Source organism: Paraburkholderia sp. GAS448 (assembly GCF_050435685.1).
Taxonomy (GTDB): Bacteria; Pseudomonadota; Gammaproteobacteria; order Burkholderiales; family Burkholderiaceae; genus Paraburkholderia.
The window spans coordinates 57,469-112,946 of the sequence record NZ_JBNDKT010000022.1 but is presented as its reverse complement, the minus strand read 5'-3'; the positions used below and the strand labels follow the sequence as shown (position 1 = coordinate 112,946).

The 55,478-nt window shown below is 62.9% G+C and carries 57 protein-coding genes and 2 tRNA genes (2 of these 59 only partly in view); 35 read left to right on the top strand and 24 right to left on the bottom strand.

All coding sequences use genetic code 11. The features are described 5' to 3' along the window. From P3T23_RS31470 to P3T23_RS31455, 4 genes are all read right to left on the bottom strand, one after another. Window positions 1–109: the 5' portion of a phospholipase D family protein gene (locus tag P3T23_RS31470; RefSeq protein WP_429320017.1), read on the bottom strand. The gene continues 1,535 nt to the left of window position 1, outside the view; only the first 109 of its 1,644 coding nucleotides appear in the window; it begins with the start codon at window positions 107–109; its stop codon lies off the left edge, out of view. 346 nt (window positions 110–455) lie between these two features. Continuing rightward, on the bottom strand, window positions 456–1,427 hold the full coding sequence (panS, locus tag P3T23_RS31465) for a ketopantoate/pantoate/pantothenate transporter PanS (RefSeq protein ID WP_429319982.1): 972 nt from the start codon (window positions 1,425–1,427) through the stop codon (window positions 456–458). Window positions 1,428–1,553: 126 nt separating this feature from the next. Beyond that, window positions 1,554–2,957, bottom strand: a complete 1,404-nt coding sequence (locus tag P3T23_RS31460) for an MATE family efflux transporter (protein ID WP_429319981.1) — start codon at window positions 2,955–2,957, stop codon at window positions 1,554–1,556. A gap of 125 nt (window positions 2,958–3,082) precedes the next feature. Then, window positions 3,083–3,301 carry an RNA-binding S4 domain-containing protein gene (locus P3T23_RS31455; RefSeq protein WP_429319980.1) on the bottom strand — a complete coding sequence of 73 codons (219 nt, stop codon included), beginning with the start codon at window positions 3,299–3,301 and terminating at the stop codon, window positions 3,083–3,085. A 127-nt stretch (window positions 3,302–3,428) separates the two neighbouring features. Here P3T23_RS31455 and P3T23_RS31450 point away from each other — a divergent pair, with 127 nt between their 5' ends. Then, a complete protein-coding gene (locus P3T23_RS31450; RefSeq protein WP_429319979.1) occupies window positions 3,429–5,621 on the top strand; it encodes an ATP-dependent helicase in 2,193 nt (730 codons plus the stop codon). 79 nt (window positions 5,622–5,700) lie between these two features. Here the strand turns inward: P3T23_RS31450 and P3T23_RS31445 are convergent, their stop codons facing one another. The 5 genes from P3T23_RS31445 to P3T23_RS31425 form a co-directional block, all read right to left on the bottom strand. Then, window positions 5,701–6,459 carry a DUF4088 family protein gene (locus tag P3T23_RS31445; RefSeq protein ID WP_429319978.1) on the bottom strand — a complete coding sequence of 253 codons (759 nt, stop codon included), beginning with the start codon at window positions 6,457–6,459 and terminating at the stop codon, window positions 5,701–5,703. 334 nt (window positions 6,460–6,793) lie between these two features. Then, entirely contained in the window at window positions 6,794–7,117 is a 324-nt protein-coding gene (locus P3T23_RS31440) for an AzlD domain-containing protein (protein WP_429319977.1), read from the bottom strand. Then, window positions 7,114–7,785, bottom strand: coding sequence for an AzlC family ABC transporter permease (locus P3T23_RS31435; protein WP_429320016.1), 672 nt, complete (start codon window positions 7,783–7,785; stop codon window positions 7,114–7,116). The genes P3T23_RS31440 and P3T23_RS31435 overlap by 4 nt, the downstream gene beginning before the upstream one ends. 218 nt (window positions 7,786–8,003) lie before the next feature. After that, the gene (locus P3T23_RS31430) at window positions 8,004–8,837 is read right to left on the bottom strand and encodes an AraC family transcriptional regulator (protein ID WP_429319976.1); all 834 of its coding nucleotides are present in this window, start codon (window positions 8,835–8,837) and stop codon (window positions 8,004–8,006) included. A gap of 61 nt (window positions 8,838–8,898) precedes the next feature. Further along, window positions 8,899–9,396, bottom strand: coding sequence for a CreA family protein (locus P3T23_RS31425; protein WP_429319975.1), 498 nt, complete (start codon window positions 9,394–9,396; stop codon window positions 8,899–8,901). Between the two features lie 181 nt (window positions 9,397–9,577). Between P3T23_RS31425 and P3T23_RS31420 the strand changes: the two genes are divergently transcribed. From P3T23_RS31420 to P3T23_RS31410, 3 genes are read left to right on the top strand one after another with little or no spacing between them, the layout of a single operon-like run. After that, window positions 9,578–10,321, top strand: a complete 744-nt coding sequence (locus P3T23_RS31420) for a (Fe-S)-binding protein (protein WP_429319974.1) — start codon at window positions 9,578–9,580, stop codon at window positions 10,319–10,321. Beyond that, complete coding sequence (locus P3T23_RS31415; protein ID WP_429319973.1) at window positions 10,318–11,709, top strand: lactate utilization protein B; 1,392 nt, start codon at window positions 10,318–10,320, stop codon at window positions 11,707–11,709. The genes P3T23_RS31420 and P3T23_RS31415 overlap by 4 nt, the downstream gene beginning before the upstream one ends. Beyond that, a complete protein-coding gene (locus tag P3T23_RS31410; protein WP_429319972.1) occupies window positions 11,696–12,295 on the top strand; it encodes a LutC/YkgG family protein in 600 nt (199 codons plus the stop codon). The genes P3T23_RS31415 and P3T23_RS31410 overlap by 14 nt, the downstream gene beginning before the upstream one ends. Before the next feature lie 127 nt (window positions 12,296–12,422). Here P3T23_RS31410 and P3T23_RS31405 read toward each other — a convergent pair. From P3T23_RS31405 to fdxA, 3 genes are all read right to left on the bottom strand, one after another. Next, window positions 12,423–12,498: transfer RNA gene (locus P3T23_RS31405), tRNA-Asn, on the bottom strand. A gap of 73 nt (window positions 12,499–12,571) precedes the next feature. Then, window positions 12,572–12,647, bottom strand: a tRNA-Asn gene (locus tag P3T23_RS31400). A gap of 112 nt (window positions 12,648–12,759) precedes the next feature. Then, the gene (gene fdxA / locus P3T23_RS31395; RefSeq protein WP_133662253.1) at window positions 12,760–13,083 is read right to left on the bottom strand and encodes a ferredoxin FdxA; all 324 of its coding nucleotides are present in this window, start codon (window positions 13,081–13,083) and stop codon (window positions 12,760–12,762) included. A gap of 315 nt (window positions 13,084–13,398) precedes the next feature. Here fdxA and pncB point away from each other — a divergent pair, with 315 nt between their 5' ends. The 5 genes from pncB to P3T23_RS31370 all read left to right on the top strand — a co-directional run bounded on the left by pncB (window position 13,399) and on the right by P3T23_RS31370 (window position 19,405). Next, window positions 13,399–14,595 carry a nicotinate phosphoribosyltransferase gene (gene pncB / locus P3T23_RS31390; protein ID WP_429319971.1) on the top strand — a complete coding sequence of 399 codons (1,197 nt, stop codon included), beginning with the start codon at window positions 13,399–13,401 and terminating at the stop codon, window positions 14,593–14,595. A gap of 112 nt (window positions 14,596–14,707) precedes the next feature. Beyond that, on the top strand, window positions 14,708–15,370 hold the full coding sequence (locus tag P3T23_RS31385; protein WP_429319970.1) for a LutC/YkgG family protein: 663 nt from the start codon (window positions 14,708–14,710) through the stop codon (window positions 15,368–15,370). Between the two features lie 72 nt (window positions 15,371–15,442). Further along, on the top strand, window positions 15,443–16,870 hold the full coding sequence (locus P3T23_RS31380; RefSeq protein WP_429319969.1) for a sodium:proton antiporter: 1,428 nt from the start codon (window positions 15,443–15,445) through the stop codon (window positions 16,868–16,870). A gap of 64 nt (window positions 16,871–16,934) precedes the next feature. Further along, the gene (locus tag P3T23_RS31375; RefSeq protein ID WP_429319968.1) at window positions 16,935–17,924 is read left to right on the top strand and encodes a 2-hydroxyacid dehydrogenase; all 990 of its coding nucleotides are present in this window, start codon (window positions 16,935–16,937) and stop codon (window positions 17,922–17,924) included. After that, window positions 17,921–19,405: a DNA recombination protein RmuC gene (locus P3T23_RS31370; protein WP_429319967.1), complete on the top strand. Its 1,485-nt coding sequence runs from the start codon at window positions 17,921–17,923 to the stop codon at window positions 19,403–19,405. The genes P3T23_RS31375 and P3T23_RS31370 overlap by 4 nt, the downstream gene beginning before the upstream one ends. A gap of 122 nt (window positions 19,406–19,527) precedes the next feature. Here the strand turns inward: P3T23_RS31370 and P3T23_RS31365 are convergent, their stop codons facing one another. The 6 genes from P3T23_RS31365 to P3T23_RS31340 form a co-directional block, all read right to left on the bottom strand. Then, complete coding sequence (locus P3T23_RS31365; RefSeq protein ID WP_429319966.1) at window positions 19,528–20,019, bottom strand: N-acetyltransferase family protein; 492 nt, start codon at window positions 20,017–20,019, stop codon at window positions 19,528–19,530. Then, a complete protein-coding gene (locus P3T23_RS31360) occupies window positions 20,019–20,294 on the bottom strand; it encodes a hypothetical protein (RefSeq protein WP_133662260.1) in 276 nt (91 codons plus the stop codon). Before P3T23_RS31360 ends, P3T23_RS31365 begins: the two co-directional genes overlap by 1 nt. 45 nt (window positions 20,295–20,339) lie before the next feature. After that, window positions 20,340–21,635: a molybdopterin molybdotransferase MoeA gene (moeA, locus tag P3T23_RS31355; RefSeq protein ID WP_429319965.1), complete on the bottom strand. Its 1,296-nt coding sequence runs from the start codon at window positions 21,633–21,635 to the stop codon at window positions 20,340–20,342. An 81-nt stretch (window positions 21,636–21,716) separates the two neighbouring features. After that, a complete protein-coding gene (mobA, locus tag P3T23_RS31350; RefSeq protein WP_429319964.1) occupies window positions 21,717–22,331 on the bottom strand; it encodes a molybdenum cofactor guanylyltransferase MobA in 615 nt (204 codons plus the stop codon). A 13-nt stretch (window positions 22,332–22,344) separates the two neighbouring features. Then, a complete protein-coding gene (gene moaA / locus P3T23_RS31345; protein ID WP_429319963.1) occupies window positions 22,345–23,454 on the bottom strand; it encodes a GTP 3',8-cyclase MoaA in 1,110 nt (369 codons plus the stop codon). 244 nt (window positions 23,455–23,698) lie between these two features. Continuing rightward, window positions 23,699–26,929 carry an Rne/Rng family ribonuclease gene (locus P3T23_RS31340; RefSeq protein ID WP_429319962.1) on the bottom strand — a complete coding sequence of 1,077 codons (3,231 nt, stop codon included), beginning with the start codon at window positions 26,927–26,929 and terminating at the stop codon, window positions 23,699–23,701. Window positions 26,930–27,666: 737 nt separating this feature from the next. On the opposite strand from P3T23_RS31340, the gene P3T23_RS31335 reads away from it, so the two are divergent. Genes P3T23_RS31335 through P3T23_RS31320 form a run of 4 tightly spaced genes read left to right on the top strand, consistent with a single transcriptional unit; the run spans window position 27,667 to window position 30,771 of the window. Further along, entirely contained in the window at window positions 27,667–28,707 is a 1,041-nt protein-coding gene (locus P3T23_RS31335) for an RluA family pseudouridine synthase (RefSeq protein WP_429319961.1), read from the top strand. Continuing rightward, window positions 28,688–29,347 carry an HAD-IA family hydrolase gene (locus P3T23_RS31330; RefSeq protein WP_429319960.1) on the top strand — a complete coding sequence of 220 codons (660 nt, stop codon included), beginning with the start codon at window positions 28,688–28,690 and terminating at the stop codon, window positions 29,345–29,347. The genes P3T23_RS31335 and P3T23_RS31330 overlap by 20 nt, the downstream gene beginning before the upstream one ends. Window positions 29,348–29,355: 8 nt before the next feature. Further along, window positions 29,356–29,748: a Rieske (2Fe-2S) protein gene (locus tag P3T23_RS31325; RefSeq protein WP_429319959.1), complete on the top strand. Its 393-nt coding sequence runs from the start codon at window positions 29,356–29,358 to the stop codon at window positions 29,746–29,748. A gap of 18 nt (window positions 29,749–29,766) precedes the next feature. After that, window positions 29,767–30,771 carry a S49 family peptidase gene (locus P3T23_RS31320; protein WP_429319958.1) on the top strand — a complete coding sequence of 335 codons (1,005 nt, stop codon included), beginning with the start codon at window positions 29,767–29,769 and terminating at the stop codon, window positions 30,769–30,771. A gap of 109 nt (window positions 30,772–30,880) precedes the next feature. Here the strand turns inward: P3T23_RS31320 and P3T23_RS31315 are convergent, their stop codons facing one another. Both P3T23_RS31315 and P3T23_RS31310 read right to left on the bottom strand, forming a co-directional pair. Then, window positions 30,881–31,600: an SAM-dependent methyltransferase gene (locus P3T23_RS31315; protein WP_429319957.1), complete on the bottom strand. Its 720-nt coding sequence runs from the start codon at window positions 31,598–31,600 to the stop codon at window positions 30,881–30,883. Continuing rightward, window positions 31,597–32,214 carry a Maf-like protein gene (locus P3T23_RS31310; RefSeq protein ID WP_429319956.1) on the bottom strand — a complete coding sequence of 206 codons (618 nt, stop codon included), beginning with the start codon at window positions 32,212–32,214 and terminating at the stop codon, window positions 31,597–31,599. The genes P3T23_RS31315 and P3T23_RS31310 overlap by 4 nt, the downstream gene beginning before the upstream one ends. 206 nt (window positions 32,215–32,420) lie before the next feature. Between P3T23_RS31310 and P3T23_RS31305 the strand changes: the two genes are divergently transcribed. The 22 genes from P3T23_RS31305 (at window position 32,421) to nagZ (ending at window position 52,438) form a co-directional block, all read left to right on the top strand. Then, window positions 32,421–33,074 (top strand): DUF177 domain-containing protein, encoded by a 654-nt coding sequence (locus P3T23_RS31305; RefSeq protein WP_429319955.1) that lies wholly within the window; start codon window positions 32,421–32,423, stop codon window positions 33,072–33,074. A 99-nt stretch (window positions 33,075–33,173) separates the two neighbouring features. After that, entirely contained in the window at window positions 33,174–33,353 is a 180-nt protein-coding gene (gene rpmF / locus P3T23_RS31300) for a 50S ribosomal protein L32 (RefSeq protein WP_061149014.1), read from the top strand. Window positions 33,354–33,477: 124 nt separating this feature from the next. Beyond that, window positions 33,478–34,596, top strand: coding sequence for a phosphate acyltransferase PlsX (plsX, locus tag P3T23_RS31295; RefSeq protein WP_429319954.1), 1,119 nt, complete (start codon window positions 33,478–33,480; stop codon window positions 34,594–34,596). Next, window positions 34,596–35,585 (top strand): beta-ketoacyl-ACP synthase III, encoded by a 990-nt coding sequence (locus P3T23_RS31290; RefSeq protein ID WP_429319953.1) that lies wholly within the window; start codon window positions 34,596–34,598, stop codon window positions 35,583–35,585. The genes plsX and P3T23_RS31290 overlap by 1 nt, the downstream gene beginning before the upstream one ends. Window positions 35,586–35,682: 97 nt before the next feature. After that, complete coding sequence (fabD, locus tag P3T23_RS31285; protein WP_429319952.1) at window positions 35,683–36,615, top strand: ACP S-malonyltransferase; 933 nt, start codon at window positions 35,683–35,685, stop codon at window positions 36,613–36,615. 60 nt (window positions 36,616–36,675) lie between these two features. Beyond that, window positions 36,676–37,425, top strand: coding sequence for a 3-oxoacyl-ACP reductase FabG (gene fabG / locus P3T23_RS31280; RefSeq protein WP_429319951.1), 750 nt, complete (start codon window positions 36,676–36,678; stop codon window positions 37,423–37,425). Between the two features lie 150 nt (window positions 37,426–37,575). Next, entirely contained in the window at window positions 37,576–37,815 is a 240-nt protein-coding gene (acpP, locus tag P3T23_RS31275; RefSeq protein ID WP_004197638.1) for an acyl carrier protein, read from the top strand. 214 nt (window positions 37,816–38,029) lie between these two features. Beyond that, on the top strand, window positions 38,030–39,268 hold the full coding sequence (fabF, locus tag P3T23_RS31270; RefSeq protein ID WP_429319950.1) for a beta-ketoacyl-ACP synthase II: 1,239 nt from the start codon (window positions 38,030–38,032) through the stop codon (window positions 39,266–39,268). Continuing rightward, on the top strand, window positions 39,231–39,758 hold the full coding sequence (locus P3T23_RS31265; protein ID WP_429320015.1) for a protein YgfX: 528 nt from the start codon (window positions 39,231–39,233) through the stop codon (window positions 39,756–39,758). The genes fabF and P3T23_RS31265 overlap by 38 nt, the downstream gene beginning before the upstream one ends. Before the next feature lie 94 nt (window positions 39,759–39,852). Then, entirely contained in the window at window positions 39,853–40,452 is a 600-nt protein-coding gene (gene rpoE / locus P3T23_RS31260; RefSeq protein WP_085480911.1) for an RNA polymerase sigma factor RpoE, read from the top strand. 84 nt (window positions 40,453–40,536) lie between these two features. After that, on the top strand, window positions 40,537–41,169 hold the full coding sequence (locus P3T23_RS31255) for a sigma-E factor negative regulatory protein (protein ID WP_429319949.1): 633 nt from the start codon (window positions 40,537–40,539) through the stop codon (window positions 41,167–41,169). Between the two features lie 4 nt (window positions 41,170–41,173). Continuing rightward, a complete protein-coding gene (locus P3T23_RS31250; RefSeq protein WP_429319948.1) occupies window positions 41,174–42,217 on the top strand; it encodes a MucB/RseB C-terminal domain-containing protein in 1,044 nt (347 codons plus the stop codon). A gap of 22 nt (window positions 42,218–42,239) precedes the next feature. Next, entirely contained in the window at window positions 42,240–43,760 is a 1,521-nt protein-coding gene (locus P3T23_RS31245; RefSeq protein WP_429319947.1) for a DegQ family serine endoprotease, read from the top strand. Further along, window positions 43,757–44,029, top strand: coding sequence for a glutaredoxin family protein (locus P3T23_RS31240; protein ID WP_429319946.1), 273 nt, complete (start codon window positions 43,757–43,759; stop codon window positions 44,027–44,029). The genes P3T23_RS31245 and P3T23_RS31240 overlap by 4 nt, the downstream gene beginning before the upstream one ends. 172 nt (window positions 44,030–44,201) lie before the next feature. Next, on the top strand, window positions 44,202–45,995 hold the full coding sequence (lepA, locus tag P3T23_RS31235) for a translation elongation factor 4 (RefSeq protein WP_429319945.1): 1,794 nt from the start codon (window positions 44,202–44,204) through the stop codon (window positions 45,993–45,995). A gap of 17 nt (window positions 45,996–46,012) precedes the next feature. Further along, window positions 46,013–46,906: a signal peptidase I gene (gene lepB / locus P3T23_RS31230; RefSeq protein WP_429319944.1), complete on the top strand. Its 894-nt coding sequence runs from the start codon at window positions 46,013–46,015 to the stop codon at window positions 46,904–46,906. 166 nt (window positions 46,907–47,072) lie between these two features. Further along, complete coding sequence (rnc, locus tag P3T23_RS31225) at window positions 47,073–48,320, top strand: ribonuclease III (protein WP_429319943.1); 1,248 nt, start codon at window positions 47,073–47,075, stop codon at window positions 48,318–48,320. A 60-nt stretch (window positions 48,321–48,380) separates the two neighbouring features. After that, on the top strand, window positions 48,381–49,280 hold the full coding sequence (gene era / locus P3T23_RS31220; protein ID WP_429319942.1) for a GTPase Era: 900 nt from the start codon (window positions 48,381–48,383) through the stop codon (window positions 49,278–49,280). Beyond that, on the top strand, window positions 49,267–50,148 hold the full coding sequence (gene recO / locus P3T23_RS31215; protein ID WP_429319941.1) for a DNA repair protein RecO: 882 nt from the start codon (window positions 49,267–49,269) through the stop codon (window positions 50,146–50,148). The genes era and recO overlap by 14 nt, the downstream gene beginning before the upstream one ends. Then, on the top strand, window positions 50,145–50,909 hold the full coding sequence (gene pdxJ / locus P3T23_RS31210) for a pyridoxine 5'-phosphate synthase (RefSeq protein ID WP_429319940.1): 765 nt from the start codon (window positions 50,145–50,147) through the stop codon (window positions 50,907–50,909). The genes recO and pdxJ overlap by 4 nt, the downstream gene beginning before the upstream one ends. A 22-nt stretch (window positions 50,910–50,931) precedes the next feature. Then, window positions 50,932–51,351, top strand: a complete 420-nt coding sequence (gene acpS / locus P3T23_RS31205) for a holo-ACP synthase (RefSeq protein WP_429319939.1) — start codon at window positions 50,932–50,934, stop codon at window positions 51,349–51,351. A gap of 58 nt (window positions 51,352–51,409) precedes the next feature. Beyond that, on the top strand, window positions 51,410–52,438 hold the full coding sequence (gene nagZ / locus P3T23_RS31200) for a beta-N-acetylhexosaminidase (RefSeq protein ID WP_429319938.1): 1,029 nt from the start codon (window positions 51,410–51,412) through the stop codon (window positions 52,436–52,438). Between the two features lie 75 nt (window positions 52,439–52,513). Here nagZ and P3T23_RS31195 read toward each other — a convergent pair whose 3' ends face one another. From P3T23_RS31195 to earP, 4 genes are all read right to left on the bottom strand, one after another. Continuing rightward, window positions 52,514–53,896: a sigma-54-dependent transcriptional regulator gene (locus tag P3T23_RS31195; RefSeq protein ID WP_429319937.1), complete on the bottom strand. Its 1,383-nt coding sequence runs from the start codon at window positions 53,894–53,896 to the stop codon at window positions 52,514–52,516. Between the two features lie 231 nt (window positions 53,897–54,127). Continuing rightward, entirely contained in the window at window positions 54,128–54,340 is a 213-nt protein-coding gene (locus tag P3T23_RS31190; RefSeq protein ID WP_429319936.1) for a CsbD family protein, read from the bottom strand. 270 nt (window positions 54,341–54,610) lie between these two features. Continuing rightward, the gene (gene efp, locus P3T23_RS31185) at window positions 54,611–55,168 is read right to left on the bottom strand and encodes an elongation factor P (protein ID WP_429319935.1); all 558 of its coding nucleotides are present in this window, start codon (window positions 55,166–55,168) and stop codon (window positions 54,611–54,613) included. Between the two features lie 246 nt (window positions 55,169–55,414). Further along, a protein-coding gene (gene earP, locus P3T23_RS31180) for an elongation factor P maturation arginine rhamnosyltransferase EarP (protein ID WP_429319934.1) crosses the window boundary here: on the bottom strand, window positions 55,415–55,478 show its final stretch. 1,133 nt of this gene lie beyond the right edge of the window; 64 of the gene's 1,197 nt are visible here — the last part of the coding sequence; its start codon lies off the right edge, out of view — the gene reads right to left on this strand; it ends in the stop codon at window positions 55,415–55,417.

Sequence of the window (55,478 nt, the reverse complement as noted above, 5' to 3'; positions counted from 1 at the left end):
GGCGGGTTGCGCAGGCGCTGACGAGCGCGACGACGACGCCCACGAGTACAGTCCGGATGCCCGCCCGCCACGTCGTGTGCCCTGCGCGCAGACGCAGCGCCAGGGCCATGTCGCTCTTGCTGTTGTTGTCGCAGGCCGGCACCTTCTTCTCTCCCTTTGAATCAACCACGGATGGCTGCTTGCCGCAGCGCCGGGGCCGTCATGGCGATATTGCTGACGCGGTCCATGAAAACATTCTAAGGGGAATCCGGCGTGCGAGCCGGTGCCCTTGCCCTTTACCAGGTTCGACGCGGGCGCAGCCGTCGATTCAGATTGCGTGGAAACGCGACGGCGGTGTGTTGCGACCTGGCGCCGCTCGCGCCGAAGTGCGGCATGGGGTGCAAGGTCGGCAGCAGGAAGATTTCCGGCCTCCGCACTCGCGCAGTCATCGGGGCGATGGCTGCGCGCCTCCGGTCTCAGCCGCGTTCTATGCCGCGGCCGACGTTGAGCGCGGACGCGTCGTCGGCAAACGTCGAGCCCTTTGCCGGACGGCCGGCCCAGTAGCCTGCGAGCAGCGAGCCCGACAGGTTGTGCCACACCGAGAACAACGCGCCGGGCAGTGCGGCGATTGGCGTGAAGTACAGCTTGCCTAGCGTGGCGGCGAGGCCGGAGTTCTGCATGCCGACTTCGATCGCGAGCGTGCGGCAGACGGCTTCGTCGAAGCCGAGCAGGCGGCCACCCCAGTAGCCGCCAAAGAGGCCGATGCCGTTGTGCAGCACGACGCCAAGCATGACGACGAGGCCCACCGACGCAATGCTCTTCTGCGTGCCGCCGACCACGGCCGCGATGATCAGCAGGATCGCGACCATCGAGACGAGCGGCAGCACCGGCTCGATCCGGCGCACGAAGCGGCCGAACAGCTGGTTGACGATCAGCCCGACGATGATCGGCAGCGCGACGATCTGCAGGATGCTCATCAGCATGCCGTGCACATCGACGGCAATCGATGCGTCGACGTAAAGACGCGTGAGAAGCGGCGTCGCGAACACGCCGACGAGCGTCGACAGCGCGCTGATCGTGACGGACAGTGCGACGTCGCCGCGCGCGAGATAGATCATGACGTTCGACGCCGTACCGCTCGCGACGCTGCCGACGAGCACCATGCCGGCGGTCAGGTCAGGCGGCATGCGCAACGCACGGGCGATCACCCAGGCGGCCAGCGGCATCACGAGATAGTGCAGCACGATGCCCGCGACGACCGGCGCCGGACGCGTGAACACGCGCTGGAAGTCGGTCACGGAAAGCGTGACGCCCATCGCGAGCATGATGATCGTGAGCAACGTCGTGACGTGCGGGGCGATGCCGGTCACCGACGCCGGCGAGCAGTACGCGGCGAGTGAGACGAGCACGGCCCACAGGGGGAAGAGGCGGGTGATGCGGGCGAGCATGAAAGGAGGTCCAGTTGCCTGAATTGACGGTAAAAAGCGCTGCACTATGTAGCAGGCACTTATTTTACCGGTCGTCTTCCGGCACACCTCAGCTTTCAACTGCCCTTTCAGGCGTTTTTTCAGCGTTTACCGGGTAAATCCCGCGTCGGCCGCCGGCACCTGCCGCAAGCTCAGGCGGTGAAAGCGCAGCGTCATCAGTAGCGCAACGCTGGCAAGACCTGCCGCAAGTCCCCACCAGAGGCCGCGGGCTCCCAGCCCGAAATGGAACGCGAGTGTATAGCCGGTCGGAAAACCGATGCCCCAGTAGCCCAGTGCGGCCACCATCATCGGTACGCGCGTGTCCTTCAGACCGCGCAGGCAGCCCGACCCGACCGTCTGCATTCCGTCGACGATCTGGAAGATTGCCGCGACACCGAGCAGGGAAGTCGCGAGCTTGACGGTCGCTGCGTTCGCCGGATTATCCAGATGCAGATAGAGACCCACGATCGCATGCGGCGCCAGAACGAGCACCAGCCCCGACATCGTCATGAAGCCAACGCCCAGCGCGAGCGCCACGAAACCGGCGTGTCGCGCGGCGAGGGGTTGCCCGGCCCCGACCCAGAATCCGACCCGCACGTTCGCCGCCTGGCCGATGGCGAGCGGCACCATAAACGCAACCGAAGCCACGTTCAGCGCGATCTGATGCGCGGCGAGTTGCGCTTCGCCAAGCAGTCCGACCATCAGGCCGGTCGCGAGAAAGAGCGTCGACTCGACGCCGTAAGTGATCGCCACCGGCCAGCCGATACCGAACAGTTCACCCATCAGCGGCACATTGGGCCGTGTCGCGGTCACGAAATGCCTGAAGCGCGGCCGCAGATGCAGGAGCGCCATCAGCACGATCGCCGTCATCCAGACGGTGATCGTCGTCGCCGCCGCCGAGCCGAGGAAGCCGAGCCGCGGCAGGCCGTAAGCGCCATGGATCAGGCCGTAGTTCAGGAACGCATTGACGCCGATGCCGGCAATCGACACCCACAGCAGGCGCTTGGCGGCCCCGATAGCGGGCAGGAACGAGCGCATCAGGCCGATGCCGATCAGGCTGCCCGGCGCGCCCCAGCGCAGCACCGCGGTGTATTCGCCGACGTTATGGGCAAGCACGGTCGGCTCGCCGAATGCGTTCAGGAGCGGCGTGGCGAAGGACAGTAACGCGAAGCCCGGCACCGACAGCAGGATCGAAAGCACGAGGCCGGTCCAGTAGATATGGGGCACACGGTCTTCGGCCTGTGCACCGCGGGCGTGCGCAACGCTCACGCTGACGGATGTCAGCACGCCCTGCAGCAGCGTCACGACGACGAAAAACAGGTTCGCGCCGAGGCCGCCGGCGGCCAGTGCGTCCGGGCCGAGTGAGCCGAGCAGGATGGTGTCGGTGACGCCCATCGCCATCTGCGACAGCTGGGCGATGGCGAGCGGTGCGGCGAGGCGGGCGGTATCGGCGGCGTGGCGGGTGAGCGTGGGAGGCCGGGCGGCGACGCGGGAAAAACCAGACTGGGTCATGAACGAGGGGCGCGGAATGTCGTCGGCATCGCTTTCTGCCAAAACAGAGAGCTTATTGCTTGCGCGTGCCTGTGTCGATCATCAGGCACATTTTTGGTGCGCTTGCTTTCGGGATCCCTGCGTCGTTACGCTTCGTGGACCGCGATTCGCGTGTCGCCAAGCAGCACGACCTGACCCGCGCGGATCTTGCAGGTTTTGCGCAACTCGACCTGGCCGTCGACCGTCACCGCGCCCGAGGCAACGATCAGCTTCGCTGAGCCGCCGCTGTCGGCGAGTCCGGTGATCTTCAGAAGATTGTGCAGTTCGACGTAGTCGCCGGTCAGCGTGAAATCGAGGTTAGGCATGGTGCGCGCCGGCAAGAGGCATCGTGGGAAGGGTTCGCATCATAAGCCAGAAGAGTCGTACGCGCAGCCCGCGTGCCTGCTTCGTTGCGCATCGGCCGAAAAAAGGGCGCTTGTCGCGGTGGGTTGTATGGATATACAGTATGCATCGCCGCCCATTTTGCCTCCTTCGATCATCGTGCCCCCTGTCGCCGATTCCCCGTCCTTCGATGCCGCCGTCGACGTTCACGCCTACCTGGCAAAGCTCAACGACGCGCAGCGCGAGGCCGTCGAATATGGCGCGGACGATGCGGCACGTATCGCTGGTGCACTGCTCGTCATCGCCGGAGCCGGTTCGGGCAAGACGAATACCCTCGCACATCGCGTGGCGCATCTCGTGCTGAAAGGCGCCGACCCGCGCCGCATCCTGCTTCTGACTTTTTCTCGCCGTGCCGCGCAGGAAATGACCCGGCGCGTCACGCGCATCGCGGGTGCGGCGCTCGGCGCGCGCGCGGCAATCGCGCAGGCGCTGACGTGGTCGGGCACGTTTCACAGCGTCGGCGCGCGTCTGTTGCGCGAATACGCGGATCTGATCGGGCTGTCGCCCGCCTTCACGATCAACGACCGCGAAGACTCCGCCGACCTGATGAACCTCGTCCGCCACGAACTGGGGCTGTCGGCGAAAGAACGTCGGTTTCCATCGAAGAACACCTGCTTCTCGATCTATTCGCGCGTGGTCAACACCGGCCGGTCGCTCACGGATGTGCTGGAGAGTGCGTTTCCGTGGTGCCGCGAATGGGAAGCCGACCTGCGCGCGCTGTTCGCCGCGTACGTCGTGGCCAAGCAGACGCAAAGCGTGCTCGACTATGACGATCTGCTGCTCTACTGGTCGCATATGGCAGCGGAGCCGTCGATTGCCGCGGACCTGTCGGGGCGCTTCGATCACGTGCTCGTCGACGAGTACCAGGACACCAACCGCCTGCAGGCGTCGATCCTGCTCGCGCTGAAGCCCGATGGGCGCGGCCTGACGGTGGTCGGAGACGACGCCCAGTCAATCTATTCGTTTCGTGGCGCGACGGTGCGCAACATCCTCGATTTCCCGGCGCATTTCGATCCGCCCGCGAAGCAGATCACGCTCGAACGCAATTACCGTTCGACACAGCCGATTCTCGCCGCGTCGAACGCGGTCATCGATCTCGCAGCCGAGCGCTTCACCAAGAATCTGTGGACCGATCGCGCGTCAGCGCAGCGCCCGCGCCTCGTGACGGTCGCCGATGAGGCCGATCAGGCGCGCTACGTCGTAGAAAAGGTGCTCGAAGCGCGTGAAGAAGGCATGAAGCTGAAAGCGCAGGCGGTGCTGTTCCGCGCTGCGCATCACAGTGCCGCGCTCGAGATCGAACTGACCCGCCGCAATATCCCGTTCGTCAAGTTCGGCGGGCTCAAGTTTCTCGATTCAGTCCATGTGAAGGACGTGCTCGCCGTGTTGCGCTGGGCGGAGAATCCGCGTGACCGCGTCGCGGGTTTTCGCGTCGTGCAGCTTCTGCCCGGCATCGGTCCGGCAACGGCGGCGCGCGTGCTCGATCAGGTCGCCGGGCAAGTCAGCGCAGGCGCCAGTGCATGCGCGGAACACGCGCCCACGGCGCTGGCGTCGTTCGCGCCCCCAGCGCGTGCGGCGCTCGACTGGCAACCGTTCGTTGCGCTGATGTCCCGCCTGTGCGGCCGCCAGTCGGCGTGGCCAGCTGAATTCGAACTGATCCGCCGCTGGTATGAGCCGCACCTGGAGCGCAATCACGAGGACGCCGCGATCCGCCACGGCGATGTGCTGCAGATGGAGAGCATGGCGGGCACGTATGCGTCGCGCGAGCGGTTTCTGACCGAACTGACGCTCGACCCGCCCGACGCCACCAGCGATGAATCCGGCGTGCCGCTAATCGATGAAGACTATCTGATCCTGTCGACCATCCATTCGGCGAAGGGGCAGGAGTGGCGCAATGTGTTTGTGTTGAACGGTGTCGACGGCTGCATTCCGTCCGACCTCGGCACCGGTAGCGATGAAGAACTGGATGAGGAGCGCCGCCTGTTGTACGTCGCGATGACGCGGGCGAAGGAAGATCTGCATATCGTCGTGCCGCAGCGTTTCTATGTCCATAACCAGACGCAACTGGGCGACCGTCACGTGTGGGCGTCGCGCACGCGCTTCATTCCGGCGCATCTGATGCCACTTTTCGACGCGCACGCATGGCCGCCCGTACCGTTGGCCGCCGCGCCAACAGCGGCAGGACTTGCCGCGGCCGCGCAGGCGAGAATCGAGATTGCGGCGAAGCTGAGGAAGATGTGGGATTGACCGCTTGCCGCACGGGCGCCGCCGCCGCGGTCGCCCGTTCATGTTTGCTTTTGCCGCGTTTTTGTCGCGTTTTTGGGTGCTAGCGCGACTGCCGTTGCTGTGGTCGCGGCGGCGGCGTAAAGAAATTGCGTAGCCACGTGGCGAGCCGCGTAAACACGTCATGGGGTTCTTCGACGAAGATCTCCGGCTTCAGAAGGCGCAGATACTCCATGACCTGCTGCGCTTCCTGTTTCTGGAACGAGCCGTGCGAGAGGCCGAGCCGCAACAGACCGCGCAGTTCGCCGAGCTTTTCACGTGCAGTGCTGCCGACGCTCGTCTCGCAGCCGACCTTTGCCTCATACACGCGCTGGCGGAGTGATTCCGCAAGCCGCCACGCCGGCGTCTGCATCTGCTCCTCCAGCGCCTGGATGTCCTGCGCCGCTGACTTGATCTGCGCCGCAAGCGGGTCGATCAGCGACGCTTCACCTTGCGCCTCGTTGACGATCGCCGTCGCCCAGTCGCGGCATTGCTTCGCAAGCTCCTCAGGCGTCCATTCGGAGCGGGCCGCGAAACCGAAGCCAAATTCGCTGGCCTGCCGCATCAGGATCGCGACGACGTCAGGGAATTCCTTGTCGAGCGTGCGCTTCGCCCATGCGTACTGGCCGCCTTGCAACATACGCTGCACGGCGTGTTCCGTTAGCGGGACCATGTTGTCCAGCAGCTTGGCGCGCAGAAAATCCTCGAACGACGGCGTCGCAAATTGCGGATCGAGCTTCAGCGAGACGCGCAGGAAAGCATCGAAATCCTTACGCAGCGACGCGACGGTTTCGTCCTTCAGTGCAAGGGTGATCTGGCCCATATCTTCTTCCCGATTGGTCGTACCGCGCTGCGTCCTCCGGGCGTTGCCGGCTGCGACCTGCCCCGTAAGAGGCGACGCCGGACGCATCGCGCGTTGGTCCCTGCTTCCCGGCACGACCGGCGGAAATGCCGGTCCGACAAGCGGACTTCGACTGTTTATCGGCGGGGGAGGGAGAAACTTGAGCCGCGTGTAAGGTTCTGCGCGCGGATGTAATGTGCTGCGGGCTCAGAGGGGCCAGTCGACAAAAAAGGCCCGCAGCAGGCGAGACGGGCAGGGAGTGCGCCAGCCGCCGCCATGGCTCAGGCGGGCGGCGGGATCTGCCGACGTGCGCCCGTTACTTGAGCACGACGCCTTGCCACAGGAAGAACGTGGCGAGGCCGACCGCGATGGTCAGAAGGGGCCGCCGCGTCAACGCACTGACGACAACGGCGGCCAGCGCGCCGACCAGCTGCGGGTTGCGCCAGGTCAGTTCTGCGCCGTTGCCATGTGGCGACACGGCCATCGGCACGATGATCGCGGTCAACACCGTAACCGGGACGAAGCCGAGCGCCGTGCGCACGAGCGGCGGAAATACCAGCCGCTCGCCGACGATGAAGACAGTCGTGCGGATCAGCAAGGTGATTGCGGCCATGCCGAGAATGATCAGGACGTAGTTCATCGCGTCGCCTCCACGGCATGCTGGCGCGGCGCACGCGGACGGGACAGCGCAACGCCGACCGCGACAGCGACGAGCACCGCGCCGAGCAGTCCGAGCTTGTATGGCCAGCCCTGCCAGAAGAACGCGAGCGCGCCCGCCGTTGCCGCCGCCGCGATATAACGAAACGCGACGAGCTGGGGCACGACAATGGCGATGAAGGTTGCGACCATCGCGAAATCGAGGCCGAGCGACTGCAAGCCGGGAAAGGCCGCGCCGAACAGCAGTCCGGCGAGCGTCCACATCTGCCAGTTCACGTACATCGACACACCTGAGCCGAGAAAATGGTACGGCCCGATCGAGCCGGGAGGTCTCCGGCGGTAGTGCGCCCACGCGACGGCGAAAACCTCATCCGTCAGCATGCTGCCGAGCACGAGACGCCAGCGCAGCGGCAGATGCGCGACATAGGGTGCAAGCGTCGCGCTATAGAGCACGTGACGCAGGTTGACGACGAAGGTGGTCGCCCACAGCACAACGAAGCTCGCGTTCCCCGCGAGGAGTCCGACAGCGATGAATTGCGCCGAGCCGGCAAATACGGCAAGCGACATCAACTGGCCGTGCCAGAGATGAAGCGGCCCGGAGGTGACGAGCGTGCCGAAGATCACGCCGAAGGGCGCGGCGCCGATCATCATCGGGATGGTGTCGCGGGCTCCCGCGACGAATTCATGGTAATGGCTGGGCTGGGTCAATCTCTCTTCTCCTTTGAACAAGGAGCGTAGCCATCTGCCGCCATCAGGGCTTGTACGTTCTTGCGGTTCCCTTTTGTTCAGTGTGGGCGGGGCTCAGGCCCGGTTCGAGTCAACCTTGATGCAGCCCCCACAAGTCAACCCCGGCCAGCCCCGGCTCAGCCTCAGGCCGATGCCGCTTGCCAGCGCCCTGGCGGCACGCCGAACATACGGCGGAAATGCCGCGTGAAATGGCTCTGATCGGTGAAGCCGCTGGCCGCTGCGACCTCCGTGACCGATGCGCCGGCCCGCAAAGGCCCGAGCGCGCGCTGCAAACGGATCTGGTTGCGCCATGCGTGTGGCGGCAGGCCGGTCGCCTGGGTGAAAAGGCGTGCGGCATGGAACGGCGACAAGCCGACCGTGCTGGCCAGGTCGGCAAGCTGGAGGGGCGCAGCGAGGTCGCTGGTCAGTTGCGCCTGCATTGTCGCCACGCGGGGATCGTGCGCGGCGACCCGCGGCGTTTCGGGCCGCGTGCGGCCGTAGCGGACAAGCAGCGTCGACAGCGCATCGAGCATGGCGGTTTCGGCGGCAAGCGGGTCGTCGCCGGCTTCGAGCAGGCGGTGCGCCTGCCGCAGCCGTTGCGCGAGATCCGGGTCGCGGATGACCTCAGGATCGAACCAGGGCAACGGTTGTGGCCTGCCGGCGAGATCGTTTGCCAGCTCGTGAATGAAATCGACCGGCGCATACATCACGCGATACCGCCAGCCCGCATCGACTGCGCGCGAGCCGGTGTGCAACTCGCCCGGATTGATGATCGGCACGCTGCCTGCCTCGGCGACATAGTGGGCGCCGCGATACCGGTAGGTTTCCGCACCCGCTTCGATGACGGGAATCGCGTACGCGTCGTGCCAGTGCGGCGTGAACTCGTGATCGTGGTATTCGGCAGTGAGCATGTCCGCGCCGGGCAAGAGCGGCGTGCGCCAGTAGCGGGCGGAATCGCGGAAACGGGTGGACGTCATGATGAAAATCCTGCTGGATCCAGCAGTCTAACGCGGTCGGGGGACCGATGGGCGGTCCATGTTATTTCAGGGGAATGGTTGTGCCGGCCGGCATTGGCACAGCGCTCACGCTGTTTTTTGCGCTGCCGGTCGCGACCCGGTCGCTGTAGGTCAGATACACAAGCGTATTGCGCTTCGAATCGGCAACGCGCACGACGTGCAGCGTCTTGAAAATGAGCGACATGCGTTCTGAGAACACGTCTGACTGCTGTTTCACCGGTCCGTTGAAGTGGATTGCCCCGATTTGCCGGCAGGCGATCGCCGCCTCCGTCGGATCCTCTGCAATACCGAGCGTGCCCTTGATGCCGCCCGTGCGCGCCCGCGAGACATAGCAGGTGATACCGGCCACGTCCGGATCGTCGTAGGCCTCGACGACCACGCGGTCCGAGCCGGTCAGATGGAAATTGGTGTTGACACTGCCGATTTCCTCGCTGTGTGCCAGCGGCGCGAGCAACAACATCGGAGCGGCCACAGTGGCCAGAGCGGCCATCAGCGACGCGCTGAACAGATTGCGTTTCATCGTCGTTCCACGGAAAAAGCGTCATCCTATACCGTCAGCGAGTCGCGTAGCGCGGTTTGACAGTCGTAACCGTCCCTTTTATATTTCATGGTCTGACCAACTTTACCAATGAGGACAGGTGCAGGGATTCGCGCGTAGCAGGTTAGTGCGATGTTGCTTCACCCGCTCATTCACCATTCCAATGAAAGTTGCGCTTTTCGTTCCCTGCTTTATCGACGCCTTCTATCCCGAAGTCGGCATCGCAACGCTCGAACTGCTCGAACGTTTCGGTATCGACGTCGACTATCCACAGGAGCAGACCTGCTGCGGCCAGCCAATGGCCAACAGCGGTGCCCACGTCGAGGCGGCCGGTGCGGAAGGCGTGTTTGCGCGAAACTTCGCGGGCTACGACTACATCGTGGGACCATCGGCGAGCTGCATCAATCACGTGCGCGACCATCTGACGGCGATCGAGCAGACCGCCGCAGTGACCAAAGTGCGCGCGAGCGCCTTCGAACTGGTCGAATTCCTTCACGACGTGGTGGGCGCGCGCGAGTTTCCGTGGGCCGAGTTTCCGCATCGGGTCGGCTTGCACAACAGTTGCAGCGCCTTGCGGCATCTGGGCGAAGCTTCGGTCTCGGAGATTGCCGGGACGCCGTTCTCGAAGCCGCGCACGTTGCTGGAGGGTGTAAAGGGCATCGAATTCGTCAGTCCCACGCGACCGGACGAGTGCTGCGGCTTCGGCGGTACGTTCTCGGTGACTGAAGAGCCGGTCTCGGTGCGCATGGGGCAGGACAAGGTGCGCGATCATCTGGACGCGGGTGCGCAATACATCGTGTCGGCCGACATGTCGTGTCTGATGCATCAGCAAGGCTGCGCCGAACGGATGAAAGCCGATGCGCGCTTCATCCATATCGCCCAGGTGCTGAACGGAGCGCGCGAATGAAGCGGATCGATCACGCGAAAGCAGCCGGCGCTTTCATCGCCAAAACGGAGCACGTCGCGTTTCACGACCGGCGTTTGTGGGACCTTCGCCAGAAGCGTGATCAGCAGGCGCACGGCATTCCCGAGTGGGAAACGATGCGCGAACTGGCTTCCGGCATCAAGGAGCACACGCTGTCGCATCTCGCCGACTATCTCGAACAGTTCGCGGGCGCGGCGGAAGCGAACGGCGTGGTCGTCCATTGGGCGGCGTCGGCGCAAGAGCATAACGAAATCGTCTACCGGATCATGTCTGAACGCGGCATGACGACGCTCGTGAAAAGCAAATCGATGCTCACCGACGAATGCGCGATGCGCGACTATCTCGAGCCGCGCGGTATCACGGTGATGGAGACGGATCTCGGCGAGCGCATCCAGCAGCTTGATCATCAGGATCCGAGTCACATGGTGGTGCCGGCGGTGCACAAGCTGCGCGACGACGTGGCTGAACTGTTCGGGCGCACGATCGGCACCGATCCGACGAACAGCGATATTCACTATCTCGCCGAAAGCCAGCGGATGAACACGCGCCCGTACTTTGTCCGCCAGAAGACGGCCGGGATGACCGGCTGCAATTTCGCGGTCGCGGAGACTGGAACGGTGGTCGTCTGCACGAACGAGGGCAACGCGGATCTTTCGGCGAATGTGCCGCCGTTGCACATTGCGTCGATCGGGATCGAAAAGCTGATCCCGCGGATTTCCGACCTTGGCCTCTTCGTACGGATGCTGTCGCGCAGCGCGCTGGGCTCGCCCATCACGCAGTACACGTCGCACTTTCGCGCGCCGCGTCCGGGCGCCGAGATGCACTTCATTCTCGTCGACCATGGCCGTAGCGAGCGGCTCGCGATGGAAGACTTCTGGTATTCGCTCAAGTGCATCCGTTGCGGTGCGTGCATGAACACCTGCCCGGTGTATCGCCGCAGCGGCGGGTTGTCGTACGGCGGAACGTATTCGGGGCCGATTGGCGCCATCATCAATCCGACCTTCGATCTCCAGCGCTACAGCGCGTTGCCGTTCGCGTCGACGCTCAATGGCAGTTGCACCGACGTGTGTCCGGTGAAGATCAATATCCACGAACAGATCTACAAGTGGCGCGAAGTGATCGCTGTGCGTCACGAGGTGCCCTTCGTCAAGAAAGAGGTGCTGAAAATGGCAGGGAGGCTGCTCGCGAGCCCGGCGCTTTATCGTGCGACGGTCGCGTCGCTGGGTGGCGCGCTGCGCCGGCTGCCGAATTTCGTGCTGTACAACCCGCTTAATATCTGGGGGCGGCAGCGCGAACTGCCGGATGCGCCGAAGATGACTTTCCACGAGTGGTACAGGAAGAATCGCGGAGGTCGTGATGGCAACGCGTGAGGCTTTTCTGGCGAAGGTGCGAGCGGCGCAGCCCGCGGCGCGCACGCTTCCCGACGTGCCGCTGTTCGCCACGCCCGTGGGCGGGCCGCGCGCGCGTTTTGCTGCATCCCTGCAGGCGATGGGTGGAACCTGTGTCGAGGCGGCATCGGCCGCGGACGTGCGTGCACTGCTCGAAGCGAGTTTCGGCGCGGATGCGGTGATCTGCAGCGCGACGCCGGAAGTGCAGGGTACGCGTGCGTTGCAGGCAGAGACGCCGCCCGCGTCGTTGCAGGATGTCGATGTGGGTGTCGTGCGTGGGCGCTTTGGTGTGGCCGAAACCGGCTCGGTGTGGTTCAGCGAGAAGGAGTATGTCGTCAATGCGCTCGGTTATCTCGCCCAGCATCTTGTCGTGCTGCTCGATCCGGCGCGGATGGTCGATGGTTTGCAGGACGTCTATCGCCAGGCGGATTTTCGCGAAGCCCGTTATGCGGTGCTCGTGACCGGGCCGTCGGCGACGGCGGATATCGAAGGGGTGCTGATTCGCGGCGCGCAGGGCGTGCGCTCGCTGACGGTGGTGTGGCTGCCGGACGGTGGGCCGGATCGCTGACAAGGCTGCCGGTCGCCAGGAGCAGATGAGCGGCGCAATAACGAGGTGCAAAAACGAGGTGCAAAAACGAGGTGCAAAAACGAGGTGCAAAAACAAAAGGCCCGCAAAGATGCGGGCCTTCGAATTTTGGCTCCCCGACCTGGGCTCGAACCAGGGACCTACGGATTAACAGTCCGGCGCTCTACCGACTGAGCTATCGGGGAACAGCAGTGCAACAGTATTACTGGGTGTCTCTTACATAAAAAAGCCCGTTATGGCTAACGGGCCTTCGAATTTTGGCTCCCCGACCTGGGCTCGAACCAGGGACCTACGGATTAACAGTCCGGCGCTCTACCGACTGAGCTATCGGGGAACAACAACAGCAGAGAGACGAAATTGTATGGTGTGCTTTAGGGTCTGTCAATACCTATTGGCCATCCTGGCGGCACCGACATCAGACTGGCCGGGACGCAGACCCGCGCCGCTCAACGCGCGAGCAATTCCAGCTTGTCCTTCACGTCCTTGAATTCGTCGGCTTCCGGGAGCGGCGCCTTCGTCTTTGTGATGCTCGGCCAGCCCTTGGCGAGATCGGCGTTTAGCGCGATGAAGTCCTGCTGGTCGCCCGGCACGTCTTCTTCAGCGTAAATGGCGTTCACCGGACATTCGGCGACGCACACTGCACAGTCGATGCACTCATCGGGGTCGATCGCGAGGAAGTTGGGACCTTCGCGAAAGCAGTCCACCGGGCACACATCGACGCAGTCGGTATAGCGGCACTTGATGCAGCTTTCGGTCACAACGTGAGTCATTCAGGCAGCTCCTGCATGCGGTATTGGGGGTGGCGAAACGCCGAAAGGGATATTGTAACGTAACGTCAAGTAGCGCATGCACCAGCGGACCGTCGAGTTTATATCGTTTCGTGATTAGTTTATGGGGCTGGCGGACGCTGGCGGTGGCGCCGTGCCCTGGATTCCATCGTTAGCCGTGTGGCCATGCCGTGCCGTACCGTGCAGGAACGCGCATTCGGGTAACATGCAATCAGGCGGGCATGCCGGGGGCGTGCCAGAGGCGAACGGGCCACATGACTGGCCTTCCCCGATTATTTGCGGTTCGGCTTGCACAACATGATTATTAATTCGCTGCTCGATACTGATCTGTACAAGTTCACGATGATGCAGGTGGTTCTGCATCATTTCCCCGCCGCGAATGTGGAATACCGTTTCCGCTGCAGGACGCCGAACGTGGACCTAGTCCCGTATATCGACGAAATCCGTGACGAAGTGCGCCAGCTCTGCCATTTGCGCTTCAGTGAAGATGAGCTCGATTACCTGCGCCGCATGCGTTTCATCAAAGGCGATTTCATCGAATTTCTGGCGCTCTTCCATCTGAACGAGAAGTACATTTCGATCAAGCCGTCGGACAAGGGCAACGGTGAAATTGACATCGAGATCAAGGGGCCGTGGCTGCATACGATCCTCTTCGAGATCCCGATGCTCGCGATCGTCAACGAGGTGTACTTCCGCAATACGCAGCAAAAGCCGGACTACAGCGAAGGCCGCGAGCGTCTGCGCGACAAGATCAAGCTGCTGGGCGCGCGCCCGGAATTCTCCGACTGCAAGATCGCCGACTACGGCACGCGGCGCCGCTTCTCCAAGCAATGGCACGAAGAGGTGATCCTCACGCTGAAAGATGGCCTCGGCGAGCAGTTTGCCGGCACGAGCAACGTCTTCTATGCGATGAAGCACAGCCTGACCCCGCTCGGCACGATGGCACACGAGTACCTTCAGGCGTGTCAGGCGCTCGGGCCGAGGCTTCGCGACTCGCAGACCTTCGGCTTCGAAATGTGGGCGAAGGAATATCGCGGCGACCTCGGCATTGCGTTGTCGGACGTGTATGGGATGCAGGCATTCCTGCGCGACTTCGATATGTATTTCTGCAAGCTCTTCGACGGCGCGCGTCACGATTCCGGCGACCCGTTCGACTGGGGCGAGCGGCTCCTGCGGCATTACGAGGCGAACCGCTGCGATCCGCGTACGAAGATCCTCGTATTCTCCGATGCGCTCGATATTCCGAAGGTCCTGCAACTGTATGAGCGCTTCCGCGGCCGCTGCAAGCTGGCGTTTGGCGTCGGCACGAACCTGACCAACGATCTCGGCTACAACCCGCTGCAGATCGTGATCAAGATGGTTCGCTGCAATGGTCAGCCGGTCGCGAAACTGTCTGACTCCCCGGGCAAGAACATGTGCGACGACAAGGCCTATCTGGCCTATCTGCGGCAGGTGTTCGGCATCGAGACGCCGGAAGAGGAAGCTTCGAAGTAGGGCGCGCCGGACGTCTGTTGCTGGCCGTGTGGCCAACTGTTTGCGTGTAATGCGGCCGGTATAATCCCGTCGATACTGCAACGGTTTCTGGTCATCGACACGAGGATTGCACATGGACACATCGGTTGCCCGCCGCAACATCCTGGCGCGCATACGCGCAGCCCAGGGCCGCCCGGCCGAGCCCGCCGCATCCGAGCGCGATGCCGCTGCCGACTACCTCGCGCGTCACCCCGAAGGGCCGCGTCCGCCGATGCCGGACGATCTCGTGGCACGCTTTATCGAAGAAGCCCGCAAGATGTCGACGACCGTCGACGAAGTGGACGCGCCAGGCGATGTCCCAGGGGCCGTGTATCGCTACCTGACGGCGCACGGTCTGCCGGTGCAGGCGATCGCGTGGCAGACACTGCGAGATTTTGCGTGGGCCGAAGCGGGGGTGACTGTCGAATTCCGCAAGCCGGAAGATCTCGATCTTGTCGGCATCACGGGCTGCTTCTGCGCGACCGCGGAAACTGGCACGCTGGTGCTGCTGTCCGGGGCGGAAACGTACGCATCGGCCGGTTTGCTGCCGGAAACGCACGTGGCCATCGTGCCGGCGTCGCGCATCGTCGCGGGTCACGAAGAGGCGTTCGGTTTGATGCGCGCCGAGCGGGGCGAACTGCCGCGTGCCGTCAATTTCGTATCGGGACCGTCGCGCACCGGCGATATCGAACAGACCATCGTGCTGGGCGCACACGGGCCCTATCGGGTTCACGCCATTGTCGTGCGCGGTGCCTGAGCGCGGGCCGCGCGCGCGGTGCGTTGCCGCGCTGTTTGCGTCTGCCCGTTCCTCCCATAACAGGATTTGAATATGAAACGACACGCCGCGTGGTGCGCGGGCATGGCGGCCATTACCATGCTGGCGGCGTGCCCGCAACTGGCTGCCGCCGCAACACCCGACGGCGCGACACTTTCCGCGCTCTGGGGCGTGCCGTTCGTCGGCATCCTGCTGTCGATCGCGGTGTTTCCGCTCGTCGCGCCGACCTTCTGGCATCACCATTTCGGCAAGATCGCCGGCGCGTGGGCGCTCGCGTTTCTATTGCCCTTCGCTTTCGCGTTCGGCGTCGATGTTGCATTCGGCACATTCGTGCATGCGCTGCTCGATGAGTACATACCTTTTATCGTGCTGCTGACCGCGCTCTATACCGTGGCGGGCGGCATTTGCGTGCGGGGCAACCTGCACGGCACGCCGCGTCTCAACACAGGCATTCTCGCGCTCGGTACGCTGCTCGCCAGCGTCATGGGTACGACGGGCGCCGCGATGCTACTCATCCGGCCGCTGCTGCGCGCGAACGATAACCGCAAGCATGTCGTGCACGTGGTGGTTTTCTTCATCTTTCTGGTCGCGAACGCGGGCGGGTCGCTGTCGCCGCTGGGCGATCCGCCGTTGTTTCTCGGCTTCCTGAATGGCGTGAGTTTTTTCTGGACCACGACACACCTTGCTCTGCCAATGCTGTTCGTCTGCGTTGTGCTGCTTGTCCTGTTTTACACCCTCGACACGTACTATTTTCATCGTCGCGAGGAGGTGCGTCAGCCGTTTCTCGATCCGACGCCCGATTCGCCTGGGCTGTGGCTCGATGGAAAGATCAACCTCGTGCTGCTCGCCGCCGTGGTTGCGCTCGTGCTGATGAGTGGTATCTGGAAACCGGGCATCGAATTCAACGTGTTCGGTGCGCACGTCGCGCTACAGAACGAGGTGCGTGATGCCGCGCTGGTCGTCGTCACGCTGGTGTCGCTGGCTGCGACGCCGCGCTCCGCGCGCGAGGGCAATGCGTTTAACTGGGCGCCGATGGAAGAAGTCGCGAAACTGTTCGGCGGCATCTTCGTGACGATTGCGCCCGTCATCATCATCCTGCGCGCGGGGGAGGCGGGCGCTTTTTCCGGCATCGTCCATCTGGTCACCGACGCCACTGGTAAGCCGGATGACGCGATGTACTTCTGGGCGACCGGGTTGCTATCGTCGTTTCTCGACAACGCGCCGACCTACCTCGTGTTCTTCAATCTCGCAGGCGGCGACGCGCAGACGCTGATGACGCAAGGCGCGTCGACGCTCGCGGCCGTATCGGCAGGGGCGGTGTTCATGGGCGCGAACAGTTACATCGGCAACGCGCCGAATTTCATGGTGAAGTCGATCGCAGAATCTCGCGGTGTGCGCATGCCAAGCTTTTTCGGCTTCATCGGCTGGGCGCTGGTGATATTGATGCCCGTGTTTCTCGTAAGCACGTGGCTGTTCTTTTGACGCTGTAGTGATGTGACGACGCCGGCTCGCAACGCAAGCCCGGCGCGAAATTCGGAGAATCGCAATGCAGAAGATCCTCGTGGCGCGTCCGATCTTTCCGGACGTGATCGACCGGCTTAAGCAGTATTTCGACGTCGACTGGAACAATGGAGACGTTCTCGGCGCGGACGAGCTTGCGCGTCGTCTCGCGGACAGGGACGGCGCGCTGACGGCCGGCGATCCGGTCGGCGCGGCGGCGCTGGCGGCGGCGCCGCGTCTGCGGGTGGTGGCCAATATGGCAGTCGGCTACAACAATTTCGACATGGCTGCGTTCAACGCATCCAACGTGCTCGGCACGAATACGCCGGATGTCCTCAACGAATCGACGGCCGATTTCGGCTGGGCGTTGATGATGGCGACGGCGCGCCGGATCGCCGAATCGGAACACTGGTTGCGAGCCGGGCATTGGCAGAAGTGGAGCTACGACGGTTTTCTGGGTGGCGATGTGTATGGTTCGACGCTCGGCGTGATCGGCATGGGACGTATCGGCCAGGCGCTGGCGCGGCGTGCGCGCGGTTTCAACATGCAGGTGATCTATCACAACCGGTCGCGCGTTGCGCCGGCGATCGAAGCTGAGCTGAACGCCCGGTACGTGTCGAAAGAAGAACTGCTGCGCCATGCGGATCACGTCGTGCTCGTGCTGCCGTACACGAAGGAAAGCCATCACACGATCGGCGCTGCCGAGCTGGCGTTGATGAAGCCGACCGCCACGCTGACCAACATTGCACGCGGCGGCATTGTCGACGATGCGGCGCTGGTGGAAGCGTTGCGCGCGAGACGCATTGCCGCTGCCGGTCTTGACGTTTTCGAAGGCGAGCCGAACCTGAATCCTGGTCTCTTGACGGTGCCGAACGTCGTCCTCACGCCACATATCGCGAGCGCGACCGAAGCAACGCGTCGCGCGATGGCCAACCTTGCGGCGGACAATCTGATTGCCGGGCTTGGGGAAGGCCCGCGGACCGGACAACCGCCGAATCCGATCAATCCTGAGGTGTTGGGGAAAGCGCGTTCATGACCGAAATTTTGCTGGCGGCCGTCGTCATACTGGCGGTCGCGCTTGTCGTCGCGTTGCTCGTGCTCATGCGCGGCCGCAATGACGCGAATCAGGAAGAGCGGTTTGCCGAGCTTGGTGAGCGTGTGACTGATGCGTCGAACGCCCAGGCTCGCGCATATGAAAGACTCGAACGAGAGTTGCGCAACGAGATCACTGAGACGGCGCGCGCATCGCGCCTCGAACTGGGCGGCGGTTTTTCGCAGTTCCAGCAGGCGCTCGCTGCGCAACTCACCAGCATCGCGACTGTGCAGAACAGCCAGATAGACGGTTTCGCGCAGCAGCTCGTCAAGCTGACGGAGTCGAACGCGCAGCAGCTCGAAGCAGTGCGACAGAGTCTGCAGCAACAGTCGCAACAGGCCCGCGAAGAGCAGGGCGCCACGCTCAAGCGTTTCGGCGACACGTTGACGCTACAACTCGTGCAACTGACCGAAGCCAACGACCGCCGTTTCGCCGAGGTGCGCGCGACGATTGAGCAGCGACTCAAGGACATCGAGGCGAACAATGCGACTAAGCTCGAAGAGATGCGCCGCACCGTCGACGAGAAACTGCACGCAACGCTCGAACAACGGCTCGGTGAATCGTTCAAGCAGGTGTCGGACCGGCTTGAGCAGGTCCATCGCGGGCTCGGCGAAATGCAGACGCTCGCGGCCGGCGTGGGCGATCTGAAGAAGGTGCTCACCAACGTCAAGACACGCGGCACATGGGGAGAAGTGCAGCTCGAAGCGCTGCTCGAACAGTTGCTCACAGCCGACCAGTACGCGAAGAACGTCGCGACGATCCCGAAGAGCAACGACCGCGTCGAATTCGCGATCAAGCTGCCGGGGCGTCAGGACTCCGTCGACGGCGTGGCGGTCCCGGTGTGGCTGCCGATCGATGCCAAATTTCCGCGCGAGGACTACGAGCGTCTGATCGAGGCGCAGGAGCGGGCCGATCCGGTAGCGGTAGAAGAAGCGTCGCGCGCACTGGAAGCTCGCATTCGCGCCGAGGCGCGCACGATCGCGGAGAAATACGTATCGCCGCCGCACACGACCGATTTCGCGCTGCTGTTTCTGCCGACCGAAGGTCTCTACGCCGAGATCCTGCGCCGGCCTGGACTCACGGATCTACTGCAGCGCGAATATCGGGTGACGATTGCCGGCCCGACTACGCTCACTGCGTTGCTGAACAGTCTGCAGATGGGCTTCCGGACGCTGGCCATCGAGAAGCGTTCGAGCGAAGTGTGGCAGGTGCTCGGTGCGGTAAAGACGGAGTTCGGCAAGTTCGGCGATGTGCTCGCAAAGACGAAGTCGCAGCTCGAAACAGTCACACGCTCGATCGAGCAGGCGGAGGTGCGCACGCGCGCGATGAACCGCAAGTTGCGCGACGTGGAAGCGTTGCCCGGTGAACAGGCGATCGGTTTGCTCGGTGACACGTTATCGGGTGCGGACGCGGACGAACCCTGAGGAGTGTTTTCTCGCGCGCCGTCTGGCGGGCAGCGCCCGACGTTCAGGCTTTCGCGCCAGCAGGTACTGTGGTTTCGCGTGACCGCCTCATTGAGCGGTTTCGCGAAACCGGAGGCCTTCGATCAACTGGCGTTATCCGGCGCCGCCAGTCGTTCCAGCGCCTCATCCGTCACGCGAACGATGCGCCAGTCCGGCAGCACGGTTGCGCCCAACTTCTCGTAGAAATCGATGGCCGGCTGGTTCCAGTCGAGCACCGACCATTCGAAGCGTCCGCACTGACGCTCGACCGCCAGCGCCGCCAGGCGCCGCAGCATGGCCGTGCCGAGGCCGCTGCCGCGCTGCGTCGGCTGCACGTACAGGTCTTCGAGATAAAGTCCACGCCGGCCGAGGAAGGTCGAATAATTGTGGAAGAAGAGCGCGTACCCAACAATGCGTCCATCCGCTTCCGCGACGAGCGCCTCCGATGAAGTACGCTCGCCAAATAACGCGTCGTGCACGCCGTCTTCGGTCGCGACGAAGAGGTGCGTGAGTTTTTCGAACTCGGCCAGTTCGTGCATCAGCGCGAAGATCGCGCCTACATCAGCGGGTGTAGCGGGGCGAATATGGGCGGCCATTACGCTTCTTCCGGGGCGTCGGTGAGATGGATCTCGATCCCGCCGAAGCGCGACGCCACCCAGTTGTACGCGTGACACGCGATCCACAGCAGGATGAAGCCGAGAATCGCATTCAGCAGGAGCGCGCTGAACACGGTGCTCAGTTCGACCGAGCGATACCGGATGAACGCGACCAGTACGCCGAGCAGGACGATCGGCACGCTGAAGGTCAGGTAGACCAGAATGAGCGCTTTGGCGGTCTGTCCCGGTGCAATGAACGAGATCTGTTTTTTCATTGAATCAAACCCGCTAGTCGTGATGGTTTCGTGGAAAAGAGTCGGTCAGATGAGGCCGTCGAACAGCATGATATCGACGGTGTCGCCCGCATCGATGTCAGCTTGTTCGTGCGCGAGCACGATAAAACAATTCGCCTCGCTCATCGAGCTGAGCACGCCCGAGCCCTGCGAGCCGGTCGGCGTGACCTGCCACTGGCCGCGCTCGTTACGTGCGGCGGTGCCGCGCTGAAATTCGGTGCGTCCGGCACGTTTGCGGATGGCCTGCGTGCTGGTCGCCGTGATCGCGGGCGGAGCTTGCACTGACGCGCCCGACATCACGAGCAGCACCGCGCGCACGATCTGGTAGAACGTGACCATCACCGCGACCGGATTGCCCGGCAAGCCGAAAAAGAGCGCGGGCTGGCCGACGCCGGGGCGCTCTCCCGACCACACGCGGCCGAATGCAAGCGGGCGGCCAGGGCGCATCGCCAGGCTCCAGAACGCGACGTCGCCGAATGTCCGGAGCAACTGCTTCGTTAAGTCCGCCTCGCCGACCGATACCCCGCCTGAAGTCAGTACGACGTCGGCGCTGGCAGCTGCACTGCGCAGCGCGGCTTCGAGCGCTGCAGGCTCGTCCCGGACCACACCGAGATCGAGCGCGTCGAGATTCATCCGGCGCAGCATCGCGAAAAGGGTGTGGCGATTGCTGTCGTACACGCAGCCTGGATCGAGCGGCTCGCCGAGCGATCGTAGTTCGTCGCCGGTCGAGAAGAACGCGACCCGCAAACGGCGTCGTACCGCGACTTCGCCAACGCCAAGCGATGCCAGCAAGCCGAGATCAGATGGGCGCAGGATGCGTCCCGCATGCAGTGCCGGCTGGCCCTGTGTGAGGTCTTCGCCGGCGCGGCGACGGTTCGCGCCGCGCTTCAGTGTGTCCCCAGGGAACCGGATAGTGTCGCCCTCGCGTGTCACGAGTTCCTGCGGTACGACCGTGTCGCATCCATCGGGCATCAGTGCGCCCGTCATAACCCGCACGCATTCGCCGGCAGAGACGGCGCGCCCGAATGGATGCCCCGCCAGCGCCTTGCCCGCCACGCGCAGTTCGATGCCCGTTTGCTGGGAGACAAGCGATGTGCCATCGAACGCATAACCGTCCATCGCTGAATTGTCGTGGGCGGGAACGTTGGTCGGCGACACGACGTCGCCTGCCAGTACGCGATCGAGTGCATCGTGAAGCGGCACGCGTTCGACCGCCGCAACCGGGCTCGCCCACTGGCGCACGATCGCCTGGGCCGCGGATACAGGCAGCGCCTCTGGGTCGTACTGGGCGACACAACTGGAAAAGTCTTTAAACGTGGTCATGAATGGGGAAGCGTCGCGACCGGAGGCGAATCCGGCGTTTCGTCGGTGACGCGTACGACCGGAGGCAGATTTCGGGCTGCCTCACGCACGTTCCAGGTCGGCGAGTTCTTGCAAAGTGTTCGCATTGTAAAACGCGCTCCCATCGGCGAAGGCGACTTCGGCCATCGTGTGGCGCGCGTACCACGCGCGAACCTTGCGCTCGCCGGCTTCCAGAAAGGCTGACAGGTCGTCCGCCAGTGACGTGCGAACAAGAGCGAATACTGGATGCATCGAGATTTCGCCATGGGGATCGCGCGTGGTGACGGTGGCGATGTCGGCGCGAACCGTTTCGAGCGTCTCAGCGAGGCGCATGGCGAGGTCCGGCGGAAGATTCGGTGTATCGCACGGTGCGCTTAGTACGAATCCGGTATTTGCGGCGCGCAGTCCGGCGAGCAGGCCTGCCAGCGGTCCGGGGAAGTCAGGGAGCGTGTCGGCGATCACCATTGCGCCAAACGGCGCGCCGAGTTCGGCGTAGCGATCCGCGTGGCGGTTGGCGCTGATGAGAAGGGGACCTGTCTGCGGTGCGAGGCGCTTCAACACGTGCAGCGCGAGGGGCTCGCCGTGAAGCATCTGCAGGCCTTTGTCGAGGCCGCCCATGCGCGTGCCGCGCCCGCCTGCGAGCACGAGCCCGGTGATGTGGCCGGTTTCAATGGGCATGGCGACGACGGCCTCAGCCGCCGATGTACGACATTTCGACGCGCCGGCCTTCGGCCGCGTCCGGCATCGCGCTTGCGCTGCCGCGCAACTGCGAATAGCGGTCGGTCCGAGCCTGCCAGATACGGGCGACGGCGGTTCCGATGTCTGCGTCGCTCGCGCCATTGCGTACGAGTGCACGCAGGTCATGTCCCGATGAAGCAAACAGGCACAGGTACAACTTGCCTTCAGTCGACAGTCTCGCGCGCGTGCAGCTTCCGCAAAAGGCACGGGTGACGCTGGAGATCACGCCTATCTCGCCGCTGCCATCGGTGTAACCCCAGCGCTGCGCGGTTTCGGCTGCGCTGTGCGCTTCGAGCGGCACGAGCGGGAAGCGAGCATGGATTTGCGCGACGACGTCTGCGGAGGGCAGCACTTCGGTCATGTTCCAGCCGTTAGACGTGCCGACGTCCATGTATTCGATAAACCGCAGTACCGCCCCGCTGCCTTTGAAGTGGCGCGCCATGGGCACGATCTCGGCGTCGTTGGTGCCGCGCTTCACGACCATGTTGACCTTGATCGGCGCGAGGCCGACGGCCTGCGCTGCGGCGATGCCTTCCAGCACGTCGTCGACGGCGAAGTCGGCATCGTTCATGCGGCGAAATAGCGTGTCGTCGAGCGCATCGAGACTGACCGTCACGCGTGTCAGACCTGCGTCCTTCAGGCTGCGCGCCTTCCTGGCGAGCAGCGAGCCATTGGTGGTGAGCGTAAGGTCAAGCGGTCGGCCTTCGGGCGTCTTCAACCCGGCAAGCCGTTCGATCAGGAATTCGAGGTTTTTGCGCAGCAGGGGTTCACCGCCCGTCAGACGGATTTTCTCGACCCCATGCGCGACGAACACGCGCGCGAGGCGTTCGATTTCTTCGAAGGTCAGCAAGGCGCTGTGCGGCAGGAACGGGTAGTCCTTGTCGAACACCGCCCGCGGCATGCAATAGACGCAGCGAAAATTGCAGCGATCGGTCACCGAAATGCGCAGGTCGCGTAGCGGCCGCGCGAGCGTGTCGGTCAGCTGACCGCGCGGCTCGTGCGCGGGTCCGGAAATATCCGGAACCGAGCTGACATCGGCGACAGGGATGATGCGTCGGGACATGATCGCTTTTATATGCTCTAGACCTTCATTCTAGCGGAAACGGCTGCTCTTTCCGGCTGAGACCGGGACAGCGTGGGGGTATGGCGATTCGCGGTCCCGGCAGTCAGCGCGTTATTTCCCTGAGACTGTCGATCGTAGGTTCACATATGTAGCGAGTTCTGACGCCGACCGCGAGCGCGCGAGGCTTCCGACAAACAAAAAACCCGCCGGTGAGGGCGGGTTTTTTGCATTACTACGGTTCAGCTTACTGCGAGTGCTTTGCCGTTTCGACCTGTTGCATTGGCGTAGCGTCTGCCGGCGGCAGCGCTTTGCGCTCACGCGGCACGCGGACCGGTTTCGCAGTTTGCGCAGCGGCTTCCTGGGCAGCGCGGAGCTTGTCAGCGTCGGTATTGACCCAGACGAGGCCGGCCTTTTCCAGCACCGGTTGCAACGACTCAGCCGACAGGCCGTTCGCGCGCGGCGCCTGAGGTGCAGCGGCAGGCGCCGGGGCAACAGGTGCCTCGACTGCGGCGACCGGCTGCGGTTCGGCGTGGACTTCGGCTTGCGGTGCGGGCACCTCTGCGGGTGCTTCGACGACTGCTGCCGGAGCCGGAGCCACCGCTTCGCTGACCGGTGCCGGAGTCTGAACCGGTTCGGGCTGGATGTAAGCCGCCGACTCAGCTTGAGCAACCGGTTCAACCGGGGTCACAGTTTCGCTGATGACGGTTCTTACCTCGCTTGCCTCGGCGACCGCCGTAACTTCCACCGGGGCCTGCGCTTCCGGAGATGCAACCGGTGTCTCGACAGCAGGAGCCAGCGGCGCTGCCGAAGTTTCAGCAACCGGCACGACCGGTTCCGACGTCACAGCATTTTCGACCGCAACGGCGGGTGTTTCGGTAGCAGCATGCAATTCGGTCTCGACGACGGTTTGCGTTGCGACCGCGGCCACGGCGGTTTCCACCGGCGCTGCTTGCTTCGCTGCGACCTCTTCCACACGCTGTTGCGGCGGGTAAGCCAGTGCATCTTCTACCGCGCCGACGGCAGTACCTTCTGCTTCGGCCCCATCGACGGTCTGGCTCACATTCGCGCCATCTTCCTCGCGCTCGCGACGACCACCGCGACGGCCACGGCGACGGCGACGACGCTCTTCGCCTTCACGTGCGACCGCTTCCTGATCGACCGGCGCGCCATCTTCGGCGCCGCCTGCCTGAACCGGCAACGTGACGTCTTCTGCCAACGCCTCGTCCTGGTTCAGCGCTTCCGCGGCTTCCGGCTGCGGCTTGTTGCGGCGTTCGCCACGCTCGCCACGTTCGCGGCGCTCACCACGCTCCTGGCGTTCGCCGCGTGGCGAACCTTCGCTGGCTTCGATGCGTTCGCCACGCTCCTGACCGCGCTCGGCGCGAGCGTCACGACCTTCGCGCGCCTCGCGTGGCTCACGACCCTCACGCGGTTCGCGACCTTCACGGGCATTGCGCGGTTCGCGTGCCTCGCGCGGTTCGCGCTGCTCACGACCCTCGCGGCTTTCGCGCGCTTCACGCGGCTCACGGCCTTCGCGCTCCTGACGCTGCGACGGCTGACCCTGACGGCCGCCGACAGCGGCTTCGCCACGGCCGGCCGCATCGCGACCGCCCGCGCCGCCACGGCGGTTGCGGTTGCGATCGCCGCCGCGCTCACCGGTACGCTCGCCGCGCTCCGTGCGCTCGCCACGTGCCGGACGGGCGGTCTTTTCGACCGGTGCCGGTGCCGGAGCAGGCGTTGCGGGCTGCATGCCGAAGAGGTTCTTCAGCCAGCCGATGAAACCACCGGTGCCTGGCGTTACCGCGACAGGGGCCGGGGTAACGGGTGCCGTCGGACGAACCGGCGCGCTCGGCGCCGGCTTTTCAGGCGTAATGCCCTTGACCGCCGCTTCCTGCTTCGGCTTCACTTCCTCGGTGCGCTTGCTGTAGCCGGTTTCCGACTCCAGTTCGCGGGCTGCTTCTTCGGCCATCTTCCACGACGCGCGCGGATCGTCGAGGCGCGCATCGTCGTGACGCAGGCGCTCGAGCTTGTAATGCGGCGTGTCGAGGTGCTTGTTCGGGATCAACACGACGTTGACCTTGAACCGCGATTCGATCTTGTTGATTTCCGCGCGCTTCTCGTTCAGCAGGAAAGCGGTCACTTCGACCGGCACCTGGCAATGGATCGCCGCGGTGTTTTCCTTCATCGCTTCTTCCTGAATGATCCGCAGAACCTGCAGCGCGGACGATTCGGTGTCGCGGATGTGGCCGGTGCCGTTGCAGCGCGGGCACGTCACGTGGCTGCCTTCCGACAGGGCCGGACGCAGTCGCTGGCGCGACAGTTCCATCAGGCCGAAGCGCGAGATCTTGCCCATCTGGACTCGTGCACGGTCGTGCTTCAATGCGTCTTTCAGGCGTTGCTCGACTTCGCGCTGGCTCTTGGCCGATTCCATGTCGATGAAGTCGATCACGATCAGGCCGCCCAGATCGCGCAGACGCAACTGGCGGGCAACTTCGTCCGCGGCTTCGAGGTTCGTGCGCGCGGCCGTTTCCTCGATGTCGGCGCCCTTGGTGGCGCGTGCCGAGTTGACGTCGATCGCGACGAGCGCTTCGGTGTGGTCGATCACGATTGCGCCGCCCGATGGCAGCGGCACCGTGCGCGAGTACGCCGTTTCGATCTGGTGTTCGATCTGGAAGCGCGAGAAAAGCGGCACATCGTCGTGATACCGCTTCACCTTGCTGACATTGTCCGGCATTACGATATCCATGAAGGCGCGTGCCTGGTCATGGATTTCGGTGGTGTCGATCAGGATTTCGCCGATATCCGGCTGGAAGTAGTCGCGAATCGCGCGGATGACGAGGCTCGATTCGAGGTAGATCAGCATCGGCTGGCCAGATGAGCCGCTTTGTGACGCGGCTTCGATCGCGCGCCACAGTTGCATCAGGTAGTTCAGGTCCCACTGCAGTTCTTCGGCGCTGCGACCGATGCCAGCCGTGCGCGCGATGATGCTCATGCCTTCCGGCAGTTGCAGTTGCGCCATGGTTTCGCGCAGTTCCTGGCGGTCGTCGCCTTCGATCCGGCGCGACACACCGCCGCCACGCGGATTGTTGGGCATGAGCACCAGATAGCGGCCGGCGAGCGAGATGAACGTGGTGAGGGCGGCGCCCTTGTTGCCGCGTTCTTCCTTCTCGACCTGAACGATCAGTTCCTGGCCTTCGCGCAGCGCGTCCTGGATACGCGCGGAGCGCATGTCGACGCCGTCACGGAAATACTGACGGGCGACTTCCTTGAACGGGAGAAAACCGTGGCGGTCTTCGCCGTAGTTGACGAAACAGGCTTCGAGGGAGGGCTCGATGCGGGTGATGACGCCCTTGTAGATATTGCCTTTGCGCTGTTCGCGCCCGGCGGTTTCGATGTCGATATCGATGAGTTTTTGCCCATCGACGATGGCGACGCGCAGTTCTTCCTGCTGCGTCGCATTGAACAGCATGCGTTTCATTGAACGGCTCCAGAGCGGCTCTGCCTGCCCACGTCCTGGTTGTCAGCCTGGACGGCGAGGGTAGCGGCATGCCGCGCCTTATTGTGTTTTCACAAGCACGCTGGAGCGGGAACGATGGTGGGAGAATTGCCAGAAAGCGCCCCCCGGTCCGGTAACCGGACACGGAGCCGCTGGGCACATGCGAATACGGCTTCAAATAACGGCACGACACGCCGCGGGTTCTGCCAGCACGACCTGCATCGCCTTCATATGCTCCTTGCCACTGCGCCAACCAGGCGCAAAAGCGGCAGGGCGAAGGCTGCGGCGATGCCGCAGCGGGAAGCTTGCACAGAACGCCCGACTTCCCACTCGGGTGTCTCACCTTATTTCGACGTCGCCATGCTTTGCACTTTCTGCAAAGCGCACTCGGGCGCACGCCGTATTTTCGCAACCGGGAGCCTCGTGCGGGGCCATCAGACCGCCCGCTAACAACGCTCACCGGATAAATTCTTTTTTACCAAAATTCCGTTACCGTCGGAGCCGACCGTGACCGAACGCGCCTGTGGGCGCCGTCCCTGCCGGGTGTGGGTTCCGTGCGTGCAACTCGTTGCATCTCATTTTTAGGGCGAGCAACCAGCCCCCGGCACAAGTAAAATAGCTCTTTATCGCTTGCACCTGCGCAATCCGCCCGCAATTCGGTTTAATGCGCCGGTCGTATGCGCCGGCCGCCGCAGACTGCTGGGCAAATTATATTCATAATGAAAGAGTTAGGCAAAACATCCCAGAAATCGGTCGCAAGTGACCAGGTCTCGATGATCGAGATCGACGATGGCGCGGCCGGGCAGCGCATCGATAACTTCCTGCTGCGCGTCTGCAAAGGCGTGCCGAAGAGTCATATTTACCGGATCCTGCGTAGCGGCGAAGTGCGCGTGAATAAGGGCCGGGTCGACGCGCAATATCGGCTCGAACTCGGGGATCTGGTCCGCGTACCGCCCATCCGGATCGCACAGGGTCCCGAGGCCACTGCCCATGCGCCGGTCCCCGCGGCCCATTTCAATATCCTGTTCGAAGACGAACACCTGCTGGTCATCGACAAGCCGGCCGGGGTCGCGGTGCACGGTGGCAGCGGAGTTGCGTTTGGCGTGATCGAGCAGATGCGCGAGGCGCGTCCACAGGCGAAGTTTCTGGAACTGGTGCACCGGCTCGATCGGGAGACGTCCGGCGTGCTGATGCTCGCCAAAAAGAGGGCGGCGCTCGTTGGCCTGCACGAACAGATTCGCGAGAACCGCATGGACAAGCGGTACTATGCGTGCGTCCATGGCGAATGGGCGAGCGACTGGGGGCGTCGCCGGGCGGTGAAGGAGCCGCTGCACAAGTATCTGACCCCGGATGGCGAGCGGCGCGTGCGCGTGCAGCCGGACGGACTGCCGTCGCATACGGTGTTCAATCTGGTGGACCGCTGGCCCGACTTTGCGCTCCTCGAGGCCGAACTCAAGACCGGGCGCACCCATCAGATCCGGGTTCACCTGGCGCATCTGGGTCTGCCGATCGTCGGCGATGCCAAATACGGCGATTTTGGCCTGAACAAGGCGCTGGCGCGCTCGAATGCCCACCCGGGCCTGAAGCGGATGTTCCTGCATGCTTACCGGCTCAGGCTCACGCATCCCGCCACAGGCGAGACGCTGCAATTCGAGGCGCCCCTGCCGGCCGACTGCCGGCGCTTCGTCAATCAACTCTCCGAACAACGTAACCAGCAACCTCAAAGCGAGACGGACACGCATGGCTCGACAGCAGTTTGACCTGATCGTCTTCGACTGGGACGGTACCCTGATGGATTCGACGGCGCATATCACGCGCAGCATCCAGGCGGCGTGCCGCGACCTCGGTCTCCCGGTGCCTGCCGACGAGGCCGCCAGCTACGTGATCGGACTCGGCTTGCGCGACGCGCTGCAGATCGCCGCGCCGACGCTCGATCCGGCCGATTATCCGCGTCTCGCCGAGCGCTACCGGTTCCACTATCTGGTCAAGGATCAACACACGGAACTGTTCGACGGCGCCCGCGAGATGCTGCAGGAACTGCGCGATACCGGTTACCTTCTGGGCGTCGCGACGGGCAAGAGCCGCGTCGGATTGAACCGGGCGCTTGACCAGAGCCGGCTGACCAGCCTTTTCGACGGTACCCGCTGCGCTGACGAAACCTTCTCCAAGCCGCATCCGGCGATGTTGCACGAGCTGACGCGCGAACTGGGGCAGGACCCCGCGCGAACCGTGATGATCGGCGATACGACGCACGATCTGCAAATGGCGATCAACGCAGGCATAGCCGGCATCGGTGTGGGTTATGGGGCGCATCCGGTCGCGTCGCTGACCGCGCTCACGCCGAAGTTCGTCGCGGACAGCATTGGTTCGCTGTCGGCGTGGCTGCGCGAACACGGGTGAGCACGGCCATGAGCAACGCCGTGGTGGAACCCGTGTGGGTCTGCGCGTCGGATGAACTGGTCGACGGCGGCGCGGGCGTGCGGCGCGCGGCGACTTATGGCGGCGGCGAAGCGGTGGTGTTCTTCGTGCGCTACGACGGTCGGGCATACGGCTATCTGAACCGCTGCGCGCACGTGCCGATGGAACTCGACTGGTCCGAAGGCCAGTTCTTCGAATCCTCGGGTTTATACTTGATGTGCGCCACGCACGGCGCGATTTATGCGCCGGATACCGGCAAGTGTGTCGGCGGTCCGTGCCGTGGCGGCAGGCTGCGTCCCGTTGAGGTTGACGAGCGGGACACGGCCGAAGGCCGCGCGGTGTTCTGGCTGCCGGACGACGATCTGCGTCCGGTCACCCCTTGATCTTTCCCTCTGCGACGCATGGCCGACAATCAAACTCCTGATCCTATCGAATCGTCCGGCCCGGATCGCCGTCGCGCGTCCGAGCCCGAGCCGGGCTGGGAGCGCGCGGCGCTCGAGCGCATCGCGCTCGCGGCGATCACCGAACAGCGCGCCGCGCGCCGCTGGAAGATATTTTTCCGTTTTGTGTTTCTTGCCGTGCTGTTGCTGATCGTCTGGGGTGTGTTCGACATCTCGGGCGAGCGGGTGTCGACGACCGGCCGTCATACGGCGCTCATCACGCTGGACGGCGAGATTTCGTCCGATACCGACGCGAACGCCGAAGACATCAACACGGCGCTCGACAACGCCTTCGACGACGACGGCACAGCCGGCGTGATCCTGCGCATCAACAGCCCAGGCGGCAGCCCGGTGCAGGCGGGCATCATCAACCGCGAGATTCGCCGGTTGCGCAGCAAATATCCGTCGATTCCGCTGTATGTGGTGGTCGACGACATGTGTGCATCGGGCGGGTATTACGTCGCTGTGGCGGCTGACAAGATCTACGTCGACAAGGCGAGCATCGTCGGTTCGATTGGCGTGCTGATGGACGGTTTCGGCTTTACGGGCCTGATGGACAAGCTCGGGATCCAGCGCCGGCTGCACACCTCGGGTGAAAACAAGGGGTTTTTCGATCCGTTCTCGCCCGAGACGCCGAAGATGGACGAGCATGCGCAGCAGATGCTCGACCAGATCCACGCGCAGTTCATCGACGCCGTGCGTCAGGGCCGCGGCAAGCGGCTGCATGAGACGCCGGATGTCTTCTCTGGACTCTTCTGGACTGGCCAGCAGAGCGTCGAGCTAGGGCTCGCGGACGGCCTCGGCGATACCGATTACGTCGCGCGCGAGGTGATAAAGGCGCCGGATATTGTCGACTACACGGTGAAGGAAAGCATTACCGACCGTGTCGCGCGCAAGTTCGGCGCAGCGGTTGGCGCTGCGGGCGTGCATGCGATGGTGATGGGCGGGAAGCTGAGTCTGCGCTGAAATCAGTCCGCCGCTTCCGAGCTCTGTAAGCGCAGCGGAAATCTGGCGGAAGGGAGAGACGGGCGCCTTAGGGTGCCCGTCCGTCTGACCGATCTGCCGGTAACCGGTATTAAACAGCGAGCAGCAGAAAAATCGCGGGCCGCTTGTGCAGATCGATCGCGGGCGCTTTTTTCCAGTCCGCGACCGTTCGGCTCGCGATCGTCTCTGTTGCAAGTGTGAGGTCGACGGCAACGCAGACGAGCGTCGACGGCGCGCAGGTCGCGAGGAGTGTGTCCAGCAAGGCCCGGTTCCGGTACGGCGTCTCGATGAATATCTGCGTCTGTTTAACTTTGCGCGATTGCTGTTCGAGATCGCGTAGGCGCTTCGCCCGCTCGGTGGCGTCCACCGGCAGGTAGCCGTGAAACGCGAAGCTCTGGCCATTCAGGCCGGATGCCATCAGCGCCAGCAGAATCGAACTTGGTCCCACAAGTGGCACGACCTTGACGCCGCGCTCATGCGCACGGCGCACGAGCAGGGCGCCGGGATCGGCGACTGCCGGGCAGCCGGCCTCGGAAACAAGTCCTGCGTCGGTGCCTGTAAGGATCGGTGCCAGAAGCCTGTCGATTTCGCTCGCAGGCGTATTCACGTTCAACTCGCGAATTTCAATTTCCTGAATCGGTCGCTCGGCGCCAACTTTCTTGAGGAACGCGCGCGTCGTCTTCGCGTTTTCGCCGATGTAATAGCTAAGCGCGGCCGCCTTCGCGCGCACTGGGACGGGCAGAACGGAGGCGAGGGCGTTTTCGTCGCCTTCGCCAAGCGTATTGGGGATCAGGTATAGAACGCCGCTCATCGTGCACCAAAAAGAGGGTAACCGGCCGCAAGCAGCATGCGGGTCAGGGCAATCAGCGGAAGCCCGACGAGCGCCGTCGGGTCGTCGGATTCGATGGCTTCGAGGAGCGCGATGCCGAGTCCCTCGGATTTTGCGCTGCCCGCCACGTCGTAGGGTGTTTCGGCGCGCAGATAGGCGTCGAGGTCGGCGTCCGGCAGATCGCGGAAGCGCACCTCGGTGATGACGTCCACCGTCTGCGCAGCGGCCGTGCCGCTGTCGAACAGGCACAGGGCACTATGAAACCGGACTTCGCGACCGCGCATTGCCCGTAGCTGGGCGAGCGCCTTCTCGTGGGTGCCTGGCTTGCCGATCTGCAGGCCGTCGTAGGTCGCGACCTGGTCCGATCCGATGACGAGCGCGCGCGCGTCGCCAGCGAGATTTGCCGCGACCGCACGCGCCTTTGCCTCGGCAAGCCGCAGCGCAGTGGCTTCCGGTGTTTCGGCGGCCAGCGGCGCTTCATCGACGGCGGGTACGATGACGTCGAACGGTATACACAGACGTTCGAGCAGTTCGCGGCGATACCGCGAACTCGACGCCAGAATCAGGCGCGGCGGGCAATTGGAGTAATCCGGCATATTCAACTAGCTAAACTAACGGATGGAGAAGCGGCCCGCGCACGGGTTGACGCACGCAGGGCTTAAGTGTTTGACTCGAAAAGACAAAACGGATATGATTTTGGGCTTTTCATCGGTATGCTACTCGCGCACGGGCAATGGGTGCGCTTCGGTGCATGCCGGTTCTTTCCGGCTGAAAGCCTTGCCGATACGACGCGGGAGCGCACATGACTGAACATCCTGGCAACCCTGCTCGACCGGCCGCTGGCCCCGTCGACCCGCGTGAGCTCGATCTTTTCGAATTCGCGCGCAGTGGGCGCCAGGCCGCGGGCGTCGTGCGTGTCTCGCAACTGCCGCGCATGTTAAACGAAGTCCCTATTGACGCGCCAGACCGCGACACCGCGTTCACGTGGCAAGCCGAAGGGGCGGCGCAGCCGGAATTGCAGGACGACGGCACCGAGGGCCCGCAGCCTTATCTGCGGCTCGCGATTCACGGTGCGGCATGGCTTGTCTGTCAGCGGTGTCTGACGCCGTACGACCAGGCGTTCAATGTCGATGCCACGTACCGGATCGTCGATACCGAGGCAGAAGCGGAAGAATTTCCGCTCGACGACGATGAAGTCGAGGTGATCGTGGGCTCGCGCCAGTTCGATCTCGTCGACTTGATCGAAGAGGAGTTGCTGCTTTCGCTCCCGCTGGTGCCGAAGCACGATGTTTGCCCCGAGGTTCACGAAAGTCTCGTCTCGGGTGTGAGCGGTGCGGAAGGTGCGGGCGAGGAAGCCGCTCAGGATGAAACCGGAGCGGATGGTGGCCCCGTGCGGCCGAATCCGTTTGCGGAGCTCGAAGCGCTCAAGCGGAGGGGCCCCGGCGGCAAGCACTAAACAGTTGCATGGGAGCGCGATACGGCGTCCTGGCCATTTGGCCAATGGCGGTTGCCGGGTCGGGCTGTGTTAGAATTCGGAAAATTTTTAGGAGTTATCATGGCAGTCCAACAAAACAAGAAGTCGCCGTCGAAGCGCGGCATGCACCGTTCGCACGATTTCCTCGGTGCAGCACCGCTGGCTGTTGAGCCGAGCACGGGTGAAGTACATCTGCGTCACCACGTTAGCCCGAACGGCTACTATCGCGGCAAGAAAGTCGTCAAGACGAAGAACGACTAATCGTTCCATCGCGTTGCGCCCTGTGGCGTGTCGCGTGGCGATCGGCTCGCTTGACATTTTCCCGGCTCGACAAAAAGGCGGCATTCAACTGCCGCTTTTTTGTGCCTGAAATTCGTCGCACTCCATGACTGTAAAGCTCACGATAGATTGCATGGGAGGCGACCACGGCCCGTCCGTGACCGTTCCCGCTGCTGTCAACTTCGTCCGTTCGCATCCCGACGCGCAACTGATGCTCGTCGGCATTGAAACCGCGATTCGTGCCCAGTTGAAGAAGTCGAAGGCGCAGGACAGCGCTGCGCTGACGGTCGTGCCGGCAACTGAGATCGTCGCCATGGACGATCCGGTGGAAGTCGCCTTGCGCAAGAAGAAAGACTCGTCGATGCGCGTCGCGCTGAACCGGGTCAAGGAAGGCGAAGCACAGGCCTGCATCTCCGCCGGTAACACCGGCGCGCTGATGGCGGTCTCACGTTACGTACTGAAAACGCTCCCGGGAATCGAACGTCCGGCGATTGCGTTCGCTTTGCCGAATCCGGCCGGTTACACGATGATGCTCGATCTGGGCGCCAACGTCGACTGCGAACCGCAGCATCTATTGCAGTTCGCCGAGATGGGGCATGCACTTGTGTCCGCGCTCGAAGGCAAGGATCGTCCGACCATCGGCCTCCTGAATATCGGCGAGGAAGTGATCAAGGGCAACGACACGATCAAGCGCGCCGGCGAACTGCTGCGGGCGAGCACGCTCAACTTCCGTGGTAACGTCGAAGGCGACGATATCTATAAAGGTACCGTCGATGTGATCGTCTGCGACGGCTTTGTCGGGAACGTTGCCTTGAAGACGTCGGAAGGGCTTGCCCAGATGCTTTCCGATATCATCAAGGAAGAGTTCGGCCGTTCGTGGCTGACGAAACTGATGGCTCTTCTGGCTCTGCCTGTATTGATGCGTTTCAAGAAACGCGTCGACCATCGGCAATACAATGGCGCCGCGCTCCTCGGGTTGCGCGGCCTCGTGATCAAGAGCCACGGTTCGGCGGACGCCTACGCGTTTGAGTGGGCGATCAAACGCGGGTATGATGCCGTCAAAAACGGCGTGCTGGAACGCCTTGCGCGCGCGATGGAAGAGAATGCGGGTCCTCTCGAACAGGCAGCGCGTGGGGTGACCCCTGAAGCAGGCGGCGCGGGTCACGCAAGCCCGGTCGCTGGCCAGCCAGCCGAGCCCTACGCTGCGTTACCCTCGAAGGCATAATGGCTCAATCGACTATTTTCTCCCGTGTGCTGGGCACCGGCAGCTATCTGCCGCCCGGCCGTGTCACCAATCAGGAACTGGCTGAGCGCCTCGCCAGCCAAGGCGTCGAGACGAGCGACGAATGGATCGTTGCCCGCACGGGTATCCATGCGCGCCATTTCGCTGAACCGGATGTCACGACAAGCGATCTAGCGCTGGTCGCGGCGCAACGCGCGATCGAAGCCGCTGACATCGATCCGCAATCCATCGATCTCATCATCGTCGCCACATCCACGCCGGATTTCGTGTTTCCGAGCACGGCGTGTCTGCTGCAGAACAAGCTTGGCATCAAGAACAACGGCGCGGCGTTCGACGTGCAGGCTGTGTGTTCTGGTTTCGCGTACGCCGTCGCGACCGCCGACAGCTTTATTCGCAGCGGCCAGCATCGCACGGCACTTGTGATCGGCGCAGAGACGTTCTCACGCATTCTCGATTTCAACGATCGCACCACCTGCGTACTGTTTGGCGACGGCGCGGGCGCGGTGATCCTGTCGGCCTCGGATCAACCGGGTGTGCTCGCAAGCGCGTTGCATGCCGATGGCAGTCATTCGAATATTCTGTGCACGCCGGGCAATGTAAGCGGCGGTGTGGTCGAGGGCAGCGCCTTTCTTCACATGGACGGTCAGGCGGTGTTCAAGCTCGCCGTCAATGTGCTCGAGAAAGTGGCCATCGAAGCGCTCGCCAAGGCGAATCTCGCGCCAGAACAGATCGACTGGCTGATTCCCCATCAGGCCAATATCCGCATCATGCAGAGCACGTGCCGCAAGCTGGGTCTTCCGCAGGAGCGGATGGTCGTGACGGTTGGCGAGCACGGCAACACGTCGGCGGCCTCGATTCCGCTCGCGCTCGACGTCGCCGTCCGGGACGGGCGTATCAAACGCGGCCAGAACATACTGATCGAAGGCGTCGGCGGCGGCTTCACGTGGGGCGCGTCGGTTATCCGCTATTGACGAAGCGGCTCGGGCCGGCGACGCACCGTCGCCGGTAGTAGCCCCTCGTAGCGCGGTCGCGCCACCCACATCTGAATTCACCGAATTTGAGGGCGATATGAAATTTGCGTTCGTTTTTCCTGGTCAGGGCTCGCAGTCGGTCGGTATGCTCAATGCATTCGCCGATCACGCCATCGTGCGCGAGACGGTTCAGGAAGCATCCGACGCGCTCGGTCAGGATCTTGGCAAGCTGATCGCCGAAGGCCCCGCTGAAGACCTGAATCTCACCACGAACACCCAGCCAGTCATGTTGACCGCTGCTTACGCGATCTTTCGTGCGTGGCAGACGGCGGGCGGCCCGGCGCCTGCGATCGTGGCGGGCCACAGCCTTGGCGAATATACCGCGCTCGTAGCAGCTGGCGCGCTCGCATTCCGTGATGCCGTGCCGCTCGTGCGCTTCCGCGCGCAGGCCATGCAGACGGCAGTTCCTGTGGGCGAGGGTGGCATGGCCGCGATCCTCGGTCTCGATGACGGTACTGTGCGTGCCGTGTGCGTGGAAGCGGCGTCGGTGGGTGTCGTGGAAGCGGTTAATTTCAATGCGCCCGCGCAGGTCGTGATTGCTGGCCACAAGGCCGCGGTCGAAAAGGCCTGCGAAGTGGCCAAGGCAAAGGGCGCAAAGCGCGCCTTGCTGCTGCCGGTCTCGGCGCCGTTCCATTCGTCGCTCCTCAAGCCCGCCTCGGACCAGTTGCGCGAATATCTTGTCAGTGTCGAAGTGCAGATGCCGAAGATTCCGGTGATCAACAACGTCGATGTGGCGATGGTTGCTGAGCCGGCCGCCATCAAGGATGCGCTTGTGCGTCAGGCTGCAGGTGCCGTGCGCTGGGTCGAATGCGTGCAGGCGATGGCTGGGCAGGGCGTTACACACGTCATCGAATGCGGCCCGGGTAAGGTGCTGGCGGGTTTGACGAAGCGGATCGACAGCAATCTCGTCGGCGTATCGATCGTCGACCCGGCATCGCTCGACGAAGCGCTCAAGCTCGTAGCAGCGTAATCCGCGCGGCAGGCGTTCAATGAATCCAGCCCGCTGAGCGCGGGCAATCCGGACAACAAGATGGAAAAGACTCTCGACAAACAGATTGCGATCGTGACGGGCGCCTCCCGAGGCATCGGCCGCGCAATTGCGCTTGAACTTGCGCGTCAGGGCGCCATCGTGATCGGCACCGCGACGGGCGAATCGGGCGCGGATGCGATCACCGAGGCGTTCAGGACGGCGGGCGTGAACGGCCGCGGCGCCGTACTGAACGTGAACGATGCTGCCGCCCTGGAAGCGCTGATCGACGGCGTGGTCAAGGAATTCGGCGCGCTGAACGTGCTCGTGAACAACGCTGGCATCACACAGGATCAGCTCGCGATGCGCATGAAGGACGAAGACTGGGATGCGGTGATCGACACCAATCTCAAGTCGGTGTTCCGCCTGTCGCGTGCGGTGCTGCGCCCGATGATGAAAGCGCGTGGTGGCCGCATCATCAACATCACTTCGGTGGTCGGTTCGGCAGGCAATCCGGGGCAGGTGAACTACGCGGCGGCGAAGGCCGGCGTGGCTGGCATGACCCGCGCACTGGCACGCGAGATTGGTAGCCGCGGCATTACAGTGAACTGTGTGGCGCCGGGCTTCATCGATACCGATATGACGAAAGGCCTGCCGGAAGAGCAGCAGACTGCGCTGAAGTCGCAGATTCCGCTGGGACGTCTGGGTAGTCCCGACGACATCGCTCACGCCGTCGCATTCCTTGCTTCGCCGCAAGCCGGTTACATCACCGGCACGACGCTGCACGTGAATGGCGGCATGTACATGTCGTAAAGAATTTCGTTTACCATCCGCGCCTTGATGCGTTTGCCAAAGCGCTTCGCGAATAGCCGATCGGCAACCGTGCGCGCCGCTTTTTTACAGAGTCAAACCTGATAAAATGCGCGCACCTGTATTTTTGAACTTTTTTCCCTTGGAGGGGTAATGGACAATATCGAACAGCGCGTCAAGAAGATCGTCGCAGAACAACTGGGCGTTGCCGAAGCGGAGATCAAGAACGAAGCATCGTTCGTGAACGATCTCGGCGCTGACTCGCTCGACACCGTCGAACTCGTGATGGCCCTCGAAGACGAATTCGGCATGGAAATTCCGGATGAAGAAGCCGAGAAGATCACGACCGTCCAGCAAGCGATCGATTACGCTCGCGCGAACGTCAAGGCCTAAGGTCATTCGCGCCTGCATTTCTGCGTTGGCAGCGTATGACGCCCTGTCCCGTCAGTCGACGCAAGCAGGGCTGCCGCCATTGCGGGCGCAATCGTCAGCGCATGTGCGAGCATTTTCAGCACATTCGCCAGGCTAACAGCCACAGGGGCTCACAGGACTGATTCCTGTGGTCGCTGTGGCTTTTGCTTTTGTCATCTATGAAAAAGGGGTTACCGTGAGCCGCCGTCGTGTTGTTGTTACAGGCCTGGGGCTGATTTCGCCTGTTGGCAATAATGTTGCCGACGGCTGGGCCAATCTGGTCGCCGGCAAGTCAGGTATTGCCGACATCACGAAGTTCGACGCATCGAACTTCTCGACTCGCTTTGCTGGCGAGGTGAAGGGCTTCAATATCGAGGACTACATCCCCGGCAAGGAAGCGCGCCATATGGATACGTTTATCCATTACGGCGTTGCGGCAGGCATCCAGGCGATGCAGGACAGCGGTCTGGAAATCACCGAAGAAAACGCCGAACGCGTCGGTGTCGTGGTGGGTTCTGGTATCGGCGGTCTGCCGATGATCGAAGTCACCCAGACCGAGTTGCTGAATCGCGGCCCGCGCCGGATTTCGCCGTTCTTCGTGCCGGCGTCGATCATCAATATGATTTCCGGCCATCTGTCGATCAAGTTCGGCTTCAAGGGCCCGAACCTCGCGATCGTTACCGCATGTACCACTGGCCTGCACTGCATCGGCGAAGCATCGCGTCTGATCGAATACGGCGACGCCGACGTGATGATCGCGGGCGGCGCGGAATCGACTGTGTCTCCGCTCGGTATCGGCGGCTTTGCGGCGGCGCGCGCGCTGTCGCAACGCAATGACGATCCGGCGACGGCAAGCCGTCCGTGGGACAAGGATCGCGACGGTTTCGTGCTGGGCGAGGGTGCTGGTGTCATGGTGCTCGAAGAGTACGAGCACGCGAAGGCGCGCGGAGCGAAGATCTATGCGGAAGTGTCCGGCTATGGGATGAGCGGAGACGCCTACCACATGACCGCGCCCCTCGAAGACGGCGATGGCGCGCGGCGTTGCATGCTGGCCGCCATGAAGAACGCGGGCGTCAATGCAGACCAGGTGAACTACCTGAATGCGCACGGCACCTCGACTCCACTCGGCGACCTGGCCGAGACGACCGGGATCAAGCGCGCGTTCGGCGACCACGCGAAGAACATCGTTGTGAATTCGACCAAGTCGATGACCGGGCACCTGCTGGGTGGCGCGGGCGGGCTTGAATCGGTGTTCACCGTGCTGGCCGTGCATCACCAGATCTCGCCGCCCACCATCAATATCTTCAACCAGGATCCGGAATGCGATCTCGACTACTGCGCGAACACCGCGCGGGAGATGAAGATCGACGTCGCGCTGAAGAACTCTTTTGGGTTCGGTGGTACGAACGGCACGCTGGTCTTCAAGCGCACCTGACCGGTTGACGGATCAAATCAGGACCGCCGATCCGTCCTGGCAGGACGGGGCGGCATCACCAGATAGAACGCCGCCGCGCATAGCGCTGCGGCGTTCCCTGGTCATTCGTGTTCTCACGGCCGCTCTCATCCTGATTGCCACGGCGGCAGTCTATCTATGCCTCGCTCCTCGGCTTGGTGACTGGCACGCACTTCCTCTGGCACTCGCCGTTCTTGCACTTCTCGCCTCAGGCGCGACCGCACACGCGTCTGCCCAGCCTTGCGCGCTGAAAATCGGGCCAGATGACCTGTCGGTCTGGGGCCTTGGGGGCGAAGTGCTTGCTCACGGTCCGATCGTGGGCTGTTCCTGGTGGGGCGGCTGGCTTCTCATTCTTGCTGTCGCCAACGACGGTGGGCGGATCAGGCGACTGGTCATTGCCGCCGACGAGTTGCCTGACGACATATTCCGCAAACTGGCGGTGCTTGGCCGACGCGGCTCGTCCGTCCTGTAAAGACTGTAACCGCTGTTACCGCAGTAACGTGACGCGATGATGGGGACGCTACAATGGTGCCCCGCCATTCACCCCAAGTTAACGGATTTATCAGGTGAGCGAAAAAGAAATTGATCAGGTGCTGGTCGAGCGCGTGCAGAAGGGTGACAAGGCCGCGTTCGAGCTTCTGGTCGCCAAATACCACCGCAAGATCCTCCGGCTGATCTCGCGCCTCGTGAGGGACCCAGCTGAGGTCGAGGACGTGGCCCAGGATGCATTCATCAAGGCGTACCGGGCCTTACCCCAATTCCGCGGTGAATCCGCGTTTTATACGTGGTTGTACCGGATTGCGGTCAACACGGCAAAGAACTACCTTGCGACCCAGGGCCGTCGCGCGCCCACTTCGACCGAAGCGGATGCTGAAGAAGCTGAAACTTTCTCGGATGCCGACCAACTAAGGGATATCAACACGCCTGAGTCGATGTTGATGAGCAAGCAGATCGCTGAGACGGTCAATGCTGCGATGGCGGTTTTACCGGAAGAGCTGCGTACCGCCATTACTCTTCGTGAAATTGAGGGTTTGAGTTACGAGGAAATCGCTGAGATGATGGGATGCCCGATCGGCACTGTCAGATCACGGATTTTTCGCGCTCGCGAAGCCATTGCGGCAAAATTGCGTCCGTTGCTTGACACACCCGAAGGCAAGCGCTGGTAAGTCACTGGCCGGCCGGGCGGGGCATGGATGCAATATCTGGGTTAGGTGGTGTCACTACGGGATGTCTGTAAGATGGGGAGCATCATGGGGTCGGTCTCGATGCAATCGCAAGCAAGCTCGCGAGGCGAGCGTCTGTCCGCTTTTGTCGACGGTGAGCTGTTCGGCGAAGAGCATCTGAACAAGTTTATTGCGGATCTCGATCACGAGGATCGTGCGACCTGGTCGCACTATCACCTGATCGGCGACACGTTGCGCTCCGACGATCTGGCGGTGAGCCCTTCAGCCAGCAATGCCTTCCTCGCTGGTTTCGCGGCCCGCTTCGAGGCTGAAGCGCACGTGCTCGCGCCCGCCGCGATGCCCGTCGCGCAGCGTTTTCTGTCGCTTCGTCGCCGTGTGGTGCCGGCGTTCGCCGTCGCGGCTGCCGCGGCCACGCTGACATGGATCGTCGTGCCGCAATTGCAGGGCGTAGGCGGTACGGGCGTGGGTGGCGCGCAGGTCGCGTCAGTTTCGTCGCATGGGGATGCGGTGCAGCGCATCGCAATGGCTTCGGTGCCGGTCGCAACCGCGCAGCCTGCCATTCAGGACGCCAACATCATTCGTGACGCCAGTCTCGACCAGTATCTGGAAGCCCATCAGCAATTTGCGCAACAGCCAGTCGTGCCGGGCTCGATGCCGCTGATCCGTGCCGCTGCTGCTGTGACCACGCAAGGCCAATAGTCTGATGCAGAACCTGCGGTTGAATAAAACGATTAACTGGGGGCGGCTGCCGGCATTTCTGTTCTGCGCAGCCGTATTGTTATCCGCCACGTCGCGCGCTTTTGCGCAATCCGGGGATCCTGTCGCCGCCCGCCGCGCGGCGGCCGAATGGCTCGACCGGATCCACGAGGCCGCCCAGCAGCAAAATTACGAAGGCGCGTTCGTCTATCAGCGCGGCGCGTTCGTCCAGACTTCACATATTGCGCACTTCGCCACCCGCAACGACGGCGAGTTCGAGCAGCTCGAGAGTCTCGACGGCAAGCCGCGCAAGATGCTGCGTCACAACGACGAGCTCTATACCTTCGTGCCGGAACGGCGTCTGTGCGTCGTAGAGAAGCGCCAGAACAAGGATTCCTTCCCCGCGTTGCTGGCAGGAACGGGTGAGCAGGTGTTATCGGTCTATGAGCCGAAGCTGCTGGGAACCGATCGCGTTGCGGGCATCGACAGCCAGGTTGTCGAGCTCGATCCCAAGGACGGCTGGCGCTTCGCCTACAAGCTGTGGGCGGACGCGAAAACGGGCCTCCTGTTACGCGCGCAGACACTGGATCCGAACGGGCAGGTGCTCGAACAGCTTTCGTTCTCGCAGATCCGCATCGGTGTGCCGGTCGACAAGGCGCCGATCGTGAACGGGATCCGCAATACGGCGGGCTGGACGGTGGTGCGGCCGCTGGTTGAGTCTGTCGACATGGAAGCGCAGGGTTGGCAATTCCCGCCGGCCGTGCCAGGCTTCCGCAAGATTCGCGAGCTGCGTCGTCCGATGGCGGCCCGCGATGCCGGCGACCCGCCCATTCCGGTCGATCAGGCTGTGTTTTCTGATGGGCTCGCAGCCGTGTCGATTTTTATCGAACCCGCCGAGAAGAACACACGCAAGGAAGGTTCGGGCAGTAGCGGCGCGACGCACGTGCTCGTGAAACGCCACGGAGATTTCTGGATCACTTTGCTAGGGGAAGTGCCCCAGGCAACGTTGCAGCAATTTGCGTCTGCCATAGAATATAAAGCTTCCAGGTAATCCATCGGCTTACGACCACGATATGACGAACTTCTCGGTGCGCAAATTTTTTGCAGCCGCGGTGGTGGCGGTTTGCTTGCCGCTCTTGCCGCACACGGCGTCGGCGGCCTCTGCAAGCAACCTTCCCGATTTCACCGATCTCGTCGACAAGGTCGGCCCCGCGGTTGTGAATATTCGCACCACAGCTCACGTGTCGAATTCCACGCGCGGCTTGCCGCCCGGCATGGACGACGGCGATATGTCTGAGTTTTTCCGACGATTCTTCGGCATTCCCATGCCCCAGTCTCCGCAACAGCCAGGTACGCCGCCTCGTGGTGGTGGCGGTGGCGGCGGTGGTGGAGGCAGCAGTCAGGATGCGCCTGACAGCGGCAGCGACTCCGAACAGAACAGCGGCGTAGGCTCTGGCTTCATCCTGTCCGCCGATGGCTACGTGATGACGAACGCGCACGTGATCGACGACGCCGATACCATTTACGTCACGCTCACTGACAAGCGCGAGTTCAAGGCGAAGCTCATCGGTGTCGACGATCGCACCGACGTCGCCGTCGTGAAGATCAACGCGTCGAATCTACCTGTCGTGACGATCGGGGATTCGAACAAGGTTCGCGTGGGTGAATGGGTGGTGGCCATCGGCTCGCCTTTCGGCCTGGAAAACACCGTGACGGCGGGTATCGTCAGTGCCAAGGGGCGTGATACCGGCGACTATCTGCCTTTCATCCAGACTGACGTAGCCGTGAACCCGGGCAACTCGGGTGGGCCGCTCATCAATATGCAGGGCGAAGTGATCGGCATCAATTCGCAGATCTACAGCCGCACGGGCGGTTTCATGGGCATTTCCTTCGCGATTCCGATCGACGAAGCGATGCGCGTGGCCGATCAACTCAAGTCGACGGGCAAGGTCGTGCGAGGGCGAATTGCCGTGGCGATAGGCGAGGTGACGAAGGACGTCGCAGACTCACTTGGTTTGCCGAAGGCGCAGGGCGCGCTCGTCAGCAGTGTCGAGCCGGGCGGTCCGGCCGACAAGGCAGGCGTACAGCCGGGCGATATCATCCTCAAGTTCAACGGCCACTCGGTCGATACGGCGACGGATCTCCCGCGCATGGTTGGCGATACGAAGCCGGGCACGAAGGCGACGATCACCGTCTGGCGTAAGGGCCAGACGCGCGACCTGCCGGTCACGATCACCGAGATGCAGCCTGAAAAGACCGCGAGTGTCGACGAGAAGAAGCCGGTGCCGCCGAAACCCCGTGCGACGAACTCGCTTGGGGTTGCGGTCAGCGATATTCCTGCTGACGAACTGAAGTCGCTGAAACTACATGGCGGCGTGCAGGTCGACGCGGTTGAAGGGCCGGCCGCGCGCGTTGGGCTGCAGAAGGGTGACGTCATCCTGCGCGTCGGCGACACAGATATCACGAGCGCGAAACAGTTCGACGAGATTACGTCGCATGTCGATCCGCAGAAGATGGTGGCGCTGCTCGTGCGTCGCGGCGACAACACGCAGTTTGTGCCGATCCGTCCGCGCGTCGCGCCAGCGCAGAAGTGACGATGACGGCGCCGCTGACGCTCTACGGGCGCACGTGGTGCCATCTGTGCGATGACATGCGCGCTGCGCTCGAGCCTTTGCTGGCTGAATTCGGCGTGCAGGTCGAGGTGGTCGATATCGATGCCGATCCGGCGCTGGAGGCGCGCTACAACGAGTTCGTACCGGTTTTGGTCTGTGACGGCATCGAACTGTGCCACTATCGCCTTGACGACGACAGCGTCCGGGCTGCGCTCGTTGCGCGCGCCAGGTGTGCCGCGCCTGCCCCTTAGCACGCAGCAAAGGGCGACATCAACCCGCATGAACGTTGGCCGACCGGCAGGGCGTCCCGGCAAAAAACGCCGGGCGGAGGCCTTTTCGGCTAAAATAGTCCGGTTTTTCACCTACTTACAAGGCGTGCTCCGCAATCGTCCGAGCGCGCCTTTTTCGCTTGATCGGTACTGAATGGATCATATTCGTAACTTCTCGATCATTGCGCACATCGACCATGGCAAGTCGACGCTCGCCGATCGCATCATCCAGCTCTGCGGTGGTTTGTCCGACCGCGAGATGGAATCGCAGGTGCTCGACTCGATGGATCTCGAGCGCGAGCGCGGCATCACCATCAAGGCGCAGACGGCCGCGTTGTCCTATCGCGCGCGCGATGGGAAGATCTACAACCTCAACATGATCGACACGCCGGGGCACGTCGACTTCTCATATGAAGTCAGCCGTTCCCTGTCAGCGTGCGAAGGCGCGCTGCTGGTGGTCGACGCCAGCCAGGGCGTCGAAGCACAGACTGTCGCGAACTGCTACACGGCGATCGAACTCGGCGTCGAGGTCGTGCCGGTACTGAACAAGATCGATCTGCCAGCGGCCAACCCGGAAAGCGCGATCGAGGAAATCGAAGACGTCATTGGCATCGATGCAACCGATGCTACGCGTTGCAGCGCGAAGACCGGCCTCGGTGTCGAGGACGTGCTGGAGGCGTTGATCGCCAAGGTGCCGTCGCCGAAGGGCGACACCGAAGCGCCGCTGCAGGCGCTCATCATCGACTCGTGGTTCGATAATTACGTTGGCGTCGTGATGCTTGTGCGCATCGTCAACGGCACGCTGCGGCCGAAGGACCGGATCCGCATGATGGCGACCGGCGCTCAATACCCGGTGGAGCACATCGGCGTGTTCACGCCGAAGTCGAAGAATCTCGAGGTGCTGTCTGCGGGGCAGGTGGGCTTTATCATCGCGGGCATCAAGGAGCTGGCGGCGGCAAAGGTGGGCGACACGGTGACGCTCCTGAACCGTCCCGCAGCCGAACCGCTGCCTGGTTTCAAGGAAGTCAAGCCGCAGGTGTTCGCCGGGCTGTATCCGGTCGAAGCGAACCAGTACGACGCACTGCGCGAGTCGCTTGAAAAGCTGAAGCTGAATGACGCGTCGCTGCAGTACGAACCCGAGGTGTCGCAGGCACTGGGTTTCGGCTTCCGTTGTGGCTTCCTGGGTCTCCTGCACATGGAGATCGTGCAGGAGCGGCTCGAACGCGAATTCGACATGGATCTCATCACTACCGCGCCGACGGTGGTGTACGAGGTCCTGCAGCGTGACGGCACGACCATCATGGTCGAAAACCCCGCCAAGATGCCCGATCCGTCGAGGATCGAGGAAGTGCGCGAGCCGATCGTCACCGTGAACCTGTACATGCCGCAGGAATACGTCGGCTCGGTGATCACCCTGTGTGAGCAGAAGCGCGGTAGCCAGATCAACATGCAGTACCACGGGCGGCAGGTTCAGCTCACGTACGAAATCCCGATGGGCGAGATCGTGCTCGACTTCTTCGACCGGTTGAAGTCGACGTCGCGCGGCTATGCTTCGATGGACTACGAGTTCAAGGAATACCGTGCGGCGGATGTCGTCAAGGTCGACATGCTGATCAACGGCGACAAGGTCGACGCGCTGTCGGTGATCGTCCACCGTTCACAGAGCCAGTATCGGGGCCGCGAAGTCGCCGCGAAAATGCGCGAGCTCATTCCGCGGCAGATGTACGACGTGGCCATTCAGGCGACGATCGGCGCGAATATCATCGCACGCGAAAACATCAAGGCGTTGCGCAAGAACGTGCTGGCGAAGTGCTACGGCGGCGACATCACGCGTAAGAAGAAGCTGCTGGAAAAACAGAAAGCGGGCAAAAAGCGAATGAAGCAGGTCGGGTCCGTCGAGATCCCGCAAGAGGCTTTCCTCGCGATCCTGCGTGTCGAAGACAAATAAGAGAACAACGGAACCCCATGAATTTTGCATTGATTCTTTTTGTGCTCGTCATCGTAACGGGCATCGCCTGGGTCGCAGACAAACTGGTTTTCATCCCGCAACGGCGTCGCGCCGCAGAAGCTGCGGTTGCCGAATTCGACCGTCAGCAGGCACGGGTCGGCGAGCGTTTCGCCGATGAAAACGCGGCGCAAACGCGCGCCCGTCTGCGTGACGAAAAATTGCGCCAGCCCTGGTGGCTCGAATACTCGGCCAGCTTTTTCCCGGTGATTCTGGTGGTGTTCGTCGTGCGCTCGTTCGTTGTCGAGCCTTTCAAGATTCCTTCGGGGTCGATGGTGCCGACACTGCTGGTCGGTGACTTCATTCTCGTGAACAAATTCGACTACGGCATCCGTCTGCCGATTTCGAACACGAAGATCACGCAGGGTCGTCCAGTCGCGCGTGGCGATGTCGTGGTGTTCCGCTACCCGAAAGACGAGTCGGTCGACTACATCAAGCGCGTGATCGGTCTGCCGGGCGACGTCGTTGCCTATCAGGACAAAAAGCTCACGATCAACGGCAAGCCCGTGCCGGAGACGCCGCTGCCGGATTACTTCGACGAGGAACGGATCGGCTACGCGAAGCAGTTCGAAGAGGACCTCGGCGACCGCAAGAACGCGATACTGAACAATCCTGCGGTGCCGCCGTTCATCGTCGGTGCTGAAGACTTTCCGTATCGCGACAACTGCACGTACAACGCGCAGGGCGTCATCTGCAAGGTGCCACCCGGCAACTACTTCATGATGGGCGACAACCGCGACAACAGTGCCGACAGCCGGTATTGGGGCTTTGCTCCGGACCAGAATATTGTCGGTCGTGCGTTCTTCATCTGGATGAACTTCAGCAACCTGAGGCGCATCGGTTCATTCAACTGATCGCGTCAACACATCTCGCACGCCACGCATGCCGCGCGGTCGCATACACATCGCGCGGCGTGTTAGCACGCCACTTTAAGAACGCGCGGTAACGTCGCTTCACTATGCTTTTTCGTCGGGCGCCCCGCGTTTTCGCCGGGGCAAGCGCCCGCGTTATACTCTGCACATGCCCCAATCTCCGTTGGAAAGCCGTTTGCGCTACGAATTTCGCAATGCGGAATTATTGCGCCAGGCTTTAACTCACCGCAGTCACAGTGCCACGCATAATGAACGGCTCGAGTTTCTCGGCGACTCCGTTCTGAATTGCGCGGTGGCTGCGCTATTGTTCCAACGTTTCGGGAAGCTGGACGAAGGCGATCTGTCGCGGGTCCGAGCCAATCTGGTCAAGCAGCAGTCGCTTTATGAGATTGCTCAGGCCCTGAATATCTCGGAAGGTCTGCGGCTCGGCGAGGGTGAACTGCGAAGCGGAGGCTTCCGGCGTCCGTCGATCCTCGCGGACACGCTGGAGGCCGTTCTGGGCGCGGTCTTTCTCGATGGCGGCTTCGAGGCCGCGCAGACCGTCATCAAGCGGCTCTATGTGCCGATCCTCGATCACATCGATCCGCGCACGTTAGGCAAGGATTCGAAGACATTGCTGCAGGAATATCTGCAGGGTCACAAGATCGCGTTGCCCACGTATACCGTGGTGGCGACGCATGGTGCGGCGCACAATCAACAGTTCGAAGTCGAATGTACGGTGCCCAAGCTCGACGTGAAAGTGTCAGGTTCGGGTGCAAGCCGCCGCGCGGCTGAACAGGCTGCAGCCAAGAAGGCGCTGGAAGAAGTGGTCGCGGCCGCGCCGGCACTGGTGGCCAAGCCGAAGCGGTCGAAGGCTGCACGGGCAGCGAAACATGCCGAGCCGGAGATCGTTCCCGGCGTGGCCGGCGTGCAGACGGCGCTGGACCTGCGCGCGCCAGACCACCGCAAGGTCGATCGGGCCGCGCGCGGCGAGCAGAAGCACGGCAGCGCACCTGACGTAGCGGTCGCGGAACGTCCCGCCTCGGTGCCAGCAACGACGTCCATCCCCTTGCCTGTGCCGCTCGCCGTGATCCGCGCGGCGCACGTCGAATATAGCGAGCACGGGCAGCTTCCTGCAGATAAGGAAAAGGCGGCGGAAAAAGTGGTGGAAAAGGCAGTCGATAAGTCCGAGAAACTGGACAAACCCACCGAGAAGTCCGAACCCGCCCTTGCCGCCGAAAAAGCCGCTGAAAAGCCGGCCGAAAAGCCAGCTGATAAAGCCGACACCCTCGTCCGCACGAGCGACAAACCCACGCCCCGCGCCCGTGAGTCTGTAGCCGGCACGCGTGACGAAACCGAACTCGAACCCGGCGTTGCCGGCGTGGTGCAAACACGCGCCGCCGATGCCGGCCATTGATGCCTTTTGACGCGCCGCGCTTTGGCGCGCGCGTCCACTCGAAACTGCCGTAGCCCGAATATGAACGCTTCCACTCCCACTGGTTTTCGCTGCGGCATGGTCGCGATTGTCGGCCGCCCGAATGTCGGCAAGTCGACGCTGATGAACGCTCTGGTTGGCCAGAAAGTCAGTATCACGTCGCGCAAGGCGCAGACGACGCGCCATCGCATCACCGGCATCCATACGCTCGAAGACGCGCAATACATCTTCGTAGACACACCCGGTTTCCAGACCAAGCACAGTGGCGCGCTGAACCGGTCGCTGAACCGCGCGGTCACCTCGACGCTGACATCCGTCGACGCGATCCTGTTCGTGATCGAAGCCGGCCGCTTTGGCGCCGACGACCAGAAGGTGCTCGACCTGATTCCGCCGTCGGTGCCGACGCTGCTGATTGCAAACAAGCTCGACCGTGTGTCCGACAAGGACGGCCTGTACCCGTTCATGCAGGAACTGAGCGCGCTGCGCGAGTTCAACGAAATCGTGCCGCTGTCGGCGAAAAACCCGGACGACATCAAGCGGCTGATGGCGACCGTCAAGCCGTATCTGCCAGAAGGCGATCCGATCTACGGCGAAGACGACCTCACCGATCGCAGCGAGCGCTTCCTGGCCGCCGAAATCCTGCGCGAAAAGGTGTTCCGCTGGACCGGCGACGAATTGCCCTATACGAGCACCGTGCTGATCGACAAGTTCGAGACGGAAGGGCGCCTGCGCCGTATCTTCGCGACCATTCTGGTCGAACGCGACACGCACAAGGCGATGATCATCGGCCAGAAGGGCGCCAAGCTGAAGCAGATCAGCACGGAAGCACGCCTCGACATGGAAAAACTGTTCGACGGGCCCGTGTATCTGGAAACCTTTATCAAGGTGAAGAGTGGCTGGGCCGACAACGAAGCCGGACTTCGCGCCTATGGGTACGAATGACGCCTGGGTGACGTTGCAACCCGGCGCCGACGCCGAACCTGACGACGGCGAACCGGCTGCGCCGGCGCCGGCCCGGGCCAGAAAATCCTCTTCATCCAGCAGCGGCGAGACGCGCAAGACGGCAGCGCGCCGTCCCGCGCGCACGCCTGCTTCCGACTACCGGATCGCCGAGCAGCCCGCCTTCGTGCTCCATAGTTATCCGTATCGCGAGACGAGTCTGATCATCGACGTGCTGTCGCGCGATCACGGCCGGCTCGCGCTCGTCGCGAAGGGTGCCAAGCGCCCGCACTCCGCATTGCGAGGCGTGCTGCAGACGTTCCAGCCGCTTTCGCTGTCGTGGTCCGGCAAATCCGAAGTGCGTACGCTGACGGGTGCCGAGTGGGTCGGTGGCATGCTGCCGCTCGCCGGCGATGCGCTGCTGTGTGGCTTCTACGTGAACGAACTGCTCGTCAAGTTCTGCGCGCGCGAAGATCCGCATCCTCAACTGTTCCATCACTACGTCGTCACGCTGACGCGTCTTGCTCACGATGAACCGCCCGTCCAGGTGCTGCGTTCTTTCGAGCGTGTGCTGCTGCGCGAGACCGGTTACGCGATGGCGCTCGACCGCACGGTTTCGCGGCGGGCGGTCGTGCCCGAGGGACGCTACGTGTTCGATCCCGAACGCGGCGTGCGCGAAGCGTCTGACGATCTGCCTGCGCAATGGCCGGTCCTCGCGGGACAGACGTTGCTCGACATGGAGCAAGACGATTACCATCGAACCCAGACGGTCGCGCAGAGCAAGACGCTGATGCGCTTCCTCCTGAACACTTACCTTGGCGGCACGCCGCTCGCGACGCGCCAGATCCTGATTGACCTTCAGAACCTATGAGCTTCTTCCTGACGTCGCCGAACGTGATCGATCTGGGCGTGAACATCGATCACGTCGCCACGCTGCGCAACGCGCGCGGCACCTCGTATCCGGACCCGATCCGCGCGGCGCTGGCCGCTGAGGAAGCCGGCGCCGACGCGATCACACTGCATCTGCGCGAAGATCGCCGACATATCGTCGACGCCGATGTGCGCACGCTGCGCCCGCTTCTGAAAACGCGCATGAACCTCGAATGCGCAGTGACGCAGGAGATGCTGGATATCGCGTGCGAAGTGCGTCCGCATGACGTTTGCCTCGTACCGGAAAAGCGTCAGGAGCTGACGACCGAGGGCGGGCTCGACGTTGCCGGCCAGTTCGAAGCCGTGCGTGCCGCGTGCCGGCAGCTCGCCGATGCGGGTTCGCGCGTCTCGCTTTTCATCGACGCCGACGAAACGCAGATCCGTGCAGCGCACGAAGCCGGCGCGCCGGTGATCGAGCTGCACACGGGCCGCTACGCCGAAGCGCACGATCCTGGCGAGCAGCAGCGCGAATACGAGCGCGTCGTGCGTGGCGTCGAACTGGGCGTGTCGCTTGGCATCAAGGTCAACGCGGGTCACGGTCTGCATTACACGAACGTCCAGCAGATCGCGGCGATCGACGGCATCGTCGAACTGAATATCGGGCACGCGATCGTCGCTCATGCGATCTTCGCCGGCTGGGACAACGCGGTGCGCGAGATGAAGGCGATCATGGTCGCCGCGCGTCTTGCCGCGCGCGCATAGTGCGGAACGCGGCGAAACCGGCATGACGATCTACGGCATCGGTACCGACATTGTTCAGGTCAGCCGCGTCGCAGCGGTAATGGAGCGCACCAACGGGCGCTTCGCGGAGAAGGTGCTCGGGCCTGACGAACTGCGCGTCTATCACGCGCGCCACGCACGATCGGCGGCGCGCGGTCTCGCTTTTCTCGCCACGCGTTTCTCGGCGAAGGAAGCGTTCTCGAAGGCGATCGGCCTGGGCATGCGCTGGCCGATGACGTGGCGCGCGTTGCAGACGCTCAATGAGGCAAGCGGCAAGCCTATGGTGGTCGCCTCAGGCGAGCTGGCCGAATGGCTCGACGCGCGCGGCATCACGGCGCGCGTGACGGTCAGCGATGAGCGCGACTACGCAGTGTCGTTTGTCATCGCCGAAATTGCCGATTCCACGGCTTCCACCGCATCGTAGTCCACCCGAATACTTCCGACGCGGTGCACGCCGCGCTTCTCCTCCATTCCCGAATTCGATGAAATACCCTCCCGGACCCGTGATGCTCGATGTGGTCGGCAAGACGCTGACCGATGACGATGTACGCCGCCTCGCTCACCCAATGACGGGCGGCGTCATCCTGTTCGCACGCCATTTCGAGTGCCGTGCGCAGCTTGTGGCGCTCACTGACGCCATCCGCGCGATACGCGACGATCTGCTGATCGCCGTCGATCACGAAGGCGGTCGCGTGCAGCGTTTCCGCACCGACGGATTCACGGTTCTGCCCGCGATGGGCAAGCTTGGCGCGCTGTGGGACAAAGACGTGCTGTACGCAACCAAGGTGGCGACGGCGGTCGGTTACATCCTCGCGTCGGAACTGCGGGCCTGTGGCATCGACATGAGTTTTACGCCCGTGCTGGACCTGAACTACGGACAATCGCAGGTGATTGGCGATCGCGCGTTTCATGGCGACCCACGCGTCGTCACGCTGCTTGCGAAGAGTCTGAACCACGGCCTTGCGCTTGCCGGCATGGCCAACTGCGGCAAGCATTTTCCGGGACACGGGTTTGCGGTAGCGGATTCGCACGTCGCGATGCCCACCGATGACCGTTCGCTCGAAGTGATCCTTGCCGACGACGTCGCGCCGTATGACTGGCTTGGGATGTCTCTGGCCTCGGTGATTCCGGCGCACGTGATCTACCCGCAGGTCGATGCGAAGCCCGCGGGTTTCTCGCGCGTGTGGTTGCAGGAGATCCTTCGCGGCCGGCTGCGTTTTCAGGGCGCGATTTTCAGCGACGACCTGTCGATGGAAGCGGCGCGCCAGGGCGGCACGCTCACCGAAGCCGCGACGGCCGCGCTGCAAGCGGGCTGCGACATGGTGCTGATCTGCAACCAGCCGGAAGAAGCGGAAAAGGTGCTCGACGCGTTGCGCTTCACGCCGTCGAAGGAATCACGCCAGCGGCTGAAGGGCATGCGTCCGCGCGGCAAGGCGCTGAAGTGGAGCAAGCTGATGGCCGAACCGGAATACCTGCAGGCCAGAACGCTGCTGCGCAACGCGTTTCCCTGAATATCCCAAGTCAAATGACGAAGGCCGCAATTTCTGCGGCCTTCGTCGTTTTCAGTACGGCTTTTTCAGATGTCTTCAGTTCAGACGCATGCGCTGCAGCTTGTTATAAAGCGTTTTCGGGCTGATCCCGAGCAGCGACGCCGCGCGATGCCGCGTGCCGCCTACCGCGTCGAGTGTCGCGCGGATCAGCATTTCCTCTACATCGGCGAGCGGTGTGCCGACGGTCACCTGCACCCGGCTGCCATTCAGGTCGCGCGTGCCCGGTGTGCCCGGCTCATCGGCGTGCAGCGATTCCAGTACGTCCCCAGACGCCAGATAGGCACGCCGCACGCGCTCCTGCAGTTCGCGCACGTTCCCCGGCCAGTCGTACGTGAGGCATTCGCTGATGAAGTTCGGCGCGATCAGCTTCGTTGTGCCCGTCAGGCCACGCGCGTGCGCTTCGTGATTGAGCTCGTCGACCGTGGCTTGCGCGAACAGCGCAGCATCGTCCCCGCGCTCGCGCAAGGGCGGCAGCGTGAGTGCGGCGGCGTCGAGGCGCAACCACAGGTCTTCGTTCAACGAGCCGTCCGCAACTGCCGAGCGCGGCACCTTACGGGTCGACGCGATCAGGCGGAAATCCGTCATCAGCTGGTTTGTGCCGCCGACGCGCATGAAGGTCTGCGAATCGAGCGCGCGCAGCAGGGCTTCCTGCTGCGCGCGCGGCAGTTCGGCGATTTCATCAATGAAGAGCGTGCCGCCGCTTGCCTGCTCGAAAATACCGGGTTCGCGCTGCTCTGCACCGGTGAATGCGCCGCGTTCGTGGCCGAACAACTGGCTGTCGAGCGGACGATCGCTTGCCATGTGCGCGGCCGTGCGGCAATCGAAAACGACGAACGGACCTTTGCGGCGGCGGCTCATCTCGTGGAGGGTGCGCGCGGCGATTTCCTTGCCGGTGCCGGTTTCGCCGGAGATCAGCACGGCTGCCTCGGTCGGCGCGAGGTGCTCGATGGTGTCATACAGGTGTTGGACCACATTGCTGCGGCCGATCATCGCGCCGAACCGGCCGAGCCGGCGCAGCGTGGCGCGCAGCGTCTGGACCTCTTCAGTCAGTTCGTATGGCCGCGGTATCCGCGCGAGCAGGCTGCGCAAACGGGGAATATTGACCGGTTTCAGCAGATAGTCCCAGATGCCGTGCCGCAAACCCTCGATCGCGCTCTCGACGGTGGCGTTGCCCGTCATCACGATGACAGGCAATGCGCCACCAGGCGGCTGCGCGGGCAAATGCTGCAGCAGGTCGAGCCCGCTGCCGTCCGGTAGATTCAGGTCGACCAGCACGACGTCGGGAATGAAGCGCGACAGGGCGGCCCGTGCTTCGGCGAGTGTAGTGGCGGTATCGACGGAGAAACCGTCGGCGGCGAGGATCGCGGACAGGCCGGACAGGCTGTTAGGATCGTCTTCGACAATCAGGGCGTGTGGCATGGTGGACGCATGGTTCAATTGATCGGAAAGCGCTGCTGCGGCACCGGTTCACGGTGCGCCGCAGGCGCAACTGCTGCAGACAGACCGGCAGGCAGGCAAACCACACCGGCCTTTGTCCTGGAAGGACGTGCAAAAAGAAGCGCAAAAGGGCGCTGACGTAACAACCGTTCTGTCGGTTGGCCGCGCGGCATCGCCGCCCGGGCGGACCGTCGGTCGCGCCGGGATGCGCGATCAGAACAGATCTTTCCGGTTGGCATCGAAAAAGCGGCGTACTTCGAGTTCGGCTTCATCGCGCGTCTTGCCATAGCGCTCCTGAATCAGTCCGGCGAGCCTGTCGGTGCGGCCTTCGGCTTTCTTCGGCTCGTCGTCGGTGAGTTCGCCCCACGCCGTCTTTGCCTTGCCGATAACCTGCTTCCACTTGCCTTCAGCAATATCGTTGTTCATCTCAAACCTCGTGGTCAAAAATCCTCGCGGCTTACTTTTACTTGAGCAGATAACGTGCCATTAGGAGAAAACCAAGAGTTATCAATGATTTGCCGGTTGAAGACGGGAACAAACTGCAAGTGCGCCGGAAAATTCGGGCGTCGATCCGGTAAAGTTTTCTTCCACCATACACGGTCGTGCAAAAAAGAAAAAGCGCCCGTTAGGGGCGCTTTTTATAGTCGCCGCTCCGGGAAAACGGGGCGGCTCGCAGGTCCGGTACTTAAGCGTGGCTTAGGCGCGGCTGCGGTACTCGTGCGTACGGGTGTCGATTTCGATCTTGTCGCCGATGTTGCAGAAGAGCGGCACCTGCAGTTCGAAGCCGGTGTTCAGCTTCGCGGTCTTCAGCACCTTGCCCGACGATGTGTCGCCCTTGACGGCCGGTTCCGTGTAGATGATTTCGCGAACCAGCGTGGTCGGCAGTTCAACCGAGATCGCTTTTTCGTTGTAGAAAACGACTTCGCAAGCCATGCCGTCTTCGAGGTAGTTCAGCGCGTCGCCCATCATTTCGGCTTCGACTTCGAACTGGTTGTAGTCGGCGTCCATGAATACGTACATCGGGTCGGCGAAGTACGAGTACGTGACTTCCTTGCGGTCGAGCAGGACCACGTCGAACTTGTCGTCGGCCTTGTAGACCGATTCCATGCCTGCGCCCGTCAGCAGGTTCTTGAACTTCATCTTCACGACGGCGGAGTTACGGCCCGATTTGTTGTATTCGGCCTTTTGCACGACCATCGCGTCTGCGCCGATCATCACGACGTTACCGGTGCGGAGTTCCTGTGCGATCTTCATAAAACTGTCCTGTACGAAATGAGTAGCTTCAACTTTTGCTCAACGGCATACGACGCAAGCGGATTCGGTGCCTGCGCGCTTATCTGGCTTTACCTGGCTTTACCTGGTTTTACCCGCTTTTACCCATCATTGCGGGCGCACACGCGAATGGCGCCGATGCGCGGGGCAAACTGCCGAGGACCCGGAGTGGCCAGCGGTGCCGTAGCGATCGGGCCGCGCTTGAGTCGTCGGCCGTTGGATAACCGCTTATTTTAACTGACTTTTTGCGAATTCGGCCAGATTTCCAGCGAGGTCGCCGACGCTTGCGAGC

What these genes read in the sequence shown, in the direction of transcription:
- pncB (WP_429319971.1), top strand. Translation starts at nt 13,399, where the DNA reads ATGATTATTAATTCGCTGCTCGATACTGATCTGTACAAGTTCACGATG.
- panS (WP_429319982.1), bottom strand. Translation starts at nt 1,427, where the DNA reads ATGCTCGCCCGCATCACCCGCCTCTTCCCCCTGTGGGCCGTGCTCGTC.
- efp (WP_429319935.1), bottom strand. Translation starts at nt 55,168, where the DNA reads ATGAAGATCGCACAGGAACTCCGCACCGGTAACGTCGTGATGATCGGC.
- P3T23_RS31445 (WP_429319978.1), bottom strand. Translation starts at nt 6,459, where the DNA reads ATGGGCCAGATCACCCTTGCACTGAAGGACGAAACCGTCGCGTCGCTG.
- lepB (WP_429319944.1), top strand. Translation starts at nt 46,013, where the DNA reads ATGAATTTTGCATTGATTCTTTTTGTGCTCGTCATCGTAACGGGCATC.
- era (WP_429319942.1), top strand. Translation starts at nt 48,381, where the DNA reads ATGAACGCTTCCACTCCCACTGGTTTTCGCTGCGGCATGGTCGCGATT.
- P3T23_RS31450 (WP_429319979.1), top strand. Translation starts at nt 3,429, where the DNA reads ATGGATATACAGTATGCATCGCCGCCCATTTTGCCTCCTTCGATCATC.
- P3T23_RS31195 (WP_429319937.1), bottom strand. Translation starts at nt 53,896, where the DNA reads ATGCCACACGCCCTGATTGTCGAAGACGATCCTAACAGCCTGTCCGGC.
- P3T23_RS31410 (WP_429319972.1), top strand. Translation starts at nt 11,696, where the DNA reads ATGGCAACGCGTGAGGCTTTTCTGGCGAAGGTGCGAGCGGCGCAGCCC.
- P3T23_RS31340 (WP_429319962.1), bottom strand. Translation starts at nt 26,929, where the DNA reads ATGAAACGCATGCTGTTCAATGCGACGCAGCAGGAAGAACTGCGCGTC.
- pdxJ (WP_429319940.1), top strand. Translation starts at nt 50,145, where the DNA reads ATGAGCTTCTTCCTGACGTCGCCGAACGTGATCGATCTGGGCGTGAAC.
- P3T23_RS31380 (WP_429319969.1), top strand. Translation starts at nt 15,443, where the DNA reads ATGAAACGACACGCCGCGTGGTGCGCGGGCATGGCGGCCATTACCATG.
- P3T23_RS31460 (WP_429319981.1), bottom strand. Translation starts at nt 2,957, where the DNA reads ATGACCCAGTCTGGTTTTTCCCGCGTCGCCGCCCGGCCTCCCACGCTC.
- P3T23_RS31335 (WP_429319961.1), top strand. Translation starts at nt 27,667, where the DNA reads ATGAAAGAGTTAGGCAAAACATCCCAGAAATCGGTCGCAAGTGACCAG.
- P3T23_RS31360 (WP_133662260.1), bottom strand. Translation starts at nt 20,294, where the DNA reads ATGAAAAAACAGATCTCGTTCATTGCACCGGGACAGACCGCCAAAGCG.
- P3T23_RS31430 (WP_429319976.1), bottom strand. Translation starts at nt 8,837, where the DNA reads ATGACGTCCACCCGTTTCCGCGATTCCGCCCGCTACTGGCGCACGCCG.
- P3T23_RS31420 (WP_429319974.1), top strand. Translation starts at nt 9,578, where the DNA reads ATGAAAGTTGCGCTTTTCGTTCCCTGCTTTATCGACGCCTTCTATCCC.
- P3T23_RS31315 (WP_429319957.1), bottom strand. Translation starts at nt 31,600, where the DNA reads ATGAGCGGCGTTCTATACCTGATCCCCAATACGCTTGGCGAAGGCGAC.
- fabD (WP_429319952.1), top strand. Translation starts at nt 35,683, where the DNA reads ATGAAATTTGCGTTCGTTTTTCCTGGTCAGGGCTCGCAGTCGGTCGGT.
- P3T23_RS31435 (WP_429320016.1), bottom strand. Translation starts at nt 7,785, where the DNA reads ATGATGATCGGCGCCGCGCCCTTCGGCGTGATCTTCGGCACGCTCGTC.
- moeA (WP_429319965.1), bottom strand. Translation starts at nt 21,635, where the DNA reads ATGACCACGTTTAAAGACTTTTCCAGTTGTGTCGCCCAGTACGACCCA.
- P3T23_RS31375 (WP_429319968.1), top strand. Translation starts at nt 16,935, where the DNA reads ATGCAGAAGATCCTCGTGGCGCGTCCGATCTTTCCGGACGTGATCGAC.
- P3T23_RS31385 (WP_429319970.1), top strand. Translation starts at nt 14,708, where the DNA reads ATGGACACATCGGTTGCCCGCCGCAACATCCTGGCGCGCATACGCGCA.
- nagZ (WP_429319938.1), top strand. Translation starts at nt 51,410, where the DNA reads ATGAAATACCCTCCCGGACCCGTGATGCTCGATGTGGTCGGCAAGACG.
- P3T23_RS31250 (WP_429319948.1), top strand. Translation starts at nt 41,174, where the DNA reads ATGCAGAACCTGCGGTTGAATAAAACGATTAACTGGGGGCGGCTGCCG.
- recO (WP_429319941.1), top strand. Translation starts at nt 49,267, where the DNA reads ATGGGTACGAATGACGCCTGGGTGACGTTGCAACCCGGCGCCGACGCC.
- rnc (WP_429319943.1), top strand. Translation starts at nt 47,073, where the DNA reads ATGCCCCAATCTCCGTTGGAAAGCCGTTTGCGCTACGAATTTCGCAAT.
- P3T23_RS31325 (WP_429319959.1), top strand. Translation starts at nt 29,356, where the DNA reads ATGAGCAACGCCGTGGTGGAACCCGTGTGGGTCTGCGCGTCGGATGAA.
- P3T23_RS31310 (WP_429319956.1), bottom strand. Translation starts at nt 32,214, where the DNA reads ATGCCGGATTACTCCAATTGCCCGCCGCGCCTGATTCTGGCGTCGAGT.
- fabG (WP_429319951.1), top strand. Translation starts at nt 36,676, where the DNA reads ATGGAAAAGACTCTCGACAAACAGATTGCGATCGTGACGGGCGCCTCC.
- P3T23_RS31455 (WP_429319980.1), bottom strand. Translation starts at nt 3,301, where the DNA reads ATGCCTAACCTCGATTTCACGCTGACCGGCGACTACGTCGAACTGCAC.
- mobA (WP_429319964.1), bottom strand. Translation starts at nt 22,331, where the DNA reads ATGCCCATTGAAACCGGCCACATCACCGGGCTCGTGCTCGCAGGCGGG.
- plsX (WP_429319954.1), top strand. Translation starts at nt 33,478, where the DNA reads ATGACTGTAAAGCTCACGATAGATTGCATGGGAGGCGACCACGGCCCG.
- moaA (WP_429319963.1), bottom strand. Translation starts at nt 23,454, where the DNA reads ATGTCCCGACGCATCATCCCTGTCGCCGATGTCAGCTCGGTTCCGGAT.
- fdxA (WP_133662253.1), bottom strand. Translation starts at nt 13,083, where the DNA reads ATGACTCACGTTGTGACCGAAAGCTGCATCAAGTGCCGCTATACCGAC.
- P3T23_RS31255 (WP_429319949.1), top strand. Translation starts at nt 40,537, where the DNA reads ATGGGGTCGGTCTCGATGCAATCGCAAGCAAGCTCGCGAGGCGAGCGT.
- P3T23_RS31305 (WP_429319955.1), top strand. Translation starts at nt 32,421, where the DNA reads ATGACTGAACATCCTGGCAACCCTGCTCGACCGGCCGCTGGCCCCGTC.
- P3T23_RS31290 (WP_429319953.1), top strand. Translation starts at nt 34,596, where the DNA reads ATGGCTCAATCGACTATTTTCTCCCGTGTGCTGGGCACCGGCAGCTAT.
- P3T23_RS31245 (WP_429319947.1), top strand. Translation starts at nt 42,240, where the DNA reads ATGACGAACTTCTCGGTGCGCAAATTTTTTGCAGCCGCGGTGGTGGCG.
- P3T23_RS31330 (WP_429319960.1), top strand. Translation starts at nt 28,688, where the DNA reads ATGGCTCGACAGCAGTTTGACCTGATCGTCTTCGACTGGGACGGTACC.
- acpP (WP_004197638.1), top strand. Translation starts at nt 37,576, where the DNA reads ATGGACAATATCGAACAGCGCGTCAAGAAGATCGTCGCAGAACAACTG.
- acpS (WP_429319939.1), top strand. Translation starts at nt 50,932, where the DNA reads ATGACGATCTACGGCATCGGTACCGACATTGTTCAGGTCAGCCGCGTC.
- P3T23_RS31440 (WP_429319977.1), bottom strand. Translation starts at nt 7,117, where the DNA reads ATGAACTACGTCCTGATCATTCTCGGCATGGCCGCAATCACCTTGCTG.
- P3T23_RS31425 (WP_429319975.1), bottom strand. Translation starts at nt 9,396, where the DNA reads ATGAAACGCAATCTGTTCAGCGCGTCGCTGATGGCCGCTCTGGCCACT.
- rpmF (WP_061149014.1), top strand. Translation starts at nt 33,174, where the DNA reads ATGGCAGTCCAACAAAACAAGAAGTCGCCGTCGAAGCGCGGCATGCAC.
- P3T23_RS31365 (WP_429319966.1), bottom strand. Translation starts at nt 20,019, where the DNA reads ATGGCCGCCCATATTCGCCCCGCTACACCCGCTGATGTAGGCGCGATC.
- P3T23_RS31415 (WP_429319973.1), top strand. Translation starts at nt 10,318, where the DNA reads ATGAAGCGGATCGATCACGCGAAAGCAGCCGGCGCTTTCATCGCCAAA.
- P3T23_RS31190 (WP_429319936.1), bottom strand. Translation starts at nt 54,340, where the DNA reads ATGAACAACGATATTGCTGAAGGCAAGTGGAAGCAGGTTATCGGCAAG.
- lepA (WP_429319945.1), top strand. Translation starts at nt 44,202, where the DNA reads ATGGATCATATTCGTAACTTCTCGATCATTGCGCACATCGACCATGGC.
- P3T23_RS31320 (WP_429319958.1), top strand. Translation starts at nt 29,767, where the DNA reads ATGGCCGACAATCAAACTCCTGATCCTATCGAATCGTCCGGCCCGGAT.
- P3T23_RS31370 (WP_429319967.1), top strand. Translation starts at nt 17,921, where the DNA reads ATGACCGAAATTTTGCTGGCGGCCGTCGTCATACTGGCGGTCGCGCTT.